Annotated in this window: 48 protein-coding genes, 1 pseudogene and 2 riboswitches; of the genes and pseudogenes, 14 read left to right on the top strand and 35 right to left on the bottom strand. The window is 30.4% G+C overall.

The features are described from left to right. The 9 genes from N4A57_RS12785 to N4A57_RS12745 all read right to left on the bottom strand — a co-directional run. Positions 1-102: MerR family transcriptional regulator (locus N4A57_RS12785; RefSeq protein WP_293658384.1), on the bottom strand; the 102-nt coding region annotated here is incomplete at its 3' end. 74 nt (positions 103-176) lie between these two features. Further along, positions 177-338: a hypothetical protein gene (locus N4A57_RS12780; protein WP_293658383.1), complete on the bottom strand. Its 162-nt coding sequence runs from the start codon at positions 336-338 to the stop codon at positions 177-179. Then, entirely contained in the window at positions 331-1,230 is a 900-nt protein-coding gene (locus N4A57_RS12775) for a response regulator (RefSeq protein ID WP_293658382.1), read from the bottom strand. The genes N4A57_RS12780 and N4A57_RS12775 overlap by 8 nt, the downstream gene beginning before the upstream one ends. A 4-nt stretch (positions 1,231-1,234) precedes the next feature. Then, complete coding sequence (locus N4A57_RS12770; RefSeq protein ID WP_293658381.1) at positions 1,235-2,497, bottom strand: ATP-binding protein; 1,263 nt, start codon at positions 2,495-2,497, stop codon at positions 1,235-1,237. A gap of 187 nt (positions 2,498-2,684) precedes the next feature. Then, on the bottom strand, positions 2,685-3,656 hold the full coding sequence (locus N4A57_RS12765) for a YbgA family protein (RefSeq protein ID WP_293658380.1): 972 nt from the start codon (positions 3,654-3,656) through the stop codon (positions 2,685-2,687). Positions 3,657-3,697: 41 nt separating this feature from the next. After that, the gene (gene uvsE, locus N4A57_RS12760; RefSeq protein WP_293658379.1) at positions 3,698-4,597 is read right to left on the bottom strand and encodes a UV DNA damage repair endonuclease UvsE; all 900 of its coding nucleotides are present in this window, start codon (positions 4,595-4,597) and stop codon (positions 3,698-3,700) included. Between the two features lie 15 nt (positions 4,598-4,612). Next, complete coding sequence (locus N4A57_RS12755) at positions 4,613-5,386, bottom strand: ABC transporter permease (RefSeq protein WP_293658378.1); 774 nt, start codon at positions 5,384-5,386, stop codon at positions 4,613-4,615. 4 nt (positions 5,387-5,390) lie between these two features. Continuing rightward, a complete protein-coding gene (locus N4A57_RS12750) occupies positions 5,391-6,014 on the bottom strand; it encodes an ABC transporter ATP-binding protein (protein ID WP_293658377.1) in 624 nt (207 codons plus the stop codon). Beyond that, positions 5,992-6,324, bottom strand: a complete 333-nt coding sequence (locus N4A57_RS12745; RefSeq protein WP_293658376.1) for a PadR family transcriptional regulator — start codon at positions 6,322-6,324, stop codon at positions 5,992-5,994. The genes N4A57_RS12750 and N4A57_RS12745 overlap by 23 nt, the downstream gene beginning before the upstream one ends. A gap of 292 nt (positions 6,325-6,616) precedes the next feature. On the opposite strand from N4A57_RS12745, the gene N4A57_RS12740 reads away from it, so the two are divergent. Next, positions 6,617-7,858, top strand: a complete 1,242-nt coding sequence (locus N4A57_RS12740; protein WP_293658375.1) for an IS110 family transposase — start codon at positions 6,617-6,619, stop codon at positions 7,856-7,858. A gap of 204 nt (positions 7,859-8,062) precedes the next feature. Here N4A57_RS12740 and N4A57_RS12735 read toward each other — a convergent pair whose 3' ends face one another. The 10 genes from N4A57_RS12735 to N4A57_RS12690 form a co-directional block, all read right to left on the bottom strand. Then, positions 8,063-9,325: an MFS transporter gene (locus N4A57_RS12735; RefSeq protein WP_293658374.1), complete on the bottom strand. Its 1,263-nt coding sequence runs from the start codon at positions 9,323-9,325 to the stop codon at positions 8,063-8,065. A 108-nt stretch (positions 9,326-9,433) separates the two neighbouring features. Further along, positions 9,434-10,651: a MerR family transcriptional regulator gene (locus N4A57_RS12730; RefSeq protein ID WP_293658373.1), complete on the bottom strand. Its 1,218-nt coding sequence runs from the start codon at positions 10,649-10,651 to the stop codon at positions 9,434-9,436. Positions 10,652-10,784: 133 nt separating this feature from the next. Beyond that, positions 10,785-11,792: a hypothetical protein gene (locus N4A57_RS12725; RefSeq protein WP_293658372.1), complete on the bottom strand. Its 1,008-nt coding sequence runs from the start codon at positions 11,790-11,792 to the stop codon at positions 10,785-10,787. Between the two features lie 153 nt (positions 11,793-11,945). Then, complete coding sequence (gene larB / locus N4A57_RS12720; RefSeq protein ID WP_293658371.1) at positions 11,946-12,692, bottom strand: nickel pincer cofactor biosynthesis protein LarB; 747 nt, start codon at positions 12,690-12,692, stop codon at positions 11,946-11,948. Between the two features lie 9 nt (positions 12,693-12,701). Beyond that, a complete protein-coding gene (gene larE, locus N4A57_RS12715; protein WP_293658370.1) occupies positions 12,702-13,505 on the bottom strand; it encodes an ATP-dependent sacrificial sulfur transferase LarE in 804 nt (267 codons plus the stop codon). Beyond that, positions 13,506-14,756: a nickel pincer cofactor biosynthesis protein LarC gene (larC, locus tag N4A57_RS12710; protein ID WP_293658369.1), complete on the bottom strand. Its 1,251-nt coding sequence runs from the start codon at positions 14,754-14,756 to the stop codon at positions 13,506-13,508. Positions 14,757-14,768: 12 nt separating this feature from the next. After that, positions 14,769-15,494, bottom strand: a complete 726-nt coding sequence (locus N4A57_RS12705) for an energy-coupling factor ABC transporter ATP-binding protein (RefSeq protein ID WP_293658368.1) — start codon at positions 15,492-15,494, stop codon at positions 14,769-14,771. 12 nt (positions 15,495-15,506) lie between these two features. After that, entirely contained in the window at positions 15,507-16,301 is a 795-nt protein-coding gene (locus N4A57_RS12700) for an energy-coupling factor transporter transmembrane component T (protein ID WP_293658367.1), read from the bottom strand. Further along, a complete protein-coding gene (gene cbiM / locus N4A57_RS12695; RefSeq protein WP_293658366.1) occupies positions 16,301-17,284 on the bottom strand; it encodes a cobalt transporter CbiM in 984 nt (327 codons plus the stop codon). The genes N4A57_RS12700 and cbiM overlap by 1 nt, the downstream gene beginning before the upstream one ends. A gap of 310 nt (positions 17,285-17,594) precedes the next feature. Next, positions 17,595-19,934 (bottom strand): diguanylate cyclase, encoded by a 2,340-nt coding sequence (locus N4A57_RS12690; RefSeq protein WP_293658365.1) that lies wholly within the window; start codon positions 19,932-19,934, stop codon positions 17,595-17,597. A gap of 255 nt (positions 19,935-20,189) precedes the next feature. Then, positions 20,190-20,277: riboswitch (cyclic di-GMP riboswitch) on the top strand. A gap of 91 nt (positions 20,278-20,368) precedes the next feature. On the opposite strand from N4A57_RS12690, the gene N4A57_RS12685 reads away from it, so the two are divergent. From N4A57_RS12685 to N4A57_RS12645, 9 genes are all read left to right on the top strand, one after another. Further along, entirely contained in the window at positions 20,369-20,722 is a 354-nt protein-coding gene (locus N4A57_RS12685; RefSeq protein WP_293658364.1) for a DUF192 domain-containing protein, read from the top strand. 17 nt (positions 20,723-20,739) lie between these two features. Beyond that, on the top strand, positions 20,740-20,919 hold the full coding sequence (locus tag N4A57_RS12680; RefSeq protein ID WP_293658363.1) for a Flp family type IVb pilin: 180 nt from the start codon (positions 20,740-20,742) through the stop codon (positions 20,917-20,919). A 246-nt stretch (positions 20,920-21,165) separates the two neighbouring features. After that, entirely contained in the window at positions 21,166-21,687 is a 522-nt protein-coding gene (locus N4A57_RS12675) for an A24 family peptidase (RefSeq protein WP_293658362.1), read from the top strand. Continuing rightward, positions 21,681-22,064 carry a TadE/TadG family type IV pilus assembly protein gene (locus tag N4A57_RS12670; protein ID WP_293658361.1) on the top strand — a complete coding sequence of 128 codons (384 nt, stop codon included), beginning with the start codon at positions 21,681-21,683 and terminating at the stop codon, positions 22,062-22,064. Before N4A57_RS12675 ends, N4A57_RS12670 begins: the two co-directional genes overlap by 7 nt. Positions 22,065-22,159: 95 nt before the next feature. After that, the gene (cpaB, locus tag N4A57_RS12665) at positions 22,160-22,825 is read left to right on the top strand and encodes a Flp pilus assembly protein CpaB (RefSeq protein ID WP_293658360.1); all 666 of its coding nucleotides are present in this window, start codon (positions 22,160-22,162) and stop codon (positions 22,823-22,825) included. A gap of 12 nt (positions 22,826-22,837) precedes the next feature. Further along, the gene (locus N4A57_RS12660; RefSeq protein WP_293658359.1) at positions 22,838-23,590 is read left to right on the top strand and encodes an AAA family ATPase; all 753 of its coding nucleotides are present in this window, start codon (positions 22,838-22,840) and stop codon (positions 23,588-23,590) included. A gap of 13 nt (positions 23,591-23,603) precedes the next feature. After that, positions 23,604-25,016 (top strand): CpaF family protein, encoded by a 1,413-nt coding sequence (locus N4A57_RS12655; RefSeq protein WP_293658358.1) that lies wholly within the window; start codon positions 23,604-23,606, stop codon positions 25,014-25,016. Beyond that, positions 25,013-25,975, top strand: coding sequence for a type II secretion system F family protein (locus tag N4A57_RS12650; RefSeq protein WP_293658357.1), 963 nt, complete (start codon positions 25,013-25,015; stop codon positions 25,973-25,975). Before N4A57_RS12655 ends, N4A57_RS12650 begins: the two co-directional genes overlap by 4 nt. 81 nt (positions 25,976-26,056) lie before the next feature. Beyond that, positions 26,057-26,866 carry a type II secretion system F family protein gene (locus N4A57_RS12645; RefSeq protein ID WP_293658356.1) on the top strand — a complete coding sequence of 270 codons (810 nt, stop codon included), beginning with the start codon at positions 26,057-26,059 and terminating at the stop codon, positions 26,864-26,866. A gap of 79 nt (positions 26,867-26,945) precedes the next feature. Here N4A57_RS12645 and N4A57_RS12640 read toward each other — a convergent pair whose 3' ends face one another. Both N4A57_RS12640 and N4A57_RS12635 read right to left on the bottom strand, forming a co-directional pair. Beyond that, a complete protein-coding gene (locus tag N4A57_RS12640) occupies positions 26,946-28,022 on the bottom strand; it encodes a Tad domain-containing protein (RefSeq protein WP_293658355.1) in 1,077 nt (358 codons plus the stop codon). A 57-nt stretch (positions 28,023-28,079) separates the two neighbouring features. Beyond that, a riboswitch (cyclic di-GMP riboswitch) is annotated at positions 28,080-28,169 on the bottom strand. 103 nt (positions 28,170-28,272) lie between these two features. Continuing rightward, on the bottom strand, positions 28,273-30,483 hold the full coding sequence (locus tag N4A57_RS12635) for a GGDEF domain-containing protein (protein WP_293658354.1): 2,211 nt from the start codon (positions 30,481-30,483) through the stop codon (positions 28,273-28,275). A 258-nt stretch (positions 30,484-30,741) separates the two neighbouring features. Here N4A57_RS12635 and N4A57_RS12630 point away from each other — a divergent pair, with 258 nt between their 5' ends. The 4 genes from N4A57_RS12630 to N4A57_RS12615 all read left to right on the top strand — a co-directional run bounded on the left by N4A57_RS12630 (position 30,742) and on the right by N4A57_RS12615 (position 33,524). Then, positions 30,742-31,143: an ArsR/SmtB family transcription factor gene (locus tag N4A57_RS12630; protein ID WP_293658353.1), complete on the top strand. Its 402-nt coding sequence runs from the start codon at positions 30,742-30,744 to the stop codon at positions 31,141-31,143. Positions 31,144-31,190: 47 nt separating this feature from the next. Continuing rightward, positions 31,191-32,147 (top strand): permease, encoded by a 957-nt coding sequence (locus tag N4A57_RS12625; RefSeq protein WP_293658352.1) that lies wholly within the window; start codon positions 31,191-31,193, stop codon positions 32,145-32,147. A gap of 19 nt (positions 32,148-32,166) precedes the next feature. Then, on the top strand, positions 32,167-32,400 hold the full coding sequence (locus tag N4A57_RS12620) for a thioredoxin family protein (RefSeq protein ID WP_293658351.1): 234 nt from the start codon (positions 32,167-32,169) through the stop codon (positions 32,398-32,400). 188 nt (positions 32,401-32,588) lie between these two features. Further along, entirely contained in the window at positions 32,589-33,524 is a 936-nt protein-coding gene (locus N4A57_RS12615) for a CobW family GTP-binding protein (RefSeq protein WP_293658350.1), read from the top strand. A 91-nt stretch (positions 33,525-33,615) separates the two neighbouring features. Here the strand turns inward: N4A57_RS12615 and N4A57_RS12610 are convergent, their stop codons facing one another. From N4A57_RS12610 to N4A57_RS12545, 14 genes and pseudogenes are all read right to left on the bottom strand, one after another. Next, positions 33,616-34,311, bottom strand: a complete 696-nt coding sequence (locus N4A57_RS12610; RefSeq protein ID WP_293658349.1) for a TVP38/TMEM64 family protein — start codon at positions 34,309-34,311, stop codon at positions 33,616-33,618. 172 nt (positions 34,312-34,483) lie between these two features. Next, complete coding sequence (locus N4A57_RS12605; protein ID WP_293658348.1) at positions 34,484-35,041, bottom strand: TetR/AcrR family transcriptional regulator; 558 nt, start codon at positions 35,039-35,041, stop codon at positions 34,484-34,486. 19 nt (positions 35,042-35,060) lie between these two features. Beyond that, positions 35,061-36,143, bottom strand: coding sequence for an NADH:flavin oxidoreductase (locus N4A57_RS12600; protein WP_293658347.1), 1,083 nt, complete (start codon positions 36,141-36,143; stop codon positions 35,061-35,063). 221 nt (positions 36,144-36,364) lie between these two features. Beyond that, a complete protein-coding gene (locus N4A57_RS12595) occupies positions 36,365-36,997 on the bottom strand; it encodes a HoxN/HupN/NixA family nickel/cobalt transporter (protein WP_293658346.1) in 633 nt (210 codons plus the stop codon). A gap of 28 nt (positions 36,998-37,025) precedes the next feature. After that, the gene (locus N4A57_RS12590; protein ID WP_293658345.1) at positions 37,026-38,255 is read right to left on the bottom strand and encodes a hypothetical protein; all 1,230 of its coding nucleotides are present in this window, start codon (positions 38,253-38,255) and stop codon (positions 37,026-37,028) included. 234 nt (positions 38,256-38,489) lie between these two features. Next, positions 38,490-39,269 carry an ATP-binding protein gene (locus tag N4A57_RS12585; protein ID WP_293658344.1) on the bottom strand — a complete coding sequence of 260 codons (780 nt, stop codon included), beginning with the start codon at positions 39,267-39,269 and terminating at the stop codon, positions 38,490-38,492. A 16-nt stretch (positions 39,270-39,285) separates the two neighbouring features. After that, complete coding sequence (gene cooS / locus N4A57_RS12580; RefSeq protein ID WP_293658343.1) at positions 39,286-41,172, bottom strand: anaerobic carbon-monoxide dehydrogenase catalytic subunit; 1,887 nt, start codon at positions 41,170-41,172, stop codon at positions 39,286-39,288. Between the two features lie 278 nt (positions 41,173-41,450). Next, positions 41,451-43,175, bottom strand: coding sequence for a hypothetical protein (locus tag N4A57_RS12575; RefSeq protein ID WP_293658342.1), 1,725 nt, complete (start codon positions 43,173-43,175; stop codon positions 41,451-41,453). Positions 43,176-43,946: 771 nt separating this feature from the next. Continuing rightward, on the bottom strand, positions 43,947-44,657 hold the full coding sequence (locus N4A57_RS12570) for an endonuclease V (RefSeq protein WP_293658341.1): 711 nt from the start codon (positions 44,655-44,657) through the stop codon (positions 43,947-43,949). A 62-nt stretch (positions 44,658-44,719) separates the two neighbouring features. After that, a complete protein-coding gene (locus N4A57_RS12565; protein ID WP_293658340.1) occupies positions 44,720-45,088 on the bottom strand; it encodes a hypothetical protein in 369 nt (122 codons plus the stop codon). Positions 45,089-45,204: 116 nt separating this feature from the next. Next, positions 45,205-45,762 (bottom strand): leucine-rich repeat domain-containing protein, encoded by a 558-nt coding sequence (locus N4A57_RS12560; protein WP_293658339.1) that lies wholly within the window; start codon positions 45,760-45,762, stop codon positions 45,205-45,207. Beyond that, on the bottom strand, positions 45,707-46,639 hold the full coding sequence (locus tag N4A57_RS12555) for a leucine-rich repeat domain-containing protein (protein ID WP_293658338.1): 933 nt from the start codon (positions 46,637-46,639) through the stop codon (positions 45,707-45,709). Before N4A57_RS12555 ends, N4A57_RS12560 begins: the two co-directional genes overlap by 56 nt. A 52-nt stretch (positions 46,640-46,691) precedes the next feature. Continuing rightward, complete coding sequence (locus N4A57_RS12550) at positions 46,692-46,874, bottom strand: hypothetical protein (protein ID WP_293658337.1); 183 nt, start codon at positions 46,872-46,874, stop codon at positions 46,692-46,694. A 304-nt stretch (positions 46,875-47,178) separates the two neighbouring features. Continuing rightward, positions 47,179-48,270: pseudogene (locus N4A57_RS12545) on the bottom strand (GerAB/ArcD/ProY family transporter). Between the last annotated feature and the right edge of the window lie 666 nt (positions 48,271-48,936).

Below are 48,936 nucleotides of genomic sequence, written 5' to 3'. Positions count from 1 at the left end.
TACATGTTGTGGAATGAATGAGCCTTTTTTATGCCAATCTCTTAATGTTTGAGGAGTTTTGCCTATTTCTTTAGCAAACTGACCTATTGAATAATACTTCATTAATTATCACCTCTATATAATGATAACAAATAACATGATATTATTCAATGCATTTTTATAGATTCTTATAGATTTTATTTAACAGTTGCTAACCTCCCATTTAAATTGAAAATCCCCTTATGATTATACCAATTTTTACCTTTTAATTGAACTATTGATTTTCTAGATAAATATGCATAAACAAAAAACCACCAAGCTTTTTTATCCCTTAGTGGTTCACATTTATTTTTACTCATCCTTTATATCTATTATTATTCCTTCTATGAACTTCTTAATGTTAACCTTTCCACTTTGACCTGATTCTCCCCTTCCAAAGTTCATCTGATTTCTCACTTCTTTAAAGTTAAATAAAGTACTAGAGTATTTAACAAAGATTTCATTTTCTCCATTCTCAATACCCATATTAGCTATGTTTTTAAGGGCCTTTATGGAAGCTCTTCTAACCCGTTGTTCTATGGCAGAAGTATTTGTAGCTATGCCCTCTTCTTCACTATATTTATCACATAAATACTTATATATCTGAGATAATTTGTATTTAGGTAAATTGTTTTTTCCCTCTTCAATATGGTTCATTATCCATAGGATAATTTCAATAATATCCCTTACTCCTGCTTCACCTAAAATACCTAATTGGGCTAACACTTTCTCTATTTTATCCTCAACACTATGTTCCTTGTTCTTTTTTTCTACGGGTACATAGTCTATTCCTCTTATTCCTTTTAGGGCATCTTCAAAGGATTGAATAACCTTGCTCATATTAACCTTTTCTTTTATCTTTTCTATTACACTTATAACCTCTATGACATTTATGGGTTTACTTATGAAAAATTCAATTCCATTTTTGTATGCCTTAGATATCATCTCTTCAGAACTTACTTGGGATATCATGATAAAAGTAACGTCCTCATGGGTTCCCTTTACCTTAGATACTATCTTTATACCATCTACAGTAGGTAATAATAAGTCAACTAAAACAATATCCGGTTTAAGTATTTTTATATCTTCTATGGCTTGTCCCCCATCATTACTATAGCCAATTATGTCTCCCAAATGATTTTTTTCAATTATCCTCTTTAATATATTTTGCACAACTTTATCATCTTCAACTATGTAAAAACTCGTATTCAATTTATTATGCACTCCCCTCAATATTTGTAACTGGAATTTTCATCTCAAATATTGTTTTTGAACTCTCCCTATTGTTAATTTCTATTGTACCACCAAAATGATTTTCCACTATGTTTTTAACATGGGATAATCCTATTCCAGTAGACATTTTTCCCGTTGTTTTATCATACTTATTAGTAAAACCAGGCTCAAATATTAACTCCATATCCTCTTCTTCGATTCCAGGTCCATCATCTATAACTCTAAATATATGGTTTCCATCCTTTTCATACTCCTCAACCACTATTTCCCCTGTTGACTCTATGGCATCTATGGAGTTGGTTATGAGATTATTTAAAACAGAAATTAAAGGATAATAGTCATTCATTTGGAAATTACTTTGAGTTTGAAATTTCACAGAAATATCTACTTCCTTAAACTCTATTAGCTTATTTGTAGCATCCTTAATTATTTTAAACACATCTTCCACAGACATATGTAGATTTGTTTTCTCACTAAGTAATGTATTTTCCATACCTGCTACTACTCTAATATAGTCCTTTTTTATTTCATGTATGTTTTTAGAAATATCTAAAGCCATATTCCTTAATTGTGGTTCTTCAAGTCTTTCATATAAGTCATAACTTTGTTCCATCATATCTTCAATATCTATCATGGACTTTTTTAGGAAAAATAATTCCGTATTGAGTTTTGCCGTAAATAGTAATAACTCCCTAAACTTCTTTTCCTTTTGTTCTATTTCAAATATATCCCTAGAATACAATATGATCTTATAAATAACCCATGTCATCCATGATCTTATTAATCCCACATATATAATGGCTATAACAGCCTTTTCAAAATCAATATGAATAAAATAATAGGACAATATGGCCTCTGCTATATTACTAGAACTATCACAAAACCATAAGGATACTATAAAGGCAGGAGAATCATCTAATTTATCCCTTATGTGAAGGGCACTAAAAAGAAAACCAAATATTATGTAAAATACTGCCACAGGTATGTAGCTCAATAAATTTGTGAGAAATGTAGTTTCAGGATAAGCAATAAAATTAAGTGATGCTCTAAATATGAACATTAATATACCTATACTAGTAGATACGGTCATTACAGATAAATCTTTAAAGTATATTAATAAAAGTGATAAAACTAATACGGCAAGGGAAAATCTAAACCATTGGGAAAATGGACTTATATACCCTTGTCCCATAAAAACCGTCACTAAACATATGGCCATAGTATTTCCTAATCGTTTTTTATCCATAACTACATCCTTTCCTAAGGCATACTAAATAATCGTACAATTCTATATTATCATAAAACAAAATAAATTAGCTTATTTATTTTAAGTCTATATGGAAATTATTTATAAATGCTAATGTTAGTTTATCCAAAATACTAAAGCCACCTCTTAATTATAAAATAAAGGTAGCTTCTATAATATCTAGTTTCTAGGTACTTTTTCCCGAATCCCTAAGGTCTACTAACTCCTTTGGATATGGATTAAATATAGTTTGATTTAGTAAATATTTATTTTCAAATCTCATAACCCATGAATATATAAGGGCTAATGGAACAGAAAATGGAACTCTCTTGTCACTATAACTTTCTAATGTATCAAGGAAAAATACCTTTTCATCCTTGGTAATATATTTTGAAAAATACCCAAATAAATGGAGTAACATATTCACATTTCGCATAGGCTTAGAACTAATACTTAAGGCCTTTTCTAGTGAATATTCATATTTGACTAACACTTCATCTATTTGTAACTTTTCATGATTTGCCGTAATTTGTCCTAGTTCCTTTAAGTTCCTTTGACTATGACACATTAATAAATATTTATTCTCACTATGAAATCTTACTAATTCTTTCATACTTTTTTTGTTCTTAATATTGTCAAAGGATGCTTTAGTAAATATCCTAGTCAAAAATTCTTCCCTTATATTATAATTAGTCAGTCTTCCCTCATTTTCTATAGGTATATATGGAAAACTACCAAATATCCCCTTAGCAAAAAGACCACTGGATTTATTCCCTATGGTTCGACCCTTCCCATAATCATTATAAAGTTTCACATCATTCATACCACAAGATGGTGAACGACTCTTTAAAATTGCTCCATGTATTTTTTTAGTACCCAGCTCTCCCATAAACGAATTAGTAAACTCTTCCATCACGTCTGTCATATCTTCTCCAGACTTTGAGAAAACTAGCCTTTCTACTTCATCCTTTAAAACTAGTCTCAATGTATCCCGTGGTATGGGTAATCCTATGCCTACCTCTGGACATACCTTTATAAAGTTCACGTAAGAACTTAATATTTTAACAAATGAATTACTTATTTTAGTTCCGTCATATCTACAAGGCTCTTCATTTATGCACTTGCTTAATATTATTGTAGGTTTTTCATAATCTCTCATCTCCCATATCCCCCTTATAATTTACAATTTCCTAGACAAGATTAAATACTCATATAGTCTATTACTTTTAAAGCTGCTTCATCCTTTTTCTTAGCTTCTACCATTAAATCAATGTTAACTTCTCCTATTAATTCTAATAAATTTAACAAATCTTCTTTTTTTATATAATCATCATGTTTTCTATCCTTTATTCCATTTTTCCCACTACTTATATGAATCTTAGGATTTAAGCCTGTGTTCTTCCACGTATGTTTAATTCTTATAATATCTTCTTTAGTTAATTCCCTAGTATTATTGCAGTTATGATGATGTATATCAAGTACAATAGGTATAGATGTTTTACTACTTATATAGATTACATCATCTATATTGTAAGATTTGTCATCGTTTTCTAATCTAATAGGCCCTTTTATTTTTTCACTTAATTTATTATAGTTTTCAATAAATCTTTTTATGGCCCATTCCTTATTACCATAAACTCCCCCTGTATGGATAATCATATCATTTCCACCTAGCTTTTCTAATATTTCATAATGGTATTGTAGGTTGATTACACTATTTCTAACCACATTTTCATTTAAACTATTTATGACAGTAAATTGGTCTGGATGCATTGACAACCTAATATTATATTTGCCTACTATAATCTTTATCTCTTCCATATGTCTTAATATTTCTTCATCCTTCTGCCAACGCCAGTTAAAATCTCTTAACATGTCTGGATGAGTAACTAGTGGAAGTAACCTGCTAGTTACTCTATACATAAATATGTTATTTCCCATATTCCACCTTAATATATCTTTTATTAGAATTAAATTATCTATAATTTTATCTCTTAAATATTCTATCCCATACTTATAAACAGAGTTTAATCTACAATCTTTAAAGGTTCTAGGCTTTAAATTCGTGTTTATACATGCATATCCAATTCTCTTAATCATATTTTTTCCTACTTTCTAGTATAGTAAAATATCATAATCATCAAAAGCCTTAAATGACATAAATATTATTGATAAAATTCCACTAAAATATCTACCTATTAAGATGGCTACCATTATGGCTATCTGATATTTTATTGCAGTTAGTGGGATTGCCCCTCCTAAAATCTGTCCTGTCATCATTCCAGGTAAAGAGACAAGTCCAATAGTCTCTATTGATGCAATGGTAGGATTTACTGAAGCTGACACGGCATTTTTAAAATAAGGAGTTAAAGCCTCTATCTTGCTACCACTAAGGCTTAAGGCATAAAAGTATTCATTTTGATTTTCTTTTATGGCCTTATAAAAATTGTTTATACATATTATATTACCACTTAAGCTATTTCCTAATAGCATTCCTGCAATAGTAATCATATATTGAGCGTTGAATATATTATCTAACCTTATAACAAAAATATTAAAAAATAATAGTACAATTACATTTGGAATTATAAATGCAAAAAACAATGGAATGATAAATTTTTTGCCCTTAAATCCACAACTTTTAATTGTTGCAAAACTGGCCACGCCTATCATAAAAGCTAAATAAGCAAAGTTTATAAGTGGATTATTAATATTAAAGATATATTGAAGAAAGATTCCTACTAGACTAAGTTGTATTACCATTCGTCCTATGGAATAAAATATCTTTTTATTTATTGATATATTTAATTTACGGTTTATCATAATAACGGGAATCATTAATAAAACTAGACTTAACATTGATAAATAGGAAATTTCATTTGTGCCCATACTACTACCACTCCTTTGTTCTAATTAAATCACTTTTGCTCCAAATCTTATCATGGGAAATTATTAAAACAGTTTTATCCTTTTTTAGTACGTAGTCCACTACCTTTTCTTTCATTTCCTTATCTAATCCAGAAGTTACTTCATCTAAAAGCCATACGTGCCTATCCATTAATATACATATAATTAACCCTAACCTTTGTCTTTCGCCTCCTGAAAGTTCACTTACTTTCTTTTCCATAATATCCTCTGAAAAATTAAAGTATTTAAAAATATCTAAGACCTTATCTTTAGTAATCTCTATATGTCTGTTGTTTTTATATGAAAATATTTCAAGGATTAAATCCCATACTTTATCATTTCTTAAGTCCACATCTTGACTTACATAAGCTATATTTTTTCTAAAATACGTTATATTATTTTTTTCTAAATTTTTCCCATCTAATATTATTTCTCCCTTATGGGGCTTAACAAAACCTAATAGTAATTTAAATAGGGTGGATTTTCCTTTACCAGATGGGGCATTTAATAGTATTTTTTCTCCTTTTTTTATATTCATATTAAAATCCTTAAATAGGGTTTTACCATTAAAGCTTAAGTGTATATTTTTAAATTGAATCAAGATTATCACCCTTCACCTTCACCTCATGGGTCAGTTCCATTGCCTTTTCCCTAGCCTCTTTTAAAACCTCTTCTCCTAGAGTTGTAATTGTATAAAACTTTACTATTCTACCATCCATATTCTTTTCTTCCTTTGTTAATAAATCTTCCTTTTCCATTCTGTTTAACATGGGATATATTGTACCAGGACTGATTTTATATCCATGCTCTTTTAACTCCTTCATCATCCAAGTACCATATATGGGTTCTTTCTTAGCATGGTGCAATATGTGTATTTGCATAAATCCTAAAAATAGTTTTCTTAATATCTTATTTTTCATAAATATAATCATTCCTTTCGCTCTGCTCAAGGCACAAAACGGTATGAAACCATTGCCTTCGAGCAAATACTTATTTTATAGGGATAACAGTTAACTACAAATCACGTGGAGGTGAGTGGGATACTCTTTTTAGAGTAACCGTATAAATATATGTGTAGATTGTTCTTTCAAGCACAAATAAGTGTGACTTCGAGCACGTAGACTTATCTTTGTATAAACGTTACTCGTTTATTGCTGAACAATCAGTCAATGCTGTTTATCCCTATAATCTTTTTAGAGAGGATAAATTTCTATGATGAAAATTGTTTACCCTATCTGTTGTGGCATTGACGTCCACAAAACCTTTGTTGTTGCCTGCATTGCTTCTACCAATAATAAAGGTATTACTACTTACAAACGCCATCACTTTTCTACCTTCACCAAAGGTTTAAGAGAGCTGTTACAATGGCTTTTGGATAATTCGTGCAAAGATATTTGCATGGAATCTACAGGTAAATACTGGATACCTGTTTTTAATGTTCTAGAAGAATCCTGCAACATTACTCTGGCACATCCTAAATATGTGAAAGCAATCCGTGGTAAAAAGACTGATAAAAAGGATGCTAAATGGATTGCCGATCTATTTAAACACGATCTTGTTGCTGGAAGCTTTATGCCACCTCTCACAATTAGACAGCTTCGTGACTTAATGCGTTATCGCTTTAAACTCACAAATTTCAAGTCGAGTGAGAAAAACAGATTTCAAAATTGTCTTACGGTTTCAAATATTCAACTTGCTAGTGTTGTTTCAGACACTTTTGGAAAAAGTTCTATGAATATTATTGATAAACTCCTTGAAAACCCTATTGATACCACCTTTGATATAAAACCACTTATACATGGCTCTATGTATAAAAAACTTGAAGATTTACAACTTGCCATTGATGGTTTTATCACACCTGAACAAGCTGAAAAATTAAAAATTATCAAACAACACTATGATGGTCTAAATTTGTGTCAATCAAATCTTGAAGACGTGATTCTTTCTCTTTCCGAGCCCTACACCGAAGAAATTAACCTTATCTTAACTGTTCCGTCTTTTAAAAACATCTTTTCTGCAATTGCTATTATTTCAGAAATAGGTGTTAATATGGACGTGTTCCCGACAGCTAAGCATTTGTGTTCTTGGGCAGGGCTAACTCCACAAAATAATGAGAGTGCTGGAAAGAAAAAATCAGTAAGAATTTCAAGAGCTGGTTGTTACATAAAACCTCTTTTAATACAATGTGCCACCTCTGTAATAAAAAGCGCTAAGCATCCTGAAATTCGTAACCGCTACTTAAACCTCAAAAAGCGACGTGGACACAAACGAGCTATTATTGCCATCGCAAGAATGCTTTTAACTGCTATTTATCACATACTCAAGAAAAAAGAACCTTACAATGCTGAGTTATATAAAAAAACTGATGTTCTTCCAGTAAACCGTGAGATCACGATTGAACAGGCAGTTTTAATAGCCAGAAGGCAGGGTTTCTTCGTTAAAGCTAATGCCTAATTAAATGATCCATATTTTTCAAAAAGTCATCAATCGATGGCTTGTTTGTCATGCCCTTCTGTATTATAGCCAACTTACAGGTTATGTTTCAGACTTATTCTCCTTCATCAAAGTATATCATGATGCGATATCGTATTTTGATATCGTATTATGATATTATTTTATCAACATAAATATACTCTGTCAATAAGAAAAAATAGCCACTTACTTAGTGTGCTGCCCATCTAACTCTTTATCATATTTTCCCTCAAAACTATTTAGGACTACTAAGTTAAATATTATTATTAATACGCCCCCTCCTATGGGTAATATATATACTGGTATTTTATCTAATAATCCCCCAGACAATATTAACCCTATGGGAGCAATGGCCTTTCCTACACTTATAACTATACTAAGAACCCTTCCTCTTAATTCACTTGGTATATCCTTTTGAATTATATAAATAAAAGGTATATCAATAAATGAAACAATAATTCCAAATGATATCATTACACCTATATAATATATTAAATAAAAAATTTCACTTAATTGAATCTGCCTTATTACTGGAATTCCAACTAAAATCATACTTACAGACATGAAAATACTCATAAGCCTCAAAAGTCTCCAATATTCTATTTTTTCTATTGTATTGTTAACAAATATTGCTCCAATTATAATACCTAGAGAAAAGGAACCTTCAATAATTCCGAAACTTTTAGAATGTAATTTTAATACATTATTCACTATAAATGGCAATGGTACAGTTATTGATAAACTGATAAAAAAGTTAATGACTATCAATAATCTAAATATATTTATAATATTCTTTTCTGATTTAATGTATATAAAAGCTTCTTTCATATCCTTTTTTAGGTTAACGCCTTTCTTTTCTTCAATCGGATCTACATAGTTATATCTAAAATCTATAAACATTTCACATAAGGCTGAGATAATAAAAGAAATTCCATTAAATAATATAAACATGTGTATATCCATAAAAGTGAATACAATTCCTCCTATTACAGGACCAATAATTAATGATAATGAGTCAATTATTTTACTAGTAGAGTTTATATTAACTAGTTTATCATCTGATACCATATTAGGTATGGCCACCTCCAAGCTCGTTGCAAAGATAGTCGTAAATGTTCTATTGAGAAAAGTACTTATATATATCATGATAATATTTAATCCATATACTCTACTGATAAAATATAGTAATAAGAACAAAATTCCATTTAATATATCCATAGAGATAACTAAATTCTTCTTATTAAATCTATCTGCCATGACCCCTCCAATAGGGTTAAATAAAATTATAGGCATTATTCCTAACACCAAGGTATTGGCAAAATTCACCCCTGATCCTGTTAGTTTTAATACATATAAACCTATAGCAAAAGTATATATGGAAGTTCCAAATATTGATATGAATTTTCCCAATGGAAAAAGTATAAAATTAAGATATTCCTTTGATTTCATAAGATCCCTCCTGTCTCTAAAGCTATTCTAAACCATTGCCTAAGCTCCATGGCAATAGGCTTATACATACTTTTTTCATTTTTCACAAAGGAAAAGGTAGGGTTAACCCTACCTTTTTCCATAAAATATATAATTATATACTTTTTCACCTTTTACAAAGAACCCCTCGTACTTGCCACCCTCTTCTACATAATCAGATACTTTATCATCTATACACTTATATCCTAAATTATATATTTTGGTCTTCACATTTTCCATTACAAAGTTCTTTCTATATTTCTCCTCTATAAGGCTATTCGTGCTAAAGTTCTTAAATAAAATGTACGTTCCAATTAAATACCCACTATCCTTTACATATTTGCCCATTTGTTCTAGTAAAAATTCCTCATTCTCAAAGTTATAATTACTAGTTCCTGAAAAATCCACTACCATATCTACAGATTTACTTTTTATAGGTATTTGTAAAAAATCTGTACATAGAAAAATAATATTCTTCCTACACTCTGCTCTTTCAATGATACCCTTAAGAAACCTATGGCGAGCCAAGTCATAATCTACAGCTATATAAACACTGTTATCTGAAAGCTTATTGTATATATTCCTAAGATAAAATCCAAATCCCGAACCTAATTCTAAAATGACTTTATCCTTTACATTATTAAAATCTACTTTCTTATCTATCCATTTTATACCCTTATATACATTATCTAAGTAATCTGAATCAGTAACATTTATGTACTCACTAATATCCCCACTAAATAAATTCAATTCTGACTCTCTATAATAATCATCTACTCTGAGTATGCCATCTTCAATAATATACTCTTCATTGCAATTGCATCTTAGCTTCCCATATATTATTTGGTTATCCTTTATTGTTCCATCTACTATGCCTAATTCTCCATTACATTTTAAGCATCTTAATAGATTCAATGTACTTATATGAATACCCAATGTGAACTTCTTCTTACTCTTTTCTTTTGATATTTCATCTATCTTTTTCTTTAATCTATTTTTTATATTAGTTAGATTTTCAATATCCTTTATAAGATTCTCATATTTATTCATAAAAATAGTCTTATAATACTCTTCTTCCTCATAAGGAATAAGATTGCCTAATACTCTAAAGGTGAATATTATCTTAATCTCATTTAGGGTAAATCCCATATTCTTTAGGTTGAGAATTCTATTTAAACTATTTTTACACCTTTCATCAAAATCATATTGCCCTCCTAACTTTTCTGGCACAATTAAGCCCAAATACATATAATGTCTTATTGTGTCTTTACTAATATTATTTATCTCTGCAAATTTTCCAATCTTCATATTATCACCACTAAAAATTTTATATTTGTTTTCATTATACCACTTAAGACCCTTTTACAAAGCGAATACTATCCAATAATTGCCAAAAGAATAAAAAGATAAAGGATTTGGAAATTCTAAATCCTTTATCTTTTTATTCTTTCATCAGTTTTAACAACTCTAGCTTTTTATTTTTTATACGCTCCACCCTATCCTGCTTTTCAGCATCATCACACTTTTTATTTAGCATATGATTTATTAAATAATCATACTTTTCTAAAATTATTCCGTAACTTTTTTCACACTTCATTTCAATTAAACATTCTGAGATTTTATTTATGTCATATATATTATTTGAACTTTTTAATTTGTCTATATATATTGGACTTAGAAAAACATATTTTTCAGGATTATTCATTACATTTTTAATAGATACTATTCCATATTTTTCATTGTCCTTTAAATACATAAAATATACATCTATTACATACCATATCTCATAGTTTGAGTTTCCGTGATAATATAAATAGTTTTTTAGGTATTCTGTGCCACTATACTTATTCTCTATAATATGAATAATCTCTTCATATCCAAATTTATTTATATATATAGGATTTTCTTTATAGACTTTCATTAAAAATTCAAATCCTCTTTTGTCATAATCATTTGTCTTTTTTATATTTTCTTTAATAAAATCATATAAGAAACCATATTCTCTAGAATTAGATAAAACATTATTTAGCTCAACCATGGTATATTTTTCATCATCTATTTTTTTATGTAGAATATAATCCTCTATTTTATGTACTATATAAGTATTATCTTTGTAATCATACTTTAATGAAAATAAGTCTTTATCAGAGTCAAATTCATCCTTCTTAAAATAAAATTCTGATTTTCTGTTATCTTGTCCTTCTCTTATTAATATTTTTTTGCCATCCTTAATTTCATATAGTGCATATCTACAATTATACAACTTAGGAAATGTTGTCTCCCAGCTTCCTTCAAAGTAAAACTGTTCTCCTGTTGATGTATCCATATGAACCTTATCACTAATACCATTAGGCATAATAACAAATAGTATAAATGGCATCATCCACAATATACCTATTATAACTATACTCCAGATTATCATTTCTCTTATTCTATTTCTTTTCTCCATAGAATATTCCTCCATGACACCTTGTTTTAAACAAGTGTACGCCTTCTACGCTTTTCCTTTAAATAAGTTTAACTTGTCCTTTAAAAATAATTATATCATAATAAAATAAACCTCCACAGGTAGAATATCAAAAATCTACCCATGGAGGTTTTATTATAATTTATTAATAATACTAGCGTTATAGGCTGCACCAAATCCGTTATCTATATTCACTACACTTACTCCACTTGCACAACTGTTTAACATTGATAGTAGAGATGATAGACCTCCAAAATTGGCTCCATATCCTACACTTGTAGGAACGGCTATAATTGGCTTATCTACTAGGCCTCCTACTACACTGGCAAGGGCTCCTTCCATTCCTGCTACCACAATAATTACCTTGGCTCCTCTTATTTTATCTAATCGGGCTAACAATCTATGGATACCAGCAACTCCCACATCAATAATTTTTTCTACCCTATTTCCAAGGATTTTTGCAGTTTCTGCCGCTTCCTCCACTACAGGTAAGTCTGAAGTTCCTGCTGAGACTATGGCTATATAGTCATCCGTTAACTGTTCTTCTCTTTTCCTTATGCTTATAGTTCTTCCAAGTTTATTATATTCTGCATCTTTGCATATTTCCTTCACTACATTATACATTTCCTCACTGGCCCTAGTGGCTAGTATGTTGTTATCCTTTGTGTTCATAAATTTAATAATGTCTCTAACCTGTTCTACAGTCTTTCCTTCACAATATATTACTTCAGGATATCCTACTCTTATTTGTCTATGGTTATCAATCTTAGCAAACTCTAAATCCTTAAAAGGTAGATCCTCTATTTTTTTCATGGCTTCTTCTATTTGTATTTTTTCATTTTTCACATCTTCTAGTAGTTTTCTTACATCCTTAGAATCCATCATGTCCTCCTATTTTTTCATAGTTTCATTAAAGCTTCCTACTCTGTATCCTTCCATATCCATGGCTATATATTTAAATCCAATTTCCTTTAATTTAGCTGAAATATCATCTAGAAGTTCTTCATCAAATAGTCTTTTCCTATCTTCCCTATTAACTTCTATCCTTGCCAAATCATTATGACATCTCACTCTAACAGCCCTAAAACCTATGCTCATCATATATTTTTCAGCCTCTTCTATCTTTCTAAAATTATGTTCCTTCAATTCATGACCATAGGGAATTCTAGTTAAAAGGCAAGCATAAGCTGGTTTATGCCAGGTATTAAGATCAAGTTCCCTAGATAAAGACCTTATTTCTTCCTTAGTCAATTCACATTCAAGTAAGGGACTTTTAATCTCTAATTCACTTAAGGCTATCATACCAGGTCTATAGTCAGATGTATCATCAAAGTTAGTTCCATCTATAACATAGCTATATCCTTCAATTTTGGCCTTTTTCTTTATCATACTGAATATGGCTCTTTTGCATAAATAGCATCTATTCTCTGGATTATTTTTGATTTCATCAATTATGGGAACCTCTATTATTTCATATTCTACATCTAATTCCTTTACTAACTCCTTAGCTTCTTTTACTTCCCATCTAGGAATATATGGTGAAAGGATTGTTACTGCCTTTAGATCATTTCCAAGGGCTTCCTTTGCAGCTCTTAGTAGAAAGGTACTGTCTACCCCCCCTGAAAAAGCTAGTACTACCTTGTCTAATTTCTTTAAGTATTTTATTAGTCTTTCATATTTTTCATTATTTATCATCTATATCTTCTCCACTATTTTATCTACTTCTTTGTAAACTTCTGAAATTGGTATATTATTTTCTTTGGCGATTTTCTTGCAGTCTTCATATTCTGCCTTATATTTAATTAATTCACCTTCATAATAGGCATTTTTAATAGTAACCTCTCCATACTTTGTCCTTATCTTTTTAAAATCTCTACCTAACATAATTTTATCCACTTCATATTTTCTAAGACCTATGGAAGTAGTCTCCTTAAATATTACTTCTAACACAGCCTTTTGTTTTTTCTCACTTACTAATATGCTTAATTTTGTAGCATTTCTTCCCTTCTTCATAAGGATAGGTGTTTTAAATACATCTAAAGCCCCTGCTTCAAAAAGCACTTCCTCCACGTGGCCATAGAGTTCTGGATTCATATCGTCTATATTAGTTTCAAGAATGTACTGCTTCTTTACTTCTTCTTTTTTTATTTCCTTTCCTAAATATACCCTAAGTACGTTAGGTATTTCTAATTCCCTATTACCTATACCATATCCAATTTTTTCTATAGAAAACTCTATTTTATCTGTAAATTCCTCCACATTAGCTGCTAATATGGCTGCTCCTGTAGGTGTAGTTGTTTCAAATTCCACAATTCCAGTTTTAACGGGTATATCCTTTAATATTTCAACAGTGGCTGGAGCTGGTACTGGTATAATTCCATGGGCACATTTTACAAAGCCCCCTCCTAGTTGGACTTTAGATGCCATAATTTTGTCTACCTTTAAATAATCTAAGCATATGGCTGCCCCTACCATATCTATGATAGAATCAATGGCTCCAACTTCATGAAAATGTACTTCATATAGGCTTTTTCCATGGACCTTAGCCTCTGCTTTAGCCACTTTAATAAACATATCTAAACTTAATTTTTTTACATTTTCACTTAAATCACTTGAATTTATTATATTTTCAATTTCTTTTAATCCCCTATGGTGGTGTTCATGACTATGCTCATGATTGTGACTATGATTATTACCGTGTGAATGATCATGTCCATGGTGGTCATGATGATGGTCATGTTTATGGTCATGGATTATTACATCCACCTTAGTTCCTGTAATTCCCTTTTTAATTGATTCTTTAATTTCTATTTCATATTCAGATTCTAACTTAAGCTTTGATATCTCTTTTAAAAGATATTCCCTATCTACCCCTAGGTCTATCAACGCTCCTAGATTCATATCTCCACTTATTCCACAAAAACAATCATAATATAATACATTCATGGTTATCTCTCCCTACTTAATATTGTTATCTATTAAAAATTCCTCATCCTTTACAACCTTATTATATTCATCATCCCTAATGATAGTATGATTTTCTGAAAATACTAAAGCCCTTTTAAAAAGACCTTCCACATATTCAAAATCATGGGTTGCACAGATAATAGTTTTACCAGCCTTATTTAGTTTAATAAAAAGTTCCCTTAAAAATCTCTTTCCCTTTGGGTCTATACCATTCATAGGCTCATCTAGGGTAATAACCTCTGGATTCATGGAGAGAACACTAGCTATGGCAACACGCTTTTTTTCTCCTCCACTTAAGTTATAGGGATGTTCATCCCTTGACTTTTCTATACTTAGCATGGATAGACAATCATTTACCCTTTCATTTATTTCATCTTTAGGAAGTCCCATTTGCATTGGTCCAAAGGCTATTTCCTCAAAGACACTAGAACAAAAGAGTTGAGTATCTGCATTTTGAAATACAAATCCTATTCTTTTGTGAAATAGTTTAGAAAAACCATTCTCCTGTAATCTTTTTTCAGTAATATTAGTTCCATCAAACATATAAGTTCCCTCATGTGGAATCACAATACCATTTAGTAACTTCAAAAATGTGGATTTTCCACTTCCATTTGGACCTATAATTGCCACTGACTCTCCCTCTTTTATATTAACTTTAATATTATTAAGGGCTATCTTCTCCCTATATTTAAATGTTACATTATCTATTTTAATCATTTGGGCTACTCCTTAATAATTTAGTATTACAAATAAAACAATTACAATTATATTAATAATTCCATATATATAATCTATCCTTCTTAATTTGAATTCAATAGACACTTTATACTCTCCAACAAATCCTCTACACTCCATGGCACATGATAACTCTTCACTCATCCTATAGGATTTTAAAAATAAATTCCCCATAATTCTCCATATTGCTTCCTGTTTATCCTCATTCTTTCCAATGGATCTAAGCTTTAACCCATATAATAGGCCTGTGGCATATTCCCCTAGTAAAATACTATATTTTAAGCTTATGTCCATAATCCATATGAATATGTCAGGAACAAATAATAACTTTAAGGTTCTACTAATATGTGTCCACTTAGTACTATAGGATAATATATTTGCAAATAATACACTTAATAGGATTCTTTGTAAAAGTAATAGGCTATTATGTATATTCCCCTTTATCATGGATGGAATCAACATTATTAGGGTCATAATTGGAAATATAAAGCTCATTGACAGTATTTTTTTTCTATCTTCCCAGTCCATAAATAAAATACTCATAAATACATATATGTCAAGTATAAACAAATAGATAAAATTCCTTGATAGGGATATGAACAATATATTCAATACGGTAAATATCACTTTCAATACAGGATCTATCCTGTATAAAACTTTATCTTTATTTTTAACACTTCTAATCCTTGAAATAATCTTTAAGAAAGAGATTATACTTTTATCTATATATGTATCCCTTTCTTTCTTAGGCACATAATCATCCTTTTCTAGTAACCATTTTCCATTCATTAGTTCACCTTTTCTGGATTGTTTTTAAATTGAACTTTACTTAGTATTTTAATCAATATAAAGATTACTCCTACACCTAATAGGCCAGAGAATATATATGCTACAATTTCTGAAATACCTGACATGTAATAATCTGGTATTGGCGCACTGAAATTCAAGCCATCTACCATTCCATTTGGTATAAAACCTATGAACTCTCTTAATTCTTCAGGAGCCCATTCTCCCCAGGCAGTTCCTGTGGCTAGTAAACCAAGGGGACTAAGTATAACTAATGATACTATTAATCCATAAAGGGGTTTTATTTTATTACTAGTACCTTCATATATTATCTCTGGAGAAAGTTTTTTAACATAAGCATAAACCCCTGCGGTTACAAGGCCTTCTAATATTCCAGCCACTAATAAATGGGGAATCATCATGGCAGGAATTGCCACATTCAGGCCATAGGGAGCATATAGGGGCATTCCTCCATTATTAGTAAATAAAATGGGCTGAATTCCAAACTCTAAAGCTGTCAAAAGAGCTGCCACATTTAAAGATATATATCCAGCTAAGAATGCACCCACATATTCACCCTTTTCACTAAGAAAATTATACTTAATGAATCTGAATATATAAGATGCTACAAAGGGCATTACAAATGCCATGTTAAAGCAATTTACTCCCAAAGCTAGAATACCCCCATCACCAAAGAAAAGAGCTTGAATTGCAAGGGCAATGGTTACTGATATAACAGCAGAATAGGGTCCTAGTAAAACTGCTGCCAAGGTAGCTCCAACTGCATGGCCTGTAGTACCTCCTGGAAGGGGTATATTAAACATCATAATTAAAAATACAAAGGCTGTACATATTCCAAGAAGGGGCATCTTTTGTCTAGTTATTTCCCTTTTTACTTTTGTACTTGCCCACTTCCATATGGGTAACATGGTTACTCCAAAGGCGGCACAAGTGGACGGACTTAGATAATTATCTGGTATGTGCATATGATTTTCCTCCTTTATTTCAATAGACATAAAGACTTAGGCCTATTTAATTTCAAATAAGTCCTTATGATAACTATTTTTATAGATTCTATTCTAGTACTTCTTTAACCTTTTTTAAAAATTAGGTGTCCATGCCAGAACACCACAAAAATTAGTAGATAAATATGACCATATGCAGTAATAACGCTATAAAAGAACCCATTAATGGGTTCTTTTAATATAATCTTTTCTTATTGGGATATATACCATATCTATAATAAACAAGACCGAATACATCCTTCCTAAAAGCTTCCTATTCAAATGGAAAATATCATAGTATACCTAAAAATACCTCTACTAAATAAGGATCAAATTGAACTTTGCTACAAAGTTTTAATTCCTCCATTGCTTCTTTTTTACTTAAAGCCTTTCTATAGGGTCTATCACTGGTCATTGCATCATAGGCATCTACAATTGAAAGAATTCTACATTCAATAGGTATTTCATCACCCTTTAATCCTAAGGGATATCCTTCTCCATTCCACCACTCATGGTGTTTCAATATCCAATCAGCTATATGGGCAATATCTGGACAAGATTGGGCAATCCTATAACCTATTTCCGTATGTCTCTTCATTTCTTCAAATTCTTCTTCCGTAAGTTCTTTTGTCTTAAAAAGTACCCTATCTGAAACACCAATTTTACCTATGTCATGAAATTTTGAAAAAAGTGAAATATCTTGGATTTTATTGTCTGTCATGCCTACTGCCTTAGCAAGTTTTGCTGATAGTATTTCAAGTCTATCACAATGGCCTTCCCTGATAAAATCTCTTGTTTCTAACATTTTCATAATAACATTAAAAAGATCGCTCTTTAAACTTTGCTTATGATGAAGTTTTTCCTTATACATAAAAGCATCAGCTTCCTTAAACATTTCCTTTAAATCATTCTTGTTTTCCTGTGAAATAGAATATCCAAATGAAATACTTACAGGCATTCCCCTGTTCTTATTAACTTCCTTTAACATGTCCTTTAATTTAGATTTAATATTAAGGACTTCCTTTTCTGATGTATCTTCCATTAAAATTCCAAACTCATCTCCACCAATCCTAGCTATTACATTATTACCATTTTTAAAACATGCTTTTATTATATCTGTAGCTATTTTTAAATATTCATCTCCAGTGGCATGTCCGAAGGTATCGTTTATAAACTTTAGACCATCTAAGTCACATATTATTACACATTGATTTAAATCCTTGTTCTCATTTCTTATTTCCATTTGTCTTTCAAAGTAGCTTCTATTATAAAGTCCTGTCATTCCATCTCTTATACTCATATTATATATTTTCATGTCAGAAAGTTTTTTCTCTGTTATTTCCCTAATAATGGTCAGTGCCACATCCTCATCATATTTTATAATCCTGGCTTCAAAGTATAATGGGTCATCTTCCTTTGGCAATAGATACTCTACAATTTGAGTATCTCCTGTTTTAATAGTATCTTGTAAAGGCCCCGCAAGCTTTTGTGCAAGTTCTTCACTAAACATTTGTGAAATGGATTTACCTAAAAATTCCTTTGGACTATATTTTAATTTGTTAAGATTGTTTACTTCATAATCCATAAAAATACCATTTTTATCTATAATAAAAAATAAATCAGGCAAGGCCTTAAAAATTGCATTAATCCTATTTTCACTTCTTTTAAGCTTGGCTACTGTATTTGTAAGCTCTAGGGTCTTTTCTTTAACAGCCTTCTTTAGTGTAATATTCCAAATAATTAAAATACATCCTATGACTAAAACTAGACTAGTAAAAATCTTTATATGAAGGATAAATTTGTGACCTTCATATTCAATTCCAAACCATTTATTGTGTATTTGCTCATACTCTAATTTGCTTATCTGAGAAAAACCATCATTAATAGCATTTAGAATGTGGGTATCCTCTTTTTTCACAGCTCTGTAAAACTTTCCTATATACTGGGGATTAGTATATCTAAAATCCTTTTCCATATGATAATTATACATATAATACATGGCTGCAGGCTTTCCCATTATAAAGGCATTAATTTCATTATTTCTTGCAGCTTTTATCATGGATTCATAAGTATCAAATTCTAAGTAATCCTTAATCCCTTCTTCCCTTAATAAATCTACATTACAGTCTGCCTTTTTTATACCAACATTTAAATCCTTCAAAGACTTAATATCTGTTATTCCTGATATATTCTTATTAAAAAATATTGGTACCTCAATTTTTGCATATGGGTCTGAAAAATAATAACTCCTTTTTCTTTCTTCATTTTTAAACATGGTATCTATAACATCATATTTTCCTTCTTCCATAAATTTCTGTGCATTTTTCCAATTCATTCCGTGTATTTTTACCTTAATTCCTGTTTTCTCACTCCACAGATGCCACTGGTCCACAATTATACCCTTTAAATGTCCCTTTTCGTCCCTAAAAATATATGGTGGGAAATCTTCATCTGCAATAACTCGTATTTCTTTCACATTGTAATTTGATTGTAATTCTTTTCCATGTACATTTGTAGCTACAAATATACATATGAATAAGATAAGTATAGATAAAATATATGAAAGTTTTGCTTTCATCAGTATGTCTTCACCCCACTCATTATTTAATCTTGAAAAATAAATAAAATTCATTTCTCCTCTATCTAATTATGTCATATTTATGTATATATCTGCAATATTTCTTGTGTTTTTATTTCATAAAATAATGTACTAAAAGTCTAAGAGAGAATAGTTCCTAGTACTACTCTTTCACATATATGTAATAATATTCTATATTTGTTATTTTTTGTCGATGTTATGTTTATTTTGTCGAAATTAAACCTCAAGACCTATTGTTCAGAATCTTCTCTAATTATATAATTCTAGTAAGAATCAAGTGCAACAAAAACTCGATAATGGCAAAACTGGTGAAATCCAGTGACGCAAAGCTATAGGGGCTAAGGTGTATCATACACTATGCCAGCCAGTTACCGAAGGTAGATAGGCACTTCTTAGTCAGTCATCATGATCCTGTCTTTCCTTACGGTAGAGGCAGGGTTAATTTTTTTATAGGAGGTGAATTTTCATTGAAGCTCATTAATCTAGATAATGGTAAAATTTTAGCAAAGAAGGTTCATATGGCGGATACTTTCTTTAAAAGATTAAAAGGACTCATGTTTTCAAAAGAATTACCTTCTGATTCTGGGCTTTATATTCGACCCTGCCAAGGTATTCACACCTTTTTCATGGGCTACAGCATTGATGTGTTACATCTTGATTCTTCTGGAAAAGTTGTAGGCATAGAAGAAAATGTCCAGCCTGGAAAAATTGGAAAAGTCCATCCTCATACGATTGAGATCATTGAACTTCCAGCTGGAAAAATCCAAAATACCCAAACTACATTTGGAAATACAATTGAGTTAAAGAACGATGAAACCTAAAAGAAGGAGTGATATACATGTTAAAAAAATTAAAAGCTTTAATCACTGAGGAAAAGGGACAAGGTATGACTGAATACGGACTTATATTAGGAGCCATTGCTGTGGCAGTTATTGCAATTATTGCTTTATTTGGTCCTAGAATTACGGCAATGTTTACAGATACTCTAGATTCAATTGATCCTCCTGCCGGTTCTTAGGAATATTCAAAAAATAAATTAGTCATTTCACTGGTTATTTGAATTATTTTCTTCGTTATGGAATTGCTTACATATGTTCAATATGCTCGCTCGCCATGCCTTGAAAATAATCCAAATTCCTCAGAGAACTGACTAGTTTATTTCTTTCATATGCCTTAATATTTTTACAAATCTATTATCATATAAAAAGGCCCCACATTAAATTGTCGGGCCATTTTTTCAATATAATGAAAGAAGGGTTATAGTATGTGGTTTGATTTTTTAATGATCATAATTTTAATCATCTGTGTTATCACAGATATAAGGGAGCGAAGAATATATAACAAAATAATCTTTCCAGGTCTTATAATTGGATTTTTATCCCATGGCCTATTGGCTGGGCCTAAAAGTTTATATTCTTCCTTTATTGGTTTTTTACTTGGCTTTTCAATCCTTTTAATTCCTTACCTTTTAGGAGGTATGGGGGCTGGAGATGTAAAACTACTTGCATTAGTCGGTGCTTTAAAGGGTCCTTCTTTTGTATTTCATACAAGCATTTATATGGCACTTATAGGGGGCCTTATAGCCATCATACTACTTATTTTTCAAAAAAGGCTCCATACTACCCTTAAATCTTTCTACTACCATATATGTAGTTTAAAATATGGTATAAAACCCCATTCATTAATAAGTACTAATGACCTTTCTAATACCTATCCATACGGAACAGCCATTGCAGCAGGTGCCCTTATAAACCTACTTTTAGAAAGGGGTTTTGTCCTATGGTAAAAAGTGAAAAGGGTCAGTCTCTTGTTGAATTTGCATTGGTTTTACCTCTTTTATTAATTTTAATATGTGCCACCTTTGACTTTGGTAGGGTAATGTATACCTATATGCATCTTAATCTAATAGCTCAAGAGTCAGTGCGAATGGGAGGTCTTGGAGAATCTGATCTAGGAATTACAACTTTTGCTCAAGATAATTTACGTATAGGAGATGTGGATCTTCTTCAGATACAGATATCCCCTAATGAATCCCAAAGGCAATCAGGAGATTATGTTACAGTGACCCTACAGTATCCTGTTGCATATGTTACTCCTTTCCTTGCCACCCTCTTTCCATCTCCCTACCAAGTAATTATAAATTCTACAATTCGTGTAGAATAATCTTATATACATCATATACAAAATTAGATATTTAATTTTTTAACACAATTGAAAACTATAATGTTCAAATTATATATAGTAAAGTAGGTGAAAACATGAGATCCAAATTAATACTACCACTTGCAGTTGTAATGGCACTTATTACAACTTATTTATTCTATAACTACATAGAAACGCTCAAAGGACAAAAGTTATCTAATAGTAAAATGGCAACTATTCTTGTGGCAAATCAGGATATTCCTAAAAATAAAAAGATTTCAAAATCAATGGTAACCTTAAAAGAAGTCCATGAGAAAAGTATTCATCCACAAACAATAAAAAAAATTTCAGAAATGGAAAATCAAATAGCCACAGTAAATATGGTAAAGGGAGAACCTATTTTAAAGCATCATATTCAAAACCAAGCTGAAGAAACCCGATTTGTGTCTAGAAAAATAAAAAAAGGATATAGAGCCGTATCAGTAGGCGTAAATATGGTTCAATCTGTTACAAATCTAATTGAACCAGAAGACATGGTAGATGTAGTCTTTAGTGAAGAAATAGAAGCAGGCAACAATGAAAAGATTGTCCGAACAGAACTAATACTTGAAGGAGCACGTGTGTTAGCCATTGGTAGAAAAATGATCCAATCAACAAATGACGAACCTTATATGGAGTATAGTTCCGTCACCTTAGAATTAACACAAAGTGATGCTGTAAAATTAGTAAATACACAAGAGAGAGGAAATATCCATCTTGTTCTTCATAGTAAACTTCAGTAAAGGGGGTTCATCATGAAAAATCAAAATAATACCACAAAAAAAGGAAAAATGATCCTAATTTGTAGCGCTAAGGGAGGAGTAGGAAAAACTGTAATAACAGCGAATCTTTCCGTTGCTTTATCTAAAAAAAAATTCAAAACAATCATTTTAGATAGCTGTTTCCAATTTGGAAATACTCACTTAGTCATGGATCTCATGCCTAAATTCACAATAAAAGATGCCGTAGAACAAATGAATGGATTAAATGAAAATCTTCTTACCTCTTACCTTACTAGTCATGAAAGTGGTGTGAAGATATTACCCTCCCCTCCTAGCCCAGAATATGCTGATTTAATTACCCTAGATTCTCTTAATGAAATCTGTACCCTTTTACTAAATAGTTGTGATTATTTACTTATAGATACAACTTCAGGACTTCCTGAAAATAATCTACATTTCATTGAAAAAGCAGATGAGATTCTCCTTATAACAGATTTAGAAATGACATCCTTGAAAAACACAAAATCAATCTTATCCATATTTGATGCTTTGAATTTAAGTGAAAAAGTAAAAATTGTAGTTAATCGTTCCACTATGAAGAGTCTTTTAAAAGCAAAGGATGTTCCTAAAATCTTAGAGAAAGAATCTTTACTCTATATTCCTAATAATTTTAAAATTGTATCAAGGTCCATTAATATAGGAATGCCCTTTGTAATGGACTATCGAAGAAAAGATATTACAAAATCTATTTTTCATATTGCTGATATTCTTTCAATAGATTCCTAAAGGAGAGATATATATGAGTCTTTTAGCAAAATTAAAAAATAAAAAACAAAATGCCACTTCTCCCCCTTCAGTTCAATGTGAGAAAAAAACAGAAAATAATGGGGAATATATTTCAAATGAGAACAATTCTCCTAAAGAAGAGAAAAAAGATTCTATTAAGTCTAAGGATAAAAATGAAGAATTAAAAAAACAACTCCATAAAAAAGTTCTTAGGGAAATGAAAAAGGATTCAATTGAAAGGATAATTGAAAGAATTGATGAAATGGCTGTTGAAATCATTAAAGAAGATGACTCCCTTTTAGGACTAGTAGATAGAAAAAAAATTGTAGCTGAGTTAGTTAATAATCTTATAGGTTATGGTCCAATTAATCCATTATTATTAGATCCAGAGGTTACAGAGATTATGGTCAATGGCCCTTCTATGGTATATGCTGAGAGAAAGGGAAAGTTAGAGCTAACGGATATAAAATTTCAAGACAATGACCATGTAATGCACATTATAGAAAAAATCGTTGCTCCCCTAGGTCGTAGAATTGATGAAAGCAGTCCTATGGTTGATGCAAGACTTCCTGATGGTTCCCGTGTAAATGCCATTATTCCACCCTTGGCATTAAATGGTCCTACCATAACTATCCGTAAATTTTCAAAGGACCCGTTTACCATAGAGCATCTAATTAGTTTTGGTACCCTTACAAGGGAAATGGCCATATTTTTAGAAGCCTGTGTAAAGGCAAAGCTTAATATATTTATCAGTGGAGGAACAGGATCTGGAAAAACAACAACCCTAAACGTACTCTCTTCATTCATTCCCAATGATGAGAGAATAATTACCATAGAAGATGCTGCAGAACTTCAGCTTTGGCAGGACCATGTAGTATCCTTAGAATCTAGACCTCCAAATATTGAGGGAAAAGGTTCTATTACTATCCGAGATTTAGTTCGAAATTCTCTTCGTATGAGACCTGAGAGGATTGTGGTAGGAGAAGTACGTGGTGGAGAAGCATTAGATATGCTTCAAGCAATGAATACGGGCCATGATGGTTCCTTAGCTACAGGCCACTCTAATAGCCCTAGGGATATGATCTCTAGACTAGAAACAATGGTTTTAATGGCAGGTATGGAACTTCCCGTAAAAGCCATAAGAGAACAAATTGGAAGTGCCATTGATTTAATAGTTCAACAGTCAAGACTAAAAGATGGGTCCAGAAAGATTACTAATATAACAGAAGTTCAAGGTCTTGAGGGAGATGTAATCGTACTTCAAGATATCTTTGTCTTCAAACAACGAGGGGTGGACCAAGATGGAAAAATCATGGGTAAATTGGTTCCAACAGGAATTCGTCCTAAATTCTATGAAACCCTTACTACTAGCGGTATTACCATACCAACAAGCGTCTTCTTAGAAGAGGAGGATTGGAATCTATGAAATGGATAATTCTTTCTTCGTTTTTAATTACCACAATAATTATTTTTACACTAATATTCAATAGATTATTTTTTTCTCAAAGACGATTTGAAACAAGAGTTAAAGATTACTTATTAAGTGATAAGGAAGAAATATTAGAAAAGAAAAATTTTAATCTAATGGTTCAAATCCAATTGATAAATGAAAAATTTAAAAATCAACTTCCCTCCATAAAATCTAATGAGAAATTAGAAACCCTATTAAACAGAGCTGGCCTTTCCTTAGAGCCAGAAGAATTTATTTTCTTTAGATGGATGGGTGCCATATTCTTTGGAAGTTTATTATATATTTTTTCAGAAAATATTTTATTTTTTATAGTAGGAGGATTTTGGGGATACGTGTTTCCCAAATTAATATTAAAAAGAAGGTTTCATAAACGTCTTTCAAAATTTAATGAGGGCCTCCCTGATATGATTACTATTATTGTTGGCTCCTTAAGGGCTGGTTTTAGTTTTCCTCAATCATTAAAATCTGTTGTGGAAGAATCAGATTCTCCTATAAAAGAAGAGATTAGCCTTGTACTAAAGGAGATGCAATATGGTGGAAATATTGAAGAGGCATTGTATAATCTTCAAGAGAGAATGCCTAGTGGAGATCTTGAGCTTATGGTCCAGGCAATTTTAATTCAAAGGCAAGTGGGAGGAAACTTGGCTACAGTTCTAGATATTATTATACAAACTATTCGTGATCGAAATACCATTCAGCGGCAAGTTATAACTCTTACAGCTCAAGGTAGACTATCTGGACTTATTATAGGCCTTCTCCCTATTATTTTAAGCTTTGCCATTTATTTTATTAATCCAGACTATATATCTATTTTATTTAAAGAACGTATTGGTCTTATTATGGTTGGAATGGGAATATTTTCTGCCCTTATTGGTTTTATTTTAATACGAAAGATTACAATAATCGAGGTGTAGCTCATGATATATATTACTTTTTTCTCTACCATTACTTTATTAATCCTTCTATTTTTTTCTATTATTTCTGGAGAAAAAGGATTGAAAAAACAAAAAATATCTTTCTCAAAGGATAAGAAAAATAAATCTTCTTTTATAAAAAGAGTATTTCATCCAATTCTTAGAAAGCATAAAAAATACTTTAGAAAAAATTTATCACAAGAAAAGCACAATAAATTAGAAATAAAGCTCCTTCAAGCAGGAAGTCCTTTTCATATGACACCTGTTGATTTTCGATTAATTCAAACAATATTCCTAATATTGATTCCCCTATTCTTTGGAACATATGGAATCCTTGGAAGATTTTCTATTTCAAGGTTATTTTTAGTAATCTCTTTAAGTTTAGTATTTGCAATAACTCTTCCTAATTTATATCTAACAAAGAAAGCTAAAGAAAGAAGTAAATGTGCCCTAAAGGAACTTCCTGATATGGTAGACCTTCTTACGGTGAGTTTAGAAGCAGGTCTTGGATTTGATTTAGCTCTAAATAAATTGATTTCTAGAAATAACGGAGTCATAGCTAGTGAATTTCACCAATGCTTAGAAGAGATTCGCCTAGGGAAACCCAGAAGGGAAGCTTTGAAAAAAATAACAGAAAGACTCCCTTTAGATGAAATGAATATTTTAATCAGCAACATATTACAAGCTGAAAAACTGGGAATTAGTATGGTTCAAATTCTTCGTATACAATGCCAGGAAATTCGAGAAAAAAGAAAACAAAGGGCAGAGGAACAAGCCATGAAGGCTCCCATTAAAATGCTTTTCCCTCTAGTTTTCTTCATTTTTCCAAGTCTATTTATAGTTCTCTTAGGTCCAGCTGTCATTCAATTTATTAATACCTTTAACAAATAATTCTTATGATTTTATACGTTATTTACTAAAGGAATTGTCCAGAAATAAAAGGAAGTCTAGACCTTTATTTCTGGACAATTTATTTCACTAATTTTATTTTAAAATCTTCAGAAAGGGTTTCTTTATATCTCCCATCATAAACTAGATTTAGCTCAGACCCGGAAATAGATTCAAATTCCTTTCCAATTAAAGACCCCTTAATGATATTTTTACTTCCATTTAATTTAATATTTCCATTAGGTGCATAAAAGAGTCCATGAAACTCTCCATCACTGCCAGGAATTTCAATATCTTTTAAACTATAAAAGGCCACTAAATCATTTTCAGATTTGTACTTTAAATTAGAACCACTTAATATTATATCCCCTGTAGCAAAGACTGTACCTTCTCCACTTATATGACCTCCAGAAAATATTGCGTCCCCATCCACGTATATTATGCCATCTACTTTTGTATTGCTCTTTGAAAATGTCTTCTTTCCATTGTATATGATTGTTGCTTTTGCCTTATATTCATCTTTACTCAAATCTAAAATATCCATATAAACTGATTTTTCCTTACCCATTGGAAATTTATTATTTCCACCACTAACCTTAATTTTCTTAACATATTCATATATATCATTAAATTTATTATCACTACCAGAAATTTCTGATGACCCGTTAATATGAACCTTTCCATTAAATTTATTTTTAGACCCTGAAACATAAAATGTTTTATTTGGATCTTCAGAAAAAATCAAATAATCAAATATTGAACTATTTGTAGAACCCATTAAAACCGCCGATGCCTTAACTGATACAGGTACCTTTTCAATGCCAAATAATCTACGAAAAGGCGGTATCACTTCCTTAGTTAAATAAATTGTTACTTTTCTATCTTCTAGAAACTCAAGTTTGTCTAAACTTCCAAGTTCCCTGTGTTCTAATAGAATATAGTTTACAATTGTCTCAACCTCATTATTATTACTATTTAGTTCCTGTGCACCTGATAAAACAGCTGCATTGGCTGTTTTTTGGAGATGGGATTTTGTCACATACAAAAGTCCACTATCTAAAACTAATCCGGCCATACAAAGAAGCACCATCAAAAAAAGTGTAAATAAAACCATCGCTCCACCATCTTGACTTTTAAAAAAGTTCTTCATTGTGAGCATTCAGAAAGCCCCCTTTCATCCTCATTGGTAAATACGAAAGCAGGGACTTTTCCCATGTTTGGTAGCTGGCAAACATAGTTTTTCGTGGAAACCTTAGTCCCTATAGCTTTGGGGCACTAATTTTCATCAGCTTTGCCCTTATCAAACAATTTCTTATATATTCATTTTATTATATCAATTGATTATAGAATCTTCAATCGGCATAAATGCCCATATTCATAGGTAAGTAATGTAACCATTTTTTATTTACCTAAACAAAAAATCCCTTTGGCTTTCCTATATGATAGCCCTGTCCATAATCTATTCCTATTTCTTTTAGTACCTTCAATATTTTTTCATTTTCCACAAATTCTGCAATGGCAGTCATTTCAAATGCCTTCGCCATACTCACAATGGATTTTACAAGATATAGATTTTTTTCATTTTCATTTAAATCCCTTATAAAAGACCCATCTATTTTCAAATAATCTGCTGGAATACGCTTTAAATATTGCATAGAAGAAAATCCTGTTCCAAAATCATCTATGGAAAATTTAAAGCCCAATTTCTTAAATGCATGTATTGTATGTACCAATCGGTCCATATTTTTTATGTTTTGTGTCTCTGTAATTTCAAATATTAGATTTTGGTATTTTATTTCATATTCATCTGCTAAAAGAACTACTTTAGGCAAAAAGTTTGAATCATTTAAGTCCCTTCCTGAAACATTTATAGAAAGTTTAATTTTATCTTTAGAATCTACTTTGCATTTATATTTTAAGGCCTTTTCTATTACTATTAAGTCTAACTTTTCTATTACATTGTTTTCTTCTGCCACCTTTATATATGGAAAGGGTGATAGATAATCATCTCCATCCTTAATACGCATAAGGACTTCATACTTTTCAATTTTATTTTCCTTTATATTATATATGGGTTGAAAAAACGGAAGGATTCTATCCTCTTCCATGGCCTTTAATAATTCTTCTTTTTTCTTATCCTTATCCTTTTTCATATTAATCAGCTCATGGGAGTCAGGGAACATCCAAAAACTCTTTTCATTAGTTTTCATTAATTGTTTTAAAGTATCTTCTATTAATAATATGGATGTATCTAAATCCTTCATTTCTAGTGGATTTAATTTTATTAAACCTAAAAAAACATTAATGTTTATATTTATCTCATTTATTTCTATATTTAATCCCTTTAATTTCTCATTAAGTACTTCTGCCTTTTTAAGAGCCTCCTGCCAATCTTCTGTGTGAAATAAAAATATAAAATCATCTGCTTTAGAATGGATTAATAAGCCATGTTCATCTAAATGATCTCTTAATATATTTGTTAATTCCTTGATGATTATATTACCTACTTCACTACCATAATTTCCATTTATAGCTGAAAAATTATATATATCCATAAAGAGAATTATTTTTTTTCCTTCCTTGGATTGTTTTTTCAAAACTTCTAGAAGCTTATTTTTCTTATATATGCCTGTTAAATCGTCTATATCATATATTTTAGTAAATACAAAGTATATGAGTATTAATAGACCCATTAAAATAATTCCTGTAAAGCCTAATGCTTCTATTAAGTATATACGGTTATGACTTTTTACTTTTTTATAATCTATACCACTTATGATTGTCCAATCTGTTTCAGGAATTTTAAGAAAATATCCATATACTTTTCTTTCTCTAGTAGCATCATAGGATATTTCATCTAGATGGAATTTTAATATATTTTCCTTATTTTCATTCCAAACTTTCATATGATCTTTTACCCTATTTTTTTCTTCATTAGAAATTTGGTCCACATAGTTCTTTTGAGGATTAAGCATGGAAAATCCTAATAATCTCTTATTTGGATGAAGTACAATAGCCCCTTTTATATCGACTATATAATGAACTACATTTTCTCTACATGTTATAGTACTGAAGGTTTTATAAAAATCTTCTAATAATATATCTGCTGCAATTACTCCTTTTAAATCACCATCTTTTCTTACGGGATAGGATAAAGTTATAACAGGCTTTTCACTACACAAATCCTTATATACGGGTATTATGGTAGTTCTTTCTGAAAGGCTAGAGTCTATATACCAGGGCCTCTGCCTTAAATCCACAGTACTATTAGAACCTTTTCCACTTTCTATCATTTTACCATCCTCTTCCCTTACAAAGTACATGGAAGATATGAGAGGTACTTCATTTATAATATCCTTAAAAATCAATTTAACTTTATCAGGACTATTAGGATGGGACTCAACTACTAAATTTCCTGTGTTTTCAACAAGGGCCTTTAATGGGTCTATTATATTTTTCATGAATAAAGAATAATTCTGAGAACTTTCTATTAAAGTATTCTCCGTTTTTAATAGGATATCTTCCTTATAACTTTCATATCTAAAATATATGATAGAACCGGTCAATAAAAGAATTCCTATACCTAATAGAATAAAATATTTTAATTTATTGAGTTTCATTATACACCTCCTAAACCTCCTATAAATTTGTCAATTAAAAACATATCTACACCTACTTGAGGATTTTTTCTACTAGCTCTCCATAGGCTTTAGTTCTTATGTTAAAAGTACCATAATTATACAATATATTAGATTATTTTGCCATATATATTCCATAATCAATTCCAGATCTTATTTTTTTAATTATCTATTGAAAATTCTAAAATAAACATGTATTATATGATTATAAGCGAATATAGCAATATAGGAGGTAATATTATGAATTTTATTGAACCTTTCAAAATGTTAAGTGATGAAACTAGAATTAGAATTTTAAATCTTCTTATGAATCATGACCTATGTGTATGTGAGATTGAGACTATCCTACAAATCACCCAGTCTAATGCATCAAGGCATCTCAATAGGCTAAAAACTACAAAGGTCATCGATTCTTTCAAGGATTCTCAATGGACTTACTATAAAATTCATCATAACTTTATGACTGAACACAAAAAATTGTATGATTATCTTATTGATCAATTCAGCGATGATAATCAATGTATTACAGATTTAGATAAATTAAAAAGATATGAAAAAAGCAGTTTCACAAGGAGTCATATAAGAGAACAAAAGGAAGAGGTAATAAAAGCGCTAAACATTCCTTGTCCTTGTGGTAAATAGTTTTTTATTTTTCTTATTTCAACCAACCTAATAAAGGAGGTTTTTGTATGTTCCATTGGCTATATAATCTAGTAGAATTACTAGTTGAAAAGGTTTTTGGTTTATCTATGGAATCTAATGTGGGATCTAGTGTACACTTTTTCTTCTATGACACAATAAAAATCCTTATACTTCTAGGCATAATGATATTTCTCATTTCATATGTAAGAAGCTATTTTCCTCCAGAGAGGACAAAAAAGATTTTAGGAAATTTTAAGGGTATAGGTGGAAACTTCATGGCATCCCTATTAGGTATAGTAACTCCCTTTTGCTCTTGCTCTTCTGTACCCTTATTTATAGGTTTTGTAGAAGCAGGTATCCCACTAGGTGTTACTTTCTCATTCCTTATAACATCCCCAATTGTCAATGAAGCTGCCTTTACTATTCTTCTTGCAGCCTTTGGTCTAAAGATTTCTCTTATTTACGTGGTCACAGGAGTAGTGGTAGGAGTTATAGGTGGTATTATAATAAATAGTCTTCATATGGAGAGTTATGTGGAAGAGTATGTGTATCAATTAAAAATGAAAGAAAAACCGCCTGAAGAACTTACAAGAGAAGACAGAATTAATTTTTCAATACAAAATGTATCAGATATTTTCAAAAGAATATGGTTATTCCTCATCATAGGTATAGGTATAGGTGCACTGATACATGGATGGGCTCCAGAACATATACTCTCTAAATATGCAGGCCCAGATAATCCCTTTGCAGTTTTTGTAGCTGTAATTTCGGGTATACCACTTTACTCTAATGCTCTGGGTACTATTCCTATAGCTGAAGCCCTCATAAAAAAAGGTGTCGGAATAGGAACTGCCCTTTCCTTTATGATGGCTGTTACGGCCCTTTCCGCACCGGAGATGATTCTCCTAAGGAAGGTTATTAAACCAAGGTTAATAGCTACATTTGTTGCTATTACTGGTACATCCATAATTATTGTTGGGTATTTATTTAATATAATACTTTAAATTTTAGGAGGTTGTTAATATGATTATAAAAATACTAGGTGAAGGTTGTTCTAAATGTGATGAAATGTTTGAAAATGTTAAGAAAGCTACTGAGGAATGTGACATTAATGCCCAAATTATAAAGGTAGATGATTTTAGAGAAATAGTTGTCTATGGAGTTATGACAACTCCAGCTCTAGTAATTGATGAAGTAGTAAAATCTTCTGGAAGAGTTCTTTCAGTAAATGACATTAAAAAATATTTAGGCATATGAAATAAATAAACTAGTCAGCTCTCTTAGGGATTTGGATTATTTTCAAGGCATGATGAGAGAGTATATTGAACATATGTAAGCGATTCCATAACGAAGAAAATAATTCAAATAACTAGTGAAATGACTAATTTATTTTTTGAATATGCCTCATAAAATAAAAAATAATTTTTCACAAAGGAGGCCCACTTATGAGTAAAAAAATTAAGCTGTATATGTTATCTGGTTTTTTAGGTGCTGGTAAAACCACATTCCTAACAAGTGTATTGAATGATCTTCATAATAAAAAAGTTGGCGTAATAATGAATGAGTTTGGCAAAATCAGTATAGATGGTGAAATAATAAAAAAAGATGGAATGGAACTTGTGGAAATAAATAGGGGCTCAATATTTTGCTCTTGCCTTAAATTAAATTTTGTGCAGACAATGGCTCAAATGGCTGATAGGGACCTAGATTATCTATTTGTTGAAAGTTCTGGTTTAGCAGATCCATCAAATGTGGATGATATTCTCTTTGGAGTTAAGCACAACAAGGGCGATGTTTATGATTATAGCGGCATAATTAGTATTGTGGACGCCCTTCACTTCTTTGATCAAATTAAAGACCTGGAAACCGTTGAAAGACAAATCAAGCACTGCCATATGGCCCTTATAAACAAGATAGATCTTATTCCTAGGGAAATGGTTGACAAAATAAGAGAAAAAATAAAAGAAATTAACCCAAAGGCAGAAATCCAAGAGGCATCCTTTGGAAATTTCAACTATGATTTCTTAAATAAAGATTTACTAAAAAATCAATGGGCTGAGAGTGAAGATACTACTAATACAACAGAAAATAAGCCTAAGACCCTTATGCTTACTTATGATGGTATTGTTAGTAAAGATGATTTATCTAAATTTTTAGAAGAGGTTTCTGTTAATACCTTTAGGATGAAAGGTTTTGTAGAGCTTACAGACGGCTGGCATCAGGTAGATGTGGTTAATAGAAAAATAGATTTCAAACCATGTGATGAAAAACCAGAAGGATCTCAACTAGTTTTAATATCTAAAATAGGACCTGCTGTTATAAAGCCTGTAATGGAATCATGGAAAGAAATTATGCCTATTGACATGAAACTAAGTAATTAATAAATTCAAAAGAATTTTAGACTAGGAACATAATGAAGTTTATAATAGATAGAACCTCAAACCCATAAAGTTTGAGGTTCTATCTTTTACTTTAATTCATAATATCTATACCCTTTTTCTTTACCACATATCTAGGTATTAAGGATATGCCCACAAATAAAATGGCTCCTACGGCTAAATACATAAAAATTTTACTAAGACTACCACCAGATCCAATGGCTCCTCCCATAAATGTGAAGGCCATTATGCCAGGTATGGTACAAATCCAAGAAACTAATATGTATGATGAAAATTTCATATTTGTTAAACCATAGGCATAACTTTGAATCATATATGGAAATACAGGTATGAGTCTTGTGATAATTAATATTCTTAATCCCTGCTCTTTTACTCCTTCATCAATCTTCCTAAATTTTTCATTTTTATTTCCTATCTTTGAAATTATGCCTCTTGCACCGTATCGTGCAACTAAAAAGGCCGTTCCATCAGCAATAAGGGCTCCTACTGCCGTCCATAGGGTACCCATTAAAGGGCCAAAGATTACTCCTGCTAAAATCACAAAGGGTGGTGCAGGAAAGAAGAATAAACATGCCCCAATAAATATTAAAATATATACTATAGGCCCAAGGGAATTAAAACTCTTAATCCACCCCTTTAAGTTTTCTATATTATGAATGCTAATATAATCATAAATGCCAAAAGCCTTCATTGTAATAATGCAAATTAGTATGAGTAAACTCATAATAATTAGTTTGATCCATTCAGAGGATACTTTAACTTTCTTCATATATTTATCTCCCTAAATAATAATTGTATACTATTACAATTTTATCACAAAAAAGATTATCCTCCATGTCTAATAGATTTTATCTATGATTTATAAGTTTCTATAAGATTTTAAAATAAAAAGGACTTTCTTCTAGATTTAATCTTTCCTAGAAAAAAGTCCTCATAATTAGCTACTTCATAATTTGATTGTATATTTGTTCCATGACAGTATCAATAGTATTGTCATCTATGACCCTAGAATATTGTATAGCTCCCTTATATGAAGTTAGTATCATAAGTGCCATGCTCCTAGGATTCCCCTTGAATTGGAAAGTACCTTCTTCTAGTCCTTGTTCAAGGATTTCACTTAAATAATCAATCTCTCCTTCACTTAAGTCAGCCACCATGGCCTTCATAGAGTCTGGAATCACATTATATTCCGCTTGTAAAGATGATATGGGACAAATATCTCCTGCCTTAGCACAGCTAAGAAGATTCTCAAATATATACTTAATCTTCTCCTGGGCAGTGCCTATCTTATCAATCTTACTCTTTATAGCCTTAGCTTCTACCTTTAACTTTTCACAAACAGCTACTCCCAAATCTTCTTTTCTAGGAAAGTGATGATGCAAAGTTGCCTTTGTAATTCCTACAGCTTGGGATAAATCTTTATAGCTAAAACTATCAAATCCATATTTTTCAATAAAATCAATAGCAATATTCACAATCTGTTCTTTTCTATTTTCCATATTAACAAGTCCCTTTATATTATTTTTTATTGAATATACAACTAGTTCCACGTGGATTAAAACACTTATTACATGATACACATTTTGACTTTTCTCTATCCCCTTCTAACCATCTTGTTACTAGCTTTGGCTCTACTATGAAAGGTCTACACATGGAAACTGCTTCTATATTTGTATCTTCAATTACTTCCTTTACTACATCTAAGGTTCTAAATCCACCTACCACAATAATTGGTGTACTTATTTCCTTAGCTATATTATTTGCATATTCCCTATGATATGCCTCATCCTCTTTTGTTCTTATGGCAATTCTTATAGGAGTATGTTTCCCTATCTTAATTCCTCCACTTACTTCAATGGCATTAAAGCCTACTTGTGAAAAGATCTTCATTGCTTTTTTACTGTCTTCAAAAGTAAGTCCACCTTCTTCAAGGAAATCACAGGCATTTATTTTTATAAATATAGGGAAGTCTTCTCCACACTTCTTCCTAATATTTTCATATGCCTCTAGTATTATTCTTGCTCTGTTTTCAATACTTCCGCCATACTCATCAGCTCTTCTATTATAATATGGAGTTAAAAATCTACTAAAGAAATATCCATGGGCTCCATGGATTTGAACGCCATCAAAACCAGCCTTCTTTGCTCTCAAGGCTCCATCTCCAAAGTCCTCAACCAATTTTCTTATTTCTTCTTTAGTTATTTCCCTTGATTTAACCCTTGATCCCTCATCATCAATTCCTGATGGACTATATGGTTCATATGTGGGTCTACCGCTTATCTGTGATCCATGATGGACTAATTGTACAACTATTTTATTTCCTTTACTATGTACCAAGTCCGTTAATTTTTTTAATCCTTCTATATATGAATCATCGTGTATTTTCATTAGAGTATGAGTAGCAGTTCCTTCTACTACTTCTGTTAATCCTGTAATTAATAAGCCTATATTACCATCACATAGTTCACTATACATATTCAAAAGTCTATCTGTCACATAACCATTTGAATCTCCCATAAGTTCTGCCGTAGCTGATCTTACTATTCTATTATTAATTTCTATACCGCCTAGGTTTATTTTTTCAAATACTTTCTTACTCATATTTCTCACTCTCCTTAATTTCATAAGAAGAGTATATCATACTAGTAGGTAGGTGGTAAATCTTTTTTTCAGAATAAATAAAGTCAACTCTAATTCATTGACTTTAAGCATATTCTATATTAGATAGATTAGAAAAGATAAATTGTAATGTTTTTTACTTATTATATACATATCTAAAGAGTACTTTATAAAGTACTCTTTAGATATTTCACACAGCATATTTATATGTTAATTAGAGAGTATACATAGTAAAAACCAAATCCTAAGCTAAATATTCCAATGGATAGATTCATAAATTTATTTATATTCACATTATTATTTATTGCAAATGGAATTCCTATAATAAGTGTACATAAAAGCATACTAACAATGGTACCTAAACCAAAAGCCCCAATAAATAATCCACCTTCTAAGTAACTATTGGCTGTAGATACAGTTAGAAAAATCATTGCTGCACTTCCTGCTAATCCATGAATAAATCCTATTGATAATGACTTTATATAGTCAATGATACCACAACCGTATATGCCATCATTATTATGACTATGTGAGTGAAGTTTTTTCTTATAAGATAGTATGGTTTTCATACCAAGGAAAATTATCATAATGCCAACACCAATTTCTAATAAAGTAGCCAAATTATTAGGTATTTCTTCCTTTAACATTATAGTAATCATTCCTACTATTAATAATGTGGCCGTATGACCTATGCCCCATATGATACCAACCATTGCTGCTCTTTTAATATTCTTTGTTGCACCTACAATATTTGATACAGAGATAATGTGGTCTGGTTCTATAGCATGCTTAAGGCCTAATAGAAATGCGAATATAAATATTGGAGTCCCATTCATACTAATCAATCCTCCTCATATGGTGAAATTAATTATTTTTTCTATTTACATTGAATCCAAGTTTATTTACTAATTGATTATATGTTAAACCAAATAGTTTTTTTATTAGATAAGATGATGGACCATTAAGGCTATTGTATTGTTTTTGTGTGGGTAACCTCATATTTTTTTCTACATATAGCTTTATCTGTTCCTTAATTTTTTCAAAAACTTCCTCTTCCTTTAGACCTAAATATCCCTCAATAAAATCAATCTCACTATAACCTAAATACTTGATTAACTCTTTATAGGTAAATTTGAAACGCTTTTTTATATATCCATAAGAAGGAACATCCAAAGATTGAAATTCTTCTCCATTAGGAAGTCTATTCTTTTCCCTTGCAAATCTTTCAATTTCCCCTTTAAATCTAATGAAACATTCTTCATCCGTAAAATACTTATATTTTTCTCCCGGGTTAATGGGTTCAAAACCAAGTTTTAATAATAAGGCATTGTAGGTGAGATTGTGTCTCTTTTTAAAATAGATTTCCGATGGGGCGTTTAGTTTACCATATTGAAATTGAGTGGGAACAACCCCATGTTCACCAACAAACTTTTTAATTTCATTCCTTGTGAGTTCAAATATTTCATCATAGCTATAATTTTTATAGATAAGAGGTTTATGCTTTAATTTTAATGAATATCCTAAACTTTCTAATAAATCATAATATGTTTTTTGAAATCTCTTTTCATAAAACTGAACTGAACCAACTTTAAATCTACCAAAGGCTTTCTTATTAGGAAGTTTATTATTGTTCTTTAAATATTCATCAATTTTAAGTTTAACCTGCCTTAATAAAACCTCTTTTGGAATATGCTTGTATATCTTAAATCCATTTATATGGTCACAATCAGTATTCTTTAGTAACCTTGGATAGGTTATGTTAAATCTAGCCTTCAGGTATTTTAACGAAGGAAGGGGTAAGGTTTTATAAATTTGTTCATTTGGTACGTATTCATATCTATCTATAAAGTCTTTAATTTTATTTTTAATCAGACCATATATTTCTTCTTCTGATAGACTACCATAGTTTTTTACATCACTTATTTTATATGGATCATATCCTAATTCTATTAAAAAGTCATTATATTTTATTTTATAATTTTCATTTATCCATTTATATTCATCCATATATTTATCTTTGAATTCTCTTTCAGTTGGAAGCATATTAAAACTATGAATATACTCCCTTACTAGTCTTTCAATTTTCTTTCTCAAAGAAACCTCTCCTCTTGGTGATTGAATTTTTATCTGTAAACACATATTTATATTATACGATAAATATATATTTTTAAAAATCCATATCTCTATTTTATAGGAGAAGGCCTGTTCATAGAACTATGACATGGAGGTACACGTTCATTATTACAAGGCCTGATGTACTTGGTCCCCCTGTCATATTTCTCTTTTAGTCATAATACATATTTTTCAGTATACCTAAATATTTTCACCTTACTTCAAAACCATGTCTAATAATTTTTCCTTAATAAACTTTACCTCTGTAATGGTTTTTTCACACAGGTCATAGGGAGAGGAATTCCTTCTATCAGAATCAATAATTTCCTCGTTATAGTAAATAAAACCCAATATGTCTTCTTTGTTTATATTATTCTGTATATATTCCATATCTTTTTCATTTCTTACTTTATTTCCAATTGCAAATATATTTTCAACCCCTATATGTGACGCCATTTTTTTTACTTTTTCATAGGTCTGAATACTTCTAATGCCAGGTTCAACCACTACAATAAATGCATCCACACCCTTTGCAACGCCTCTGCCCATATGTTCAATTCCAGCTTCCATATCCATGATCATTATCTCTTTGTTTTCTAAAATTAAGTGGGAAATTAACTTTTTTAACAATACATTTTCAGGACAATAACATCCCTTTCCACCCTTGTCAACCGTTCCTAAATTTAATAAATTAATGTTATTAAATTTATGGGAATACTCGTCTCCAATGTCATCTACCTTTGGATTTAACTTAAACATTTTCCCAAATCCTCCTAGGGAACAGGCTGTCCTTTCTTCTATTAGTTCCTTCATCTTAGTAATAGGAATTATATTATCTATAATTTCTTGAGGAAAACCTAATGCAAGGGCAAGATTATCATCTGGATCTGCATCCACTGCAAAAACCTTGTTCCCTTCATCTGAAAACATTCTACATAGCATAGCTGTAAATGTTGTTTTTCCAACTCCGCCTTTACCAGTAATAGCTATCTTCATAGTTTTAATACCCCCTTTATATTCCTAATTTTTGTCTTTTCATATCTATTCTTTCAATAATCTGCTCCGCCGTCTTTATAGGATCAGTCTCCACAAAAAACTTTGCACCTACTATGTTTTCAATATCATTTACTAAAATATTTACCACTTTTTCAGAGCCAGTTATCTGTGGTAATACTCCCAACCAAGTGTCTATTCCTGTAGATACAACATATACACCGATTGCTACTGCCTTTTCAGACATCCACTCAGGAGCAACTCCAACTACTGGTAAATCTGAAATATCTACATTTAATAACTTTGCAACCTCCCCTGTGAGCTGTAAGATCCTACTAATATCTACACAGGAACCCATGTGGAGTACAGGTGGAATATTTAAACCTTCACAGACAGATCTTAATCCATCTCCAGCTAATTTAGCAGATTCTATATTAACTAAACCTGCCTTTGCTAGTGCCGTTGCAGAGCATCCCGTTGCAACTACTAGGATGTTATTTTCAATTAACTTTTCAGCAATTTTTATGTGATTGTAATCTTGTTTAATTCTTGGATTATTGCATCCCACAAGTGCAGCTACACCTCTAATTTTTTTTTCTGCAATTGTATTTACTAAAGGCATAAGGGTTCCCTTTTCATTTTCATTAGCAACCTTATCCATATGTTTAATTATCTCTTCTACACTATATCCCACCATAAATTCAGTCTTAGTGTCAGGAATGCAAATATCTTCCTTATTTCTATTTGGAAAATTTTCAATTGCCTTGAGTACAATCTTTTTAGCCGATTCATATGCATGTTCTTCATTAAATTCAATATGAGTAGCCCCTGTAATTCTAGCTGTGGGTGAAGTAGTAATAAAGTCTGTGTGATACTTTTTAGTTAACTCCGCCAATGAGGGGAGGATACACTGCACATCTACAATGACCGCTTCAACAGTTCCAGTTATCACTGCTAATTCTTGCTGCAAGAAGTTACCACCATTTTTTGTTCCATGTCTCATTGATAATTCATTACCTGTACAACACATTCCAACTAAATTAATACCATCTGCTCCCACTTCCTTTGCCTTTGTCACTAATTGGGAATCAGAAACTGCTAATAAAATCATCTCAGAAAGACTAGGCTCATGGCCATGTAATATGATATTTACTTGGTTTTCCTCTAATACAGCTAAATTTGATTCCGTTTTCGTTGCCTTTGGTACATTAAATAATATATCACTTATTGCCGTTCCCATATATGACCCAGCCCATCCATCTGCTAAGGATGTTCTTAAGGCCATACGTAACATCTCTTCTGCATCTGCCATACATCCAATATGGGTAGAGTGCATTATGGATACAACTTCCCTATCTATTGCCCTTGGCATAATATTTTCTCTTCTCCAGAGTTCTTTTCTTATTTCAGGTATGGATGCTGGTAATTTCATTTCACCAAAGGCCTTACCAAAATTTTCTAATGCAACCTCTGCCACCATATGACCTATCTCATAAATGTCCTTTCCTTCCGTGTCAATATGCCATTCCTTGGCAAGGCTTATTAGCTTATCAGGATTCTTAATAGTATAGTCGCCCTCTCTAGATGCCTGATGAAGTAAATGTATTATTCCCCTAGCATGGTCTGAATGGGCAGCAGTTCCAGCAGCCACCATTCTAGCCAGATTTCTTGATACGATCACATCTGCAGTTGCTCCACATATACCTCTACTAGAACCTTTTCCTGGTACAGGACTAATGCGACATGGACCCATGGCACAAATTCGGCAACATAGACCCTTTGATCCAAGCCCACATGGAGCTTTCATAGCCTCCACCCTATCCCAAACAGTTTCTACTCCATCCCTTTTCCCCTTTTCTAGTAGCGAAACCATATCACTGTTTACAAAAGATTCGAAGTTTTTCATTATATAACCTCCCTATAACTAAAATAATTTGACGTAAATTGTCGAAATATTATTTATATTATAACAAAATATTTTTCGCAAAACAATATTAGTTATTTTTTTATCTTTTTATTTCATTCTTATATCATATATATTTTTTTAAGTTATCACAGCCAAAATATTTTTAAATAACTATAATCCATCAATTTTTCATAATAAAACAAAACCCCTTCGGCACCATTGCCGAAGGGTAATTTTTAATCACTATTTATCTATACTATTATTCAAAAAATACTTTTTCATATGTAATAGGAACTATATTTTTCTAAAAGCATTAATTCCGAAGTTTCAAAAGAAATGAAAGTAATTGAGTTTAGATCCATGGATACAGATTCAAAGATGCCCTTATCTTTTACTTTAAATGCATTTAATACCATTTTTTCTTCTGATATTTCTTTTAGTTTTCCCTTATAGTTTTCGTTTAGAGTTTCTATTTCTACAAAATGATTTTTTACTTCATAATTGTCAAAAATCGTCTCCCATTTTTTAAGATCAATATAAGGTACTGTATTTAATTTAAAATAATATTCCTTTTGGAGTAGGTCATTATAAAAATCAGGACAATAGGATAAAGATTTAATTTGATTTTTCAAGAAAATGCAATAACCGTCTAATCTTAACCCTTCTACTCTTAATGCTAAACAATACTCTCCTTCTTCCTTTAAAATAATCATTTCATTAAATGTACACTGTGATTCAAATTGAATTTTTACAAGTTTTTGAAGTTCTAAATTACATTCTAATCCTAAGTTTTCTAAAGGCTCTACAATAGTTTTATCTTCAGATAGGACTTCCTTTTTTTCCTCTGTCATATTTATTATTGTATTGTCTTTTATTTCTTCTTTTTCTAACTTTGGACTCTCCTTAGTTTGTGCTTCATTAGGTAAATTCTCTATTTCATTATTTAAATCCTTTTGAGGAGAAATAGGTTTACATATTTCTTCTTGTTTATTATGCTTCTGAGCATCTTCATCTTGAATAGTTCCTTGACCATATTTATCTATATATTTTTGAAATTCTTCTCTTAAAGCATCTTCTCCTAATGCTGTTTGTGAACATTCCAACTGGAGTCTTCCTGTTTTTTTCAATTTTTCTTCATCATAATCTATTATATAATCTATTTTTGAAAAAAATTCAGGATTTTCCTCCATAAAATTTTCAATATCATTAAACCAAATGATTAAGCCACCTGGAGTATCCCTTGTTCCCCTTCGCACTTCCATTAATTTAATCTCATTCCAAGATAGCTTAAAATTTGCCTTAGGAAACTCAAATCCTACTTTTGTTAAAATTAAATAAGAGGTATATTCTATTTTCTTAGAAAAATAAAACATAATAGGTATGCCTATAAGACAAGTTACCAGGAAAACAGCAGCATTTTGTGCAAATATATTAATAAAAAATATGCTACCTAACCCATACGCCAATACTTCAGATGTACCCTTATTAATTTCTAATTTATCCTGTGATTCTTCCAGGTAATATAGGGAACACTCTTTTAAAAACATTTCAATATTTGATTTTAGATCATTATTTGAATCTTTTATAAAGTTATAAGGATATTCTATTATTTTATCTTCTTCAGTTTCCTTTAAGATATTTCCTTGTTTTAATTTTTCATAAAACAATTTTTGTTCTTCTGTAATCATTATATCTTTTCTTAATTTTATGCAAAGATAATATCTAAAAAAATCAAATTTAATATGATATGTATGAATATCATTCCAAGGAATCTCCTTCTCATAAGAATATAGTTTAATTCCCTCCTTTTGCAAATTAAAAACAACTAAAGACTTTTTAATCCAATTAAATTTAATTGGATTTTTATGAAAAAATATATAATATACTCCACCTAAAATAAGGATTGTTGGAATAATCCCTAAACATATCCATCCAATAAATATAGTACTAAATATAATACCAAAAACTAATTCCCTATTGTAAACTATTTTTGTATCCTCCATAATTCATCTCCCCTTTTTCCTCTCATTTTGAAATGAAAATTCCACGTAAAACTTAAATTCGCCCATTTACAGTTTAATTATCATTCTAAATTGTTACCACTTCACATGTACAATTATAGCATATGTTAAATAACAAATTATACCATTTTATGATTGTCATAGTATAACATACTAATTATAACTATATATTTATAGATGTTATCTTTCAATCCAGAAGAAAAAGCATATATAGCAGAAATATTGCCATAAAAAATATTTTAGAAATTAATAAATCCTTGTAATCATGACCACCCGTCCAATTGGTGTTTTGCTTTAGCCCTAGAGGGGCATGTTGCTCAATGTGTCTTAAGACACATTGAAAGGTCGGCAAACCTAAATACTATCCTAACAAAAGAATTTTTTATTTTCTGCTCACCCCTGGAAGCTTTTTTGAACCACCCCCACAACAGGTGGTTTTCATTTATACAATAAAGCTTATCTTCATTTATATTAAACAAGTTGTATGCTCCAAAGGACTTTTTAAATATGAAAATCATAAAGATTAGTATTATAGCAAAAATCCAATTTATAAATTCCATATCTCCCCTTAGAATTGGTCTAATAACAAGTCTATACATAGTAGGAAGATAACATAGAGTTATTAAAATAACCATATAACTCCCCTCAAAAATATGTTTTTTCCCTTAAGAAAATAACTCCTAATACAATTTCCATGAAAAAGAGATAGCAATTTATTATCCCTATCTCTTTTGTCTAACTTCTAATTAATTTTTATTCACTTCTTAGTCTTTTTCTTAATATGTGTGTTTCCAAATCAGCAAGCCTTACGGGAATTGGTAGCTTACTATCTTTATTTACCAAACTCATTAATATTTTATAGCTAGTTTCTAAATCTATATAATTACCACAAGATAAAAATATGGGCTTAACATTTTTTAATGTTCTTACAGCACGACCATAAATAACTTCATCTATTACTATATGAGTAAATGCTCCTTCTTCATTTTCAGGCATTTCAAATTCTACTTTTTTTATTTTTAAATAGCTCTTTCCTATTCCTATAGTTGGTTTATTAAGAAAAAAGGACGCATGAGTGGCTACTCCCATATGATTATAATGGAGATATCCATTACCATCAAAGAGAAATACATCTGGCTCAATAGTTAATTTCTTAGCTGCTTCAATGATTAGAGGAAGTTCTCTAAAAGCTAAAAATCCTGCCACATAGGGAACTTCTATCTTTCCAAAGCTATAAACCTTTTCTATTACTTCCTTTGTATTAGCATCTATTACAATTATACTGCATACTCCGAAGGGTTCTCCTTTTTCTTCCCAATAGGCTAAATCTACACCTGCATAGGTTTTTATATTATTAAAATTAATTTTATTTGTTAACTCTATCCTTTCCTTTAATTTTTCTTGTATTTTTATAAATTCCTCTTCATTGTTATGCTTAAAATCATGTACATTTGTTATCTCCATAACGTCTCCTTATTTTAGACTATTAATTCACCCTTATAATATATTTTCTAGCTGTTCACAACCTAATTTGATTTTTCTTTTAAATTTGATTTTTTTAGTCCAAGACCTTCCCAAAATTCCTTTGGATACGATAAACTTTCTGGCTTACCTACCCATCCATTCTTAATATTTAGTTCATATCCCTCTTCAAGTTTTTTATATTCAACACTATTGAAAGCAATTTTATCCCATTCACCTACATATTCTACATCATCCAACTTATCTGGATAATTACCATTTCTAACTTTATGTAGTTCTATAAGAGCAATGACAGTTTTAAAATGTTGATCCCCAAATTCTTCATTTGCTTTTTCTTTAAATTCCTTTGGAAAACAGCCTACCATCAGTATCATACATATTAATCCTATGACCATTACATAGCTTTTCTTCATCCATATACGCCTCCTGTCATAATCCTGTTTCATATTTTTAAAATTACATTATAATTACTATACTATTATACTTTTAAGAATCACCATTCCATATTATACTACTTTACATATATCATTTATTTAGCCTTTAATATGATATCTTCACTATTAATTTTAGTTAAGTTTTTAAGATTCTTTATATCACTTATGTTTTCTACTGTACTCTCATCTATACTCAATGATTCTAAGTTATTAAGAGATAATAAGGGACTTACATCAGTAATTTTGTTTCCTCCTAAATCTAATCTCTTCAAATTAACTAGATTTCCAATGACTCCTATGTTTTTTATTTCATTTATACTTAAACCTAAATATTCTAGTTTTCTAAGAAATAAGAGTGGTTCTATATTTTTAATATTATTATTCATTAAACTTAAGCTGTTTAGATTAATTAGTTGAGATAGTGAATCTATATTAGTTATATTATTTTCATCTAAACTTAAATCACGTAAATTTGTAAGTGATGATAATGGACTTATATCTGTTACATTATTATGAATTAACTCTAGCATTCTTAACTCAGTAAGATTCCCAATAGGCTCAATATTTTCTATGTTATTATCCCATAAATGTAATTCCCTAAGTTCTTTTAATGAGCTTAAGCGCTCCACATTGGATATTCCATTTCTGCTCAATATTATTCTCCCATAAATTTAATTCTTCTAATCTTGTACAACATGATAGGGGCTCTATATTTACCAAATTATTGTAATATAAATTTAATTTCTCTAGATTAACAAGTTTTCTTAGAGGCTCTATATCTACTACCTCATTAGAAGATAAACTCAAATCCGTAAGATTAATAAGGCTTGATAAGAAATTAATATCTATTATTTGAAGATATTCTAAATCTAATTTTTTCAAATTAGTTAGAGCACTTATTACACTTATATCTTTTATTTTGTTATACCCTATATTTAATTCTTCCAATGTAGAAAAAGATGCTATAACTCCTATATCTTCAATATCATTCCAAGATAAATCTAATTTTCTTAAATTATTTAGTCCACTAATATATTCTATACTTATTATGTCATTAGAACCTAAGTTTAGATTTTCTAGTTTTTCTAATAATTTTATAGGTTCCATATTAACGATCTTATTATAGGAAAGATTTAAATACTCTAATTTTTTTAGTGATTTTAATTCACTTATATCTGTTACATTAACATCTATCAACTCTAATTCCTTTAAATTAACTAGGTTTTCTATTCCCTTTAAACTAGATATTTTGAAATAGCCCGTATATAGTCCTTCTATGTGAATTACGTCTTTTTTAAGAATTTCTCCTTCTGTTTTCTTTATTATGGCTCTAATTACACCTTCTAAATTTTTATCTTCAAAAATTATTATTTTATTTAATTCACTAGATGATATGTTCTCCATACTAGCTTTATCCTCAACAGATTTAAAACGTACGAAAACTTCCTTTCCTTTGCTACTTTCTATAGCATATATGTAATTTGTACATAGTAAAAACAGGATTAAACCTATACATACCCTTCTTCCCATATTGATAGACACCCTCTTTATCCAAGTCTTATACATTCATTCCCCTAATAACTTACATGATTAACTTCTTAAAATTAATCACTGCATTGGCAATGGCTACTACACCTAATAATCTAGCTATGTTTTGATTTTTTATAACTTTTTGCACCAACTCTGAATCTGGTTTAAATATCAAATTAAATCCAATTGTTGCAAAAATAACTACCTCCACTAAATAATATATTTTCTCTCCCATTTATACTCTCTCCTATGCTTTTGTCCTATATATATATATTACCATATAATTCCATAAAAAATAAACAATCTGAGTTGCTATAAATACAAAACTCAAGTTGCTTAACAATACTTTTTTATTCTTCTCTACTTGACAAGGGTCACATCATTTTATTATAAGAGTATTTCATATAAAATTTAAGCTCTTATTCATTGACCAGGATTAACTGTCCCTTTTACCCAATTGCTTTTCACACACTCAGACATGCCCACCTCATGTATTTTAAAACTATAAAGTGTAGATATTATACCTTAGATATTCCATCTCAATTGTTTGTCAACCTTTTCTTTTTAATTTCCGTAGCAATGAGAATAATAATAGGCAAAATCACCACAAATAAAAAAGCATAATAATGATATATTGTTGCAACCCACTCTCCATACTCAATTACACCCTCAAATTCAAAATAAGTTAAATTAATTAATAGTAATGAAACAGGCGTTACAATAAATCGATAATCTTTACACCCGAATGATTTTGCAAAACCTTTGCAAGATGCTAATAAGCCTAGACTTGCTTTTATTAGACCACCTATTACCATTACACTCCCAGGTATTATTTCACCTCTTTGTAAAATTTTACCAACATCTATTTTCCCAGCAGAAGCATAGGAGGGGAAGTATGCTGTTGTAACTCCATCTTCTCCTAAAACTAAAAGATTCATTATGGAAACAGTAAATACAATAATGCCTCCAAACAATAAACTTAAGAGATAAACTTTATAAGGAGATTTTTTAGTATTAAAATTAGATAAAACTACAGTTAATATTATTACCTCTATAAAGGGAAATACTAATGTAGCATAAGAAGCTTTTAAAAGTGGTATTATCTCATTTACGTATAATATGGGACGAATATGGTTTATATTCATCTTTGGTATTAATAATATTATCTGACCAGATATAAAAATAATTAATAAAGGGAAAAAAATAGTTGTCACATTAGCTATCACTTCAATACCTTCATTTATCATTCATACACATAAGGCTATAAATAGAATGATTAATGTAATCATAGATGTTTTAGCTAAGCTAGCTGTGTTAATGAAATAAATCATATTTTCTGTAATTAAAGCTGTTAAATGAAATATATACCATGTGAATAATATAATAATTCCTTTTCCAATTACTTTGCCAAAAGAAATTTCAATCATATCAAACAAGTCTTTATTTGGAAAATTATAGTGTAACCTAGCATATATTAGGAATATTAGAATTGCCATAAATATTGATAAAATAATAGCTAACCATAAATTTTTTCCAGCCTCAATTCCCTTTGATAGCATTGTTGTTTCTCCTATTATAAAAGTTATTACCAAAAAAATCCTTTGTCTGTCAGTAATAATTTCTGTATTCATTATTTGCTCCTCTCAAATTTTTCATAAAAATAGTATGCCCTATATTATTAAAATAATTTCGTACCTTATGAAAAACAAGAAATTGTATGATAAAGAACAGTTCATCTAACCCCTAATTTATTTTTTCTTAGATTTTACATATGTATTCTGTCCATTTGCTATTAGTGTGGACAAAATAGATTCCCCTTATATATAATTATTATCAGGAATAAGTTCTGTTTTTCTAAGTGTAAATCCTTCTTATATCTATTTGTAGATTTTCGCTTTAAACTGACCCCTTATGGAATACACACTGTCGTAATATTAAAGTATAAATATACATGCCCGAGTTTGCCATTGACACCGAGCCTCTGTGGGCATAGGATAATGTTCCTGGGACAAAGCTTGTAATAAAGAGCATTGCCACGTATATGCTACCATACCCACCTCTCAGTGTAAATGGTACGCTTTGCCAAACTCTTTTATAACTCATATTTCGCATAACTAATTTTACCCAATATAAAGTATAAAAATCTATCATAAATTTCATTATTATAGAAGTAAGAGAATAAAGAGAGGATGGAATTTATGCATAATATAGACTTTCGCTTTAAAACTCATAATCATGGTAGAATGAATTTCTTAGCTGAGTTTTGCAAGAAGCTAGGAATAAGTGAAATAATGGAT

The organism is Anaeromicrobium sp. (genome assembly GCF_025210435.1).
GTDB lineage: Bacteria > Bacillota > Clostridia > Peptostreptococcales > Thermotaleaceae > Anaeromicrobium.
Note: the sequence above shows the minus strand (reverse complement) of the source record. Positions and strands in the feature narration are given on the sequence as shown.

Excerpts from the sequence above, each read along its gene's own strand:
- N4A57_RS12780 (WP_293658383.1), bottom strand. The coding sequence starts at position 338 with ATGAGTAAAAATAAATGTGAACCACTAAGGGATAAAAAAGCTTGGTGG.
- N4A57_RS12770 (WP_293658381.1), bottom strand. The coding sequence starts at position 2,497 with ATGGATAAAAAACGATTAGGAAATACTATGGCCATATGTTTAGTGACG.
- N4A57_RS12765 (WP_293658380.1), bottom strand. The coding sequence starts at position 3,656 with ATGAGAGATTATGAAAAACCTACAATAATATTAAGCAAGTGCATAAAT.
- uvsE (WP_293658379.1), bottom strand. The coding sequence starts at position 4,597 with ATGATTAAGAGAATTGGATATGCATGTATAAACACGAATTTAAAGCCT.
- N4A57_RS12755 (WP_293658378.1), bottom strand. The coding sequence starts at position 5,386 with ATGGGCACAAATGAAATTTCCTATTTATCAATGTTAAGTCTAGTTTTA.
- N4A57_RS12745 (WP_293658376.1), bottom strand. The coding sequence starts at position 6,324 with ATGAAAAATAAGATATTAAGAAAACTATTTTTAGGATTTATGCAAATA.
- N4A57_RS12740 (WP_293658375.1), top strand. The coding sequence starts at position 6,617 with ATGATGAAAATTGTTTACCCTATCTGTTGTGGCATTGACGTCCACAAA.
- N4A57_RS12735 (WP_293658374.1), bottom strand. The coding sequence starts at position 9,325 with ATGAAATCAAAGGAATATCTTAATTTTATACTTTTTCCATTGGGAAAA.
- N4A57_RS12730 (WP_293658373.1), bottom strand. The coding sequence starts at position 10,651 with ATGAAGATTGGAAAATTTGCAGAGATAAATAATATTAGTAAAGACACA.
- N4A57_RS12725 (WP_293658372.1), bottom strand. The coding sequence starts at position 11,792 with ATGGAGAAAAGAAATAGAATAAGAGAAATGATAATCTGGAGTATAGTT.
- larB (WP_293658371.1), bottom strand. The coding sequence starts at position 12,692 with ATGGATTCTAAGGATGTAAGAAAACTACTAGAAGATGTGAAAAATGAA.
- larE (WP_293658370.1), bottom strand. The coding sequence starts at position 13,505 with ATGATAAATAATGAAAAATATGAAAGACTAATAAAATACTTAAAGAAA.
- larC (WP_293658369.1), bottom strand. The coding sequence starts at position 14,756 with ATGAATGTATTATATTATGATTGTTTTTGTGGAATAAGTGGAGATATG.
- N4A57_RS12705 (WP_293658368.1), bottom strand. The coding sequence starts at position 15,494 with ATGATTAAAATAGATAATGTAACATTTAAATATAGGGAGAAGATAGCC.
- N4A57_RS12700 (WP_293658367.1), bottom strand. The coding sequence starts at position 16,301 with ATGAATGGAAAATGGTTACTAGAAAAGGATGATTATGTGCCTAAGAAA.
- cbiM (WP_293658366.1), bottom strand. The coding sequence starts at position 17,284 with ATGCACATACCAGATAATTATCTAAGTCCGTCCACTTGTGCCGCCTTT.
- N4A57_RS12690 (WP_293658365.1), bottom strand. The coding sequence starts at position 19,934 with ATGAATTTTATTTATTTTTCAAGATTAAATAATGAGTGGGGTGAAGAC.
- N4A57_RS12680 (WP_293658363.1), top strand. The coding sequence starts at position 20,740 with ATGTTAAAAAAATTAAAAGCTTTAATCACTGAGGAAAAGGGACAAGGT.
- N4A57_RS12675 (WP_293658362.1), top strand. The coding sequence starts at position 21,166 with ATGTGGTTTGATTTTTTAATGATCATAATTTTAATCATCTGTGTTATC.
- N4A57_RS12670 (WP_293658361.1), top strand. The coding sequence starts at position 21,681 with ATGGTAAAAAGTGAAAAGGGTCAGTCTCTTGTTGAATTTGCATTGGTT.
- cpaB (WP_293658360.1), top strand. The coding sequence starts at position 22,160 with ATGAGATCCAAATTAATACTACCACTTGCAGTTGTAATGGCACTTATT.
- N4A57_RS12660 (WP_293658359.1), top strand. The coding sequence starts at position 22,838 with ATGAAAAATCAAAATAATACCACAAAAAAAGGAAAAATGATCCTAATT.
- N4A57_RS12655 (WP_293658358.1), top strand. The coding sequence starts at position 23,604 with ATGAGTCTTTTAGCAAAATTAAAAAATAAAAAACAAAATGCCACTTCT.
- N4A57_RS12650 (WP_293658357.1), top strand. The coding sequence starts at position 25,013 with ATGAAATGGATAATTCTTTCTTCGTTTTTAATTACCACAATAATTATT.
- N4A57_RS12640 (WP_293658355.1), bottom strand. The coding sequence starts at position 28,022 with ATGCTCACAATGAAGAACTTTTTTAAAAGTCAAGATGGTGGAGCGATG.
- N4A57_RS12635 (WP_293658354.1), bottom strand. The coding sequence starts at position 30,483 with ATGAAACTCAATAAATTAAAATATTTTATTCTATTAGGTATAGGAATT.
- N4A57_RS12630 (WP_293658353.1), top strand. The coding sequence starts at position 30,742 with ATGAATTTTATTGAACCTTTCAAAATGTTAAGTGATGAAACTAGAATT.
- N4A57_RS12625 (WP_293658352.1), top strand. The coding sequence starts at position 31,191 with ATGTTCCATTGGCTATATAATCTAGTAGAATTACTAGTTGAAAAGGTT.
- N4A57_RS12620 (WP_293658351.1), top strand. The coding sequence starts at position 32,167 with ATGATTATAAAAATACTAGGTGAAGGTTGTTCTAAATGTGATGAAATG.
- N4A57_RS12615 (WP_293658350.1), top strand. The coding sequence starts at position 32,589 with ATGAGTAAAAAAATTAAGCTGTATATGTTATCTGGTTTTTTAGGTGCT.
- N4A57_RS12610 (WP_293658349.1), bottom strand. The coding sequence starts at position 34,311 with ATGAAGAAAGTTAAAGTATCCTCTGAATGGATCAAACTAATTATTATG.
- N4A57_RS12605 (WP_293658348.1), bottom strand. The coding sequence starts at position 35,041 with ATGGAAAATAGAAAAGAACAGATTGTGAATATTGCTATTGATTTTATT.
- N4A57_RS12600 (WP_293658347.1), bottom strand. The coding sequence starts at position 36,143 with ATGAGTAAGAAAGTATTTGAAAAAATAAACCTAGGCGGTATAGAAATT.
- N4A57_RS12595 (WP_293658346.1), bottom strand. The coding sequence starts at position 36,997 with ATGAATGGGACTCCAATATTTATATTCGCATTTCTATTAGGCCTTAAG.
- N4A57_RS12585 (WP_293658344.1), bottom strand. The coding sequence starts at position 39,269 with ATGAAGATAGCTATTACTGGTAAAGGCGGAGTTGGAAAAACAACATTT.
- cooS (WP_293658343.1), bottom strand. The coding sequence starts at position 41,172 with ATGAAAAACTTCGAATCTTTTGTAAACAGTGATATGGTTTCGCTACTA.
- N4A57_RS12575 (WP_293658342.1), bottom strand. The coding sequence starts at position 43,175 with ATGGAGGATACAAAAATAGTTTACAATAGGGAATTAGTTTTTGGTATT.
- N4A57_RS12570 (WP_293658341.1), bottom strand. The coding sequence starts at position 44,657 with ATGGAGATAACAAATGTACATGATTTTAAGCATAACAATGAAGAGGAA.
- N4A57_RS12565 (WP_293658340.1), bottom strand. The coding sequence starts at position 45,088 with ATGAAGAAAAGCTATGTAATGGTCATAGGATTAATATGTATGATACTG.
- N4A57_RS12555 (WP_293658338.1), bottom strand. The coding sequence starts at position 46,639 with ATGGGAAGAAGGGTATGTATAGGTTTAATCCTGTTTTTACTATGTACA.
- N4A57_RS12550 (WP_293658337.1), bottom strand. The coding sequence starts at position 46,874 with ATGGGAGAGAAAATATATTATTTAGTGGAGGTAGTTATTTTTGCAACA.